Origin of the sequence: Spiroplasma endosymbiont of Polydrusus cervinus (genome assembly GCF_964019755.1) — a bacterium.
In the GTDB taxonomy this organism is placed as follows: domain Bacteria; phylum Bacillota_I; class Bacilli_A; order Mycoplasmatales; family Mycoplasmataceae; genus Spiroplasma.
Map to the genome: position 1 here is coordinate 1038086 of NZ_OZ026469.1, position 57671 is coordinate 1095756.

General features: G+C 26.0%; 59 protein-coding genes and 8 pseudogenes (1 of these 67 cut by a window edge). 54 read left to right on the plus strand and 13 right to left on the minus strand.

The window, feature by feature from the left end:
- Positions 1-1540, minus strand: partial view of a ribonuclease J gene (locus tag AACK78_RS06590; protein ID WP_338955225.1) — the 5' portion only. It extends 221 nt beyond the left edge of the window; the window shows 1540 of its 1761 coding nt (coding positions 1-1540); the start codon lies at positions 1538-1540; its stop codon lies off the left edge, out of view.
- Positions 1541-1709: 169 nt separating this feature from the next.
- Positions 1710-2294: a peptide deformylase gene (def, locus tag AACK78_RS06595; RefSeq protein ID WP_338955227.1), complete on the minus strand. Its 585-nt coding sequence runs from the start codon at positions 2292-2294 to the stop codon at positions 1710-1712.
- A gap of 364 nt (positions 2295-2658) precedes the next feature.
- On the opposite strand from def, the gene leuS reads away from it, so the two are divergent.
- The 5 genes from leuS to rpsR all read left to right on the plus strand — a co-directional run bounded on the left by leuS (position 2659) and on the right by rpsR (position 7157).
- Complete coding sequence (leuS, locus tag AACK78_RS06600) at positions 2659-5076, plus strand: leucine--tRNA ligase (protein WP_338955229.1); 2418 nt, start codon at positions 2659-2661, stop codon at positions 5074-5076.
- A gap of 117 nt (positions 5077-5193) precedes the next feature.
- Positions 5194-5880: an IspD/TarI family cytidylyltransferase gene (locus AACK78_RS06605; protein WP_338955231.1), complete on the plus strand. Its 687-nt coding sequence runs from the start codon at positions 5194-5196 to the stop codon at positions 5878-5880.
- Positions 5881-5996: 116 nt separating this feature from the next.
- On the plus strand, positions 5997-6443 hold the full coding sequence (rpsF, locus tag AACK78_RS06610; protein WP_338955233.1) for a 30S ribosomal protein S6: 447 nt from the start codon (positions 5997-5999) through the stop codon (positions 6441-6443).
- Positions 6444-6461: 18 nt separating this feature from the next.
- Entirely contained in the window at positions 6462-6914 is a 453-nt protein-coding gene (locus tag AACK78_RS06615; RefSeq protein WP_338955235.1) for a single-stranded DNA-binding protein, read from the plus strand.
- 18 nt (positions 6915-6932) lie between these two features.
- Positions 6933-7157: a 30S ribosomal protein S18 gene (gene rpsR / locus AACK78_RS06620; protein WP_338955237.1), complete on the plus strand. Its 225-nt coding sequence runs from the start codon at positions 6933-6935 to the stop codon at positions 7155-7157.
- 547 nt (positions 7158-7704) lie between these two features.
- Here rpsR and AACK78_RS06625 read toward each other — a convergent pair.
- Positions 7705-8547 (minus strand): hypothetical protein, encoded by an 843-nt coding sequence (locus tag AACK78_RS06625; RefSeq protein ID WP_338955240.1) that lies wholly within the window; start codon positions 8545-8547, stop codon positions 7705-7707.
- Positions 8548-8841: 294 nt separating this feature from the next.
- On the opposite strand from AACK78_RS06625, the gene AACK78_RS06630 reads away from it, so the two are divergent.
- The 34 genes and pseudogenes from AACK78_RS06630 (at position 8842) to rsmI (ending at position 35914) form a co-directional block, all read left to right on the plus strand.
- Positions 8842-9162: a hypothetical protein gene (locus tag AACK78_RS06630; RefSeq protein ID WP_338955242.1), complete on the plus strand. Its 321-nt coding sequence runs from the start codon at positions 8842-8844 to the stop codon at positions 9160-9162.
- Positions 9163-9310: 148 nt separating this feature from the next.
- Positions 9311-9658 (plus strand): hypothetical protein, encoded by a 348-nt coding sequence (locus AACK78_RS06635; protein ID WP_338955245.1) that lies wholly within the window; start codon positions 9311-9313, stop codon positions 9656-9658.
- A gap of 256 nt (positions 9659-9914) precedes the next feature.
- Complete coding sequence (locus AACK78_RS06640) at positions 9915-10679, plus strand: hypothetical protein (protein WP_338955247.1); 765 nt, start codon at positions 9915-9917, stop codon at positions 10677-10679.
- Positions 10680-10682: 3 nt separating this feature from the next.
- A complete protein-coding gene (locus tag AACK78_RS06645; protein WP_338955249.1) occupies positions 10683-11270 on the plus strand; it encodes a hypothetical protein in 588 nt (195 codons plus the stop codon).
- A gap of 321 nt (positions 11271-11591) precedes the next feature.
- Entirely contained in the window at positions 11592-11900 is a 309-nt protein-coding gene (locus AACK78_RS06650; protein WP_338955251.1) for a hypothetical protein, read from the plus strand.
- Entirely contained in the window at positions 11864-12742 is an 879-nt protein-coding gene (locus tag AACK78_RS06655) for a hypothetical protein (protein ID WP_338955253.1), read from the plus strand. Before AACK78_RS06650 ends, AACK78_RS06655 begins: the two co-directional genes overlap by 37 nt.
- A gap of 310 nt (positions 12743-13052) precedes the next feature.
- A complete protein-coding gene (locus AACK78_RS06660) occupies positions 13053-13316 on the plus strand; it encodes a transposase family protein (RefSeq protein ID WP_338954596.1) in 264 nt (87 codons plus the stop codon).
- 173 nt (positions 13317-13489) lie between these two features.
- Positions 13490-13555 (plus strand): annotated as a pseudogene (locus AACK78_RS07760) (hypothetical protein); the annotation flags it as partial.
- A 21-nt stretch (positions 13556-13576) separates the two neighbouring features.
- On the plus strand, positions 13577-14173 hold the full coding sequence (locus tag AACK78_RS06665) for a DDE-type integrase/transposase/recombinase (protein WP_338954594.1): 597 nt from the start codon (positions 13577-13579) through the stop codon (positions 14171-14173).
- 61 nt (positions 14174-14234) lie between these two features.
- A complete protein-coding gene (locus AACK78_RS06670) occupies positions 14235-14498 on the plus strand; it encodes a transposase family protein (RefSeq protein WP_338955254.1) in 264 nt (87 codons plus the stop codon).
- A gap of 258 nt (positions 14499-14756) precedes the next feature.
- A complete protein-coding gene (locus tag AACK78_RS06675) occupies positions 14757-15353 on the plus strand; it encodes a DDE-type integrase/transposase/recombinase (protein ID WP_338955256.1) in 597 nt (198 codons plus the stop codon).
- Between the two features lie 103 nt (positions 15354-15456).
- Complete coding sequence (locus tag AACK78_RS06680; protein WP_338955258.1) at positions 15457-16056, plus strand: hypothetical protein; 600 nt, start codon at positions 15457-15459, stop codon at positions 16054-16056.
- Between the two features lie 403 nt (positions 16057-16459).
- A complete protein-coding gene (gene ylqF, locus AACK78_RS06685) occupies positions 16460-17380 on the plus strand; it encodes a ribosome biogenesis GTPase YlqF (RefSeq protein ID WP_338955260.1) in 921 nt (306 codons plus the stop codon).
- 58 nt (positions 17381-17438) lie between these two features.
- Complete coding sequence (locus AACK78_RS06690) at positions 17439-18842, plus strand: amino acid permease (RefSeq protein WP_338955263.1); 1404 nt, start codon at positions 17439-17441, stop codon at positions 18840-18842.
- Between the two features lie 620 nt (positions 18843-19462).
- Positions 19463-19726 carry a transposase family protein gene (locus AACK78_RS06695; protein WP_338954390.1) on the plus strand — a complete coding sequence of 88 codons (264 nt, stop codon included), beginning with the start codon at positions 19463-19465 and terminating at the stop codon, positions 19724-19726.
- A gap of 173 nt (positions 19727-19899) precedes the next feature.
- A pseudogene (locus AACK78_RS07765) lies at positions 19900-19965 on the plus strand (hypothetical protein); the annotation flags it as partial.
- A gap of 21 nt (positions 19966-19986) precedes the next feature.
- Positions 19987-20556: a DDE-type integrase/transposase/recombinase gene (locus tag AACK78_RS06700; RefSeq protein ID WP_338955265.1), complete on the plus strand. Its 570-nt coding sequence runs from the start codon at positions 19987-19989 to the stop codon at positions 20554-20556.
- Between the two features lie 89 nt (positions 20557-20645).
- Positions 20646-20807, plus strand: a complete 162-nt coding sequence (locus AACK78_RS06705) for a hypothetical protein (protein WP_338954708.1) — start codon at positions 20646-20648, stop codon at positions 20805-20807.
- 274 nt (positions 20808-21081) lie between these two features.
- A pseudogene (locus tag AACK78_RS07770) lies at positions 21082-21147 on the plus strand (hypothetical protein); the annotation flags it as partial.
- Between the two features lie 21 nt (positions 21148-21168).
- Complete coding sequence (locus AACK78_RS06710; protein ID WP_338954727.1) at positions 21169-21765, plus strand: DDE-type integrase/transposase/recombinase; 597 nt, start codon at positions 21169-21171, stop codon at positions 21763-21765.
- A gap of 37 nt (positions 21766-21802) precedes the next feature.
- Positions 21803-22570: pseudogene (locus AACK78_RS06720) on the plus strand (IS30 family transposase); the annotation flags it as partial.
- Positions 22571-22849: 279 nt separating this feature from the next.
- Positions 22850-23548, plus strand: a complete 699-nt coding sequence (gene rsmG / locus AACK78_RS06725; protein ID WP_338955270.1) for a 16S rRNA (guanine(527)-N(7))-methyltransferase RsmG — start codon at positions 22850-22852, stop codon at positions 23546-23548.
- A 59-nt stretch (positions 23549-23607) separates the two neighbouring features.
- On the plus strand, positions 23608-24378 hold the full coding sequence (locus tag AACK78_RS06730) for an AAA family ATPase (RefSeq protein WP_338955275.1): 771 nt from the start codon (positions 23608-23610) through the stop codon (positions 24376-24378).
- On the plus strand, positions 24368-25264 hold the full coding sequence (locus AACK78_RS06735) for a ParB/RepB/Spo0J family partition protein (protein ID WP_338955277.1): 897 nt from the start codon (positions 24368-24370) through the stop codon (positions 25262-25264). Before AACK78_RS06730 ends, AACK78_RS06735 begins: the two co-directional genes overlap by 11 nt.
- 21 nt (positions 25265-25285) lie before the next feature.
- The gene (gene ychF, locus AACK78_RS06740) at positions 25286-26386 is read left to right on the plus strand and encodes a redox-regulated ATPase YchF (protein ID WP_338955280.1); all 1101 of its coding nucleotides are present in this window, start codon (positions 25286-25288) and stop codon (positions 26384-26386) included.
- A 9-nt stretch (positions 26387-26395) separates the two neighbouring features.
- Positions 26396-26878, plus strand: a complete 483-nt coding sequence (gene ispF, locus AACK78_RS06745; RefSeq protein ID WP_338955282.1) for a 2-C-methyl-D-erythritol 2,4-cyclodiphosphate synthase — start codon at positions 26396-26398, stop codon at positions 26876-26878.
- Between the two features lies 1 nt (position 26879).
- The gene (gene gltX, locus AACK78_RS06750) at positions 26880-28328 is read left to right on the plus strand and encodes a glutamate--tRNA ligase (protein WP_338955284.1); all 1449 of its coding nucleotides are present in this window, start codon (positions 26880-26882) and stop codon (positions 28326-28328) included.
- Between the two features lie 7 nt (positions 28329-28335).
- Positions 28336-29565: an HD domain-containing protein gene (locus AACK78_RS06755; protein WP_338955286.1), complete on the plus strand. Its 1230-nt coding sequence runs from the start codon at positions 28336-28338 to the stop codon at positions 29563-29565.
- A gap of 18 nt (positions 29566-29583) precedes the next feature.
- Entirely contained in the window at positions 29584-30114 is a 531-nt protein-coding gene (rpoE, locus tag AACK78_RS06760; RefSeq protein WP_338955287.1) for a DNA-directed RNA polymerase subunit delta, read from the plus strand.
- A gap of 85 nt (positions 30115-30199) precedes the next feature.
- Positions 30200-31795, plus strand: a complete 1596-nt coding sequence (locus AACK78_RS06765; RefSeq protein WP_338955289.1) for a CTP synthase — start codon at positions 30200-30202, stop codon at positions 31793-31795.
- A 68-nt stretch (positions 31796-31863) separates the two neighbouring features.
- Positions 31864-33165: an adenylosuccinate synthase gene (locus AACK78_RS06770; RefSeq protein WP_338955291.1), complete on the plus strand. Its 1302-nt coding sequence runs from the start codon at positions 31864-31866 to the stop codon at positions 33163-33165.
- On the plus strand, positions 33165-34457 hold the full coding sequence (gene purB / locus AACK78_RS06775) for an adenylosuccinate lyase (protein ID WP_338955292.1): 1293 nt from the start codon (positions 33165-33167) through the stop codon (positions 34455-34457). The genes AACK78_RS06770 and purB overlap by 1 nt, the downstream gene beginning before the upstream one ends.
- A gap of 13 nt (positions 34458-34470) precedes the next feature.
- Positions 34471-35040, plus strand: coding sequence for an aminoacyl-tRNA hydrolase (pth, locus tag AACK78_RS06780; protein WP_338955295.1), 570 nt, complete (start codon positions 34471-34473; stop codon positions 35038-35040).
- Positions 35030-35914: a 16S rRNA (cytidine(1402)-2'-O)-methyltransferase gene (gene rsmI, locus AACK78_RS06785; RefSeq protein ID WP_338955297.1), complete on the plus strand. Its 885-nt coding sequence runs from the start codon at positions 35030-35032 to the stop codon at positions 35912-35914. The genes pth and rsmI overlap by 11 nt, the downstream gene beginning before the upstream one ends.
- A 153-nt stretch (positions 35915-36067) precedes the next feature.
- On the opposite strand, the pseudogene AACK78_RS06790 reads toward rsmI, so the two are convergent.
- Positions 36068-36412, minus strand: a pseudogene (locus tag AACK78_RS06790) (IS3 family transposase); the annotation flags it as partial.
- Positions 36413-36589: 177 nt separating this feature from the next.
- On the opposite strand from AACK78_RS06790, the gene AACK78_RS06795 reads away from it, so the two are divergent.
- The 4 genes and pseudogenes from AACK78_RS06795 to AACK78_RS07785 form a co-directional block, all read left to right on the plus strand.
- Positions 36590-36853, plus strand: coding sequence for a transposase family protein (locus AACK78_RS06795; protein ID WP_338955299.1), 264 nt, complete (start codon positions 36590-36592; stop codon positions 36851-36853).
- Positions 36854-37026: 173 nt separating this feature from the next.
- Positions 37027-37092, plus strand: a pseudogene (locus AACK78_RS07775) (hypothetical protein); the annotation flags it as partial.
- Positions 37093-37113: 21 nt separating this feature from the next.
- A complete protein-coding gene (locus AACK78_RS07780) occupies positions 37114-37710 on the plus strand; it encodes a DDE-type integrase/transposase/recombinase (RefSeq protein ID WP_422396865.1) in 597 nt (198 codons plus the stop codon).
- 36 nt (positions 37711-37746) lie between these two features.
- Positions 37747-38760, plus strand: a pseudogene (locus tag AACK78_RS07785) (spiroplasma phage ORF1-like family protein); the annotation flags it as partial.
- A gap of 25 nt (positions 38761-38785) precedes the next feature.
- Here the strand turns inward: AACK78_RS07785 and AACK78_RS06805 are convergent.
- Positions 38786-39226: a lipoprotein gene (locus AACK78_RS06805; RefSeq protein ID WP_338955302.1), complete on the minus strand. Its 441-nt coding sequence runs from the start codon at positions 39224-39226 to the stop codon at positions 38786-38788.
- A 20-nt stretch (positions 39227-39246) separates the two neighbouring features.
- The gene (locus AACK78_RS06810; RefSeq protein ID WP_338955305.1) at positions 39247-41577 is read right to left on the minus strand and encodes a ribosome-inactivating family protein; all 2331 of its coding nucleotides are present in this window, start codon (positions 41575-41577) and stop codon (positions 39247-39249) included.
- 223 nt (positions 41578-41800) lie between these two features.
- Here AACK78_RS06810 and AACK78_RS06815 point away from each other — a divergent pair, with 223 nt between their 5' ends.
- The 9 genes from AACK78_RS06815 (at position 41801) to AACK78_RS06855 (ending at position 48402) form a co-directional block, all read left to right on the plus strand.
- The gene (locus AACK78_RS06815; RefSeq protein WP_338955306.1) at positions 41801-42289 is read left to right on the plus strand and encodes a hypothetical protein; all 489 of its coding nucleotides are present in this window, start codon (positions 41801-41803) and stop codon (positions 42287-42289) included.
- A 78-nt stretch (positions 42290-42367) separates the two neighbouring features.
- On the plus strand, positions 42368-42886 hold the full coding sequence (locus AACK78_RS06820; RefSeq protein WP_338955308.1) for a DDE-type integrase/transposase/recombinase: 519 nt from the start codon (positions 42368-42370) through the stop codon (positions 42884-42886).
- 801 nt (positions 42887-43687) lie between these two features.
- On the plus strand, positions 43688-43891 hold the full coding sequence (locus AACK78_RS06825) for a hypothetical protein (RefSeq protein WP_338955310.1): 204 nt from the start codon (positions 43688-43690) through the stop codon (positions 43889-43891).
- A 212-nt stretch (positions 43892-44103) separates the two neighbouring features.
- Positions 44104-44499, plus strand: a complete 396-nt coding sequence (locus AACK78_RS06830) for a hypothetical protein (RefSeq protein WP_338955312.1) — start codon at positions 44104-44106, stop codon at positions 44497-44499.
- A gap of 366 nt (positions 44500-44865) precedes the next feature.
- Positions 44866-45012, plus strand: coding sequence for a hypothetical protein (locus AACK78_RS06835; protein WP_338955314.1), 147 nt, complete (start codon positions 44866-44868; stop codon positions 45010-45012).
- Between the two features lie 201 nt (positions 45013-45213).
- The gene (locus AACK78_RS06840; RefSeq protein ID WP_338955316.1) at positions 45214-45525 is read left to right on the plus strand and encodes a hypothetical protein; all 312 of its coding nucleotides are present in this window, start codon (positions 45214-45216) and stop codon (positions 45523-45525) included.
- Between the two features lie 116 nt (positions 45526-45641).
- Positions 45642-46013 carry a hypothetical protein gene (locus tag AACK78_RS06845; protein ID WP_338955318.1) on the plus strand — a complete coding sequence of 124 codons (372 nt, stop codon included), beginning with the start codon at positions 45642-45644 and terminating at the stop codon, positions 46011-46013.
- Positions 46014-46019: 6 nt separating this feature from the next.
- Positions 46020-46916 (plus strand): phage distal tail protein domain-containing protein, encoded by an 897-nt coding sequence (locus AACK78_RS06850; RefSeq protein ID WP_338955320.1) that lies wholly within the window; start codon positions 46020-46022, stop codon positions 46914-46916.
- Entirely contained in the window at positions 46894-48402 is a 1509-nt protein-coding gene (locus AACK78_RS06855; protein WP_338955322.1) for a hypothetical protein, read from the plus strand. Before AACK78_RS06850 ends, AACK78_RS06855 begins: the two co-directional genes overlap by 23 nt.
- A 234-nt stretch (positions 48403-48636) precedes the next feature.
- Here AACK78_RS06855 and AACK78_RS06860 read toward each other — a convergent pair whose 3' ends face one another.
- From AACK78_RS06860 to tsaD, 6 genes and pseudogenes are all read right to left on the minus strand, one after another.
- Positions 48637-49125, minus strand: a complete 489-nt coding sequence (locus tag AACK78_RS06860) for a hypothetical protein (RefSeq protein WP_338955324.1) — start codon at positions 49123-49125, stop codon at positions 48637-48639.
- A gap of 337 nt (positions 49126-49462) precedes the next feature.
- A pseudogene (locus AACK78_RS07790) lies at positions 49463-49712 on the minus strand (IS30 family transposase); the annotation flags it as partial.
- A gap of 188 nt (positions 49713-49900) precedes the next feature.
- Positions 49901-51853: an ABC transporter ATP-binding protein gene (locus AACK78_RS06870; protein WP_338955329.1), complete on the minus strand. Its 1953-nt coding sequence runs from the start codon at positions 51851-51853 to the stop codon at positions 49901-49903.
- A 147-nt stretch (positions 51854-52000) separates the two neighbouring features.
- Positions 52001-52090 (minus strand): IS3 family transposase, encoded by a 90-nt coding sequence (locus AACK78_RS07795; RefSeq protein ID WP_422396866.1) that lies wholly within the window; start codon positions 52088-52090, stop codon positions 52001-52003.
- Positions 52091-52318: 228 nt separating this feature from the next.
- A complete protein-coding gene (locus AACK78_RS06875) occupies positions 52319-52795 on the minus strand; it encodes a MarR family winged helix-turn-helix transcriptional regulator (RefSeq protein ID WP_338955331.1) in 477 nt (158 codons plus the stop codon).
- A 611-nt stretch (positions 52796-53406) separates the two neighbouring features.
- Positions 53407-54363, minus strand: coding sequence for a tRNA (adenosine(37)-N6)-threonylcarbamoyltransferase complex transferase subunit TsaD (tsaD, locus tag AACK78_RS06880; protein WP_338955333.1), 957 nt, complete (start codon positions 54361-54363; stop codon positions 53407-53409).
- A 951-nt stretch (positions 54364-55314) separates the two neighbouring features.
- On the opposite strand from tsaD, the gene AACK78_RS06885 reads away from it, so the two are divergent.
- Together AACK78_RS06885 and AACK78_RS06890 are read left to right on the plus strand one after the other, a co-directional pair.
- Positions 55315-55584, plus strand: a complete 270-nt coding sequence (locus AACK78_RS06885; RefSeq protein WP_338955335.1) for a hypothetical protein — start codon at positions 55315-55317, stop codon at positions 55582-55584.
- Positions 55585-55961: 377 nt separating this feature from the next.
- Positions 55962-56609, plus strand: coding sequence for a hypothetical protein (locus AACK78_RS06890; RefSeq protein WP_338955337.1), 648 nt, complete (start codon positions 55962-55964; stop codon positions 56607-56609).
- A gap of 114 nt (positions 56610-56723) precedes the next feature.
- Here the strand turns inward: AACK78_RS06890 and AACK78_RS06895 are convergent, their stop codons facing one another.
- A complete protein-coding gene (locus AACK78_RS06895; protein WP_338955339.1) occupies positions 56724-57668 on the minus strand; it encodes a CPBP family intramembrane glutamic endopeptidase in 945 nt (314 codons plus the stop codon).
- Positions 57669-57671: the final 3 nt, after the last annotated feature.

Here is a 57671-nt window from a genome sequence, read left to right on the forward strand (position 1 = left end):
GGGGAGTTAATAATTGGTTATTTTGCGAATCAATTGAAATAATAACGGCAATTAATCCATCTTTTGATAAAATCTCACGATCACGAACAACAGCAGTTGTTTGACCTGATAAATCTTTTCCATCAACATAAACCGCTTCAGCTTCAATTCGTTTCCCAATTACCCCAGTTCCATTTAATAATTCAATTTGATCACCATTAGCACAAATAAAGACATTATCTTTTGGAACATTAACACTCATTGCTGTTTCACCATGTTGGCGTAACATACGATAATCACCATGCATTGGCATAAAGTATTTTGGTTTTAAAAGGGTAAATAATAATTTTTGTTCTTCTTGTGAAGCATGACCAGAAGTATGAATTTGATTTAAAGGACTATTTTCTTGGACAATAGCACCAGCACGAACTAGTTTATTAATAACTCGTTCAACATCAGCTTGATTGCCTGGAATTGGTGATGATGAAAAAATAACCGTATCACCAGGAATAATTGAAATATGTTGATGTTGATTATTTGCAATTCGTGATAAAGCGGCCATTGGTTCACCTTGACTTCCGGTACAAATAATTAATATTTCGTTATCCTTATAGTTTTTAGCATCATTAGCTTTAATAAATGCTTTATCAGAAATTTTTAAATGTCCCATTTGGCGAATAATTTTAATAATACGGTCTAAACTACGACCAAAAACTAGAATTTTTCGCCCATATTTATTAGCAATTTCAACAATATGTTGAATACGGTGAACATTTGAAGCAAAGGTTGAAATTAAAATTCTTCCTTTCGCTTTAACAAATAATTCTCCAATGTTTTTAATAATTTTTGTTTCAGTTTGAGTATATCCTTCAACTTCAGCATTTGTACTGTCAGCCATTAATAACATTACGCCTTCTTGTCCCATATTTGCCATTCGTTCAATATCAGCACGATGTCCTAGGGGTGTTCAGTCAAATTTATAATCTCCAGTTGAAACAACTTTTCCATTTGGAGTCATTACTGAAATTCCAAAGGCATCAGGAATACTATGGTTAACAGCAAAAAAGTTAATTTTAAAGTTTTTTGTTTTAATAACACTCATATTATCAACTTCTTTGACAATTGTAGTTTGTTCTAATTTCGCTTCTTTTAAGCGATCACGAATTAAAGCGGCGGCTAATCGGGGTGCATAAATAATTGGAATAGTTACTTCTCTTAATAAATAAGGAATTCCACCAATATGGTCTTCATGCCCATGCGTAATAAATAACGCTTTTATTTTTTGTTGATTTTCTTTTAAATAATTATAATTCGGAATAACAGCATCAACACCAAGCATTATTGAACTAGGAAACTTAACACCAGCATCAAGCATAATTAATTCTTCATCATGTTCAATACAATATGTATTTTTTCCAACTTCTTCTAATCCTCCAAGAGCAAAAACTTTTGTTGGGATTTTATTTTTCATAACATTTTGCGTTGGTTGTTTTGTTATCACACTAGTTGGTTTTGTCTCTATTGTTTTATTTTTACTTATTTCTTTCTTTTCTTCATTCATTGAAATTATCACCTCATAATTCTAAAAATTAACGCATAGCTTTTTCTTTATTAAATTGATTATTATTACAAAGAAAAAAATAATTTACTAGTATCCAGAAAATTATAACATAAAGTTTAATAAGATTATAAAAAAATACTTTTTCTAAAAAAGTTAAATAATCTTGAATTTATAAAATAATTCAGTCACTTTTCTTAGCTCAAGGCTCTTTTTTATTAATTAAATCATAATATATTTTACCTTCTAAATGCGCTTGCTCATGTTGAAAAACAATTGCTTCATAACTACGTACAGTAATTGTTACTTGCTGTTGTTTTAAGTAATCATAACCTTCAACAATAATGCGAAAACTACGGGGAACTAATCCTTCTTTATCATCATTGACACTTAAACATCCTTCGCCTTCTTCAATACAGGCTATTTGATTACTTTTTCCAATAATTTTAGGATTAATCATAGCATGTTCAGTTACTTTCTTGGTTCCAGTTTCTTCATCTGTATTTTCAATGCGAATATAATACATTTTAATATTATGTCCAATTTGTGGCGCTGCTAAACCAACAGCTGGTCTAATGGCATCATGGTCACTATTTTTTTGTGGATCTTGGGAATATTTCACAAAGTCAATTAACTTTTTCATCACAAGTTCATTATCAGGTGCTAATGGAAAAGCGACTTCCTTTGATGATTTCCGAATTGACGGTGCATTATCAAATACTAATCAGTCTTTAGTTGGTATTTTATTTTGCAACACTAAAAATCACCTCTTAAAAAATTATAACATATTAAGCAATTATTAAAGAAAATTCTAAAGTTTTATATTGTAAATTGTAAATACCAAATCATAAAAAATTAACTATTAATTTAGTTAACTTTTTTAAGTTAATTTTTAAGTTAATTATAGGAGGTTGAAATTATGCAAATAAAGCAATATTTAATTTTGCGGTCGTTAGTAAAAAAGTATGGTAAAGATATTGTTATTAATACTGTCAATAAGATTGCAAATGATATTGAAATTAAAAAGTAAAGAATAAATTATCCCGCGTAATTTACAGTATACAAAATTTGCGAACAATGTTATAATTAAAAAAGATAAAAATTTAGAAAGGGTAATAAAGATGGGATTTTCGCATAAAGTAATTGAAAAAAAATGACAGCAATACTGAGAAGAACATCAAACTTTTAAAACAACAAATAATTCGGAGCAAAAAGCTTATATTTTAGATATGTTTCCCTATCCGTCAGGATCAGGGTTACATGTTGGTCACCCTAAAGGTTATGTTGCAACAGACGTTATTAGTCGTATGCGAAAATTACAAGGTTATGATGTTTTACATCCAATTGGTTGAGATGCCTTTGGTTTACCAGCCGAACAACATGCCTTACAAACAGGGAATGATCCAGCGGAATTTACATTACAAAACATTGCTAATTTTCGTCAGCAATTAAAAGGACTTGGTTTTAGTTATGATTATGATAAAGAGGTTAATACTTCGTCACCATGATTTTTTAAAACAACACAATTAATTTTTGAATTATTATATCAAAATGGTTTAGCTGAAATGCGGGATGTTGATGTTAATTGATGTCAAGAGTTAGGAACTGTTTTAGCAAATGAAGAAGTTTTAAATATTGATGGCAAAATGGTTTCAGAACGAGGTCATTATCCAGTTTTTAAAAAACCAATGCGTCAGTGAGTTTTAAAAATTACGGCTTATGCTGAAAAATTATTGACAGGTTTAGATGAGGTTGATTGACCTGAATCAGTTAAAGAGTTACAATGAAATTGAATTGGTAAATCAGTTGGTGCGGAAATTAAGTTTGCTGTACAAAATAGTTCAGAAATAATTGAAGTTTTTACAACTCGTGCTGATACCATTTTTGGTGTTGAGTATCTTGTTTTAGCTCCAGAGTATCCTTTGGTTTCAAAATTGACAACTTCAGAGTATGCGCCAGCGGTGGAAAAATTTTTAACAGCAACAAAATCAAAAAGTGAATTAGACCGCCAAGATAGTAGTAAAGAAAAAAATGGTTTATTCATTGGTAGTTATGCAATTAATCCAATTAATCAAAAAGTTATTCCAATTTGAATTGCTGATTATGTGTTACCGTTTTATGCAACAGGCGCTGTGATGGCGGTCCCAGGACATGATGAACGCGATTATTTATTTTCCTTAAAATATCAATTACCAATTAGTTATGTGATTGAAGGAGAACATCATAATAAGTTGCATAATAAAGATGGGAAACATATTAATTCTGATTTCTTAAATGGTTTAACAACGCAAGCCGCAGCAGAGAAAGCGATTGATGTTTTAACAGCGGCTGGAAATGCTAGAGTTAAAACAACTTATAAATTACGTGATTGATTATTCTCTCGTCAACGTTATTGAGGGGAGCCATTCCCAATTATTCATTGAGAAGATGGGTCAATTAGTTTAGTTGATGAAGCTGAATTACCATTAGAATTACCAAAAATGACAAATATTAAACCATCTCAAACCGGGGAATCACCATTAGCTAATGCAAAAGATTGATTAACTGTTGTTGATAGTACTGGGAAAAAAGGGCGCCGTGAAACAAATACGATGCCGCAGTGAGCAGGTAGTTGTTGATATTATTTGGGTTATGTTTTAATGGAAAATAAGGAAATGTTAGATTTGCGTAGTGCAAAGGGACAAGCCTTACTTAAAAAATGATTACCAGTTGATTTGTATGTTGGTGGTCAAGAACATGCTGTTTTACATTTATTATATTCTCGTTTTTGACATAAATTTTTATATGATCAAAAATTAGTGCCAACTTCTGAACCATTTTATAAGTTAGTTAATCAGGGAATGATTTTCGGGGCTGATGGTTCGAAAATGAGTAAGTCAAAAGGAAATGTCGTTAATCCCGATGATATTGTTAAATCACATGGGGCTGATACCTTACGGGTATATGAAATGTTTATGGGGCCAATTGATGCATCGTTACCGTGAAATCCTAATGGTTTAGATTCAGCTCGAAAATGATTAGACCGAATTTATCGGTTGGTTAAAAATAATAATTTTTCCCAAGTTGATGATCATCAACTTGATTTTTTTTATCATAATATGGTTAAAAAAGGAACGGAAATGTTAGAGAAGTTAAGTTTTAATACTGCAATTTCGCAATTAATGGTCTTTATTAATGCTTGTTATAAAACAACCGGACCAATTTATCAACCATATTTTGAAGGGTTTACTAAGATGTTAAGTTTATTTGCGCCGCATTTAGCAGAAGAAATTTGAGTTAATTTACAACAACCATCTTCGGTTGCCTTAGCAACTTGGCCAATATATGATGAAAAATATTTAAAAAAAGATGAAGTTACCATTGCTGTTCAAATTAATGGTAAATTACGAGCTAAATTAGAAGTTTTGGTAGATACACCGGAAGATGAATTATTAGCTTTAGCAAAAACTAATCAAAATGTTCAAGCGTTTTTAGCAAGCCATGAAATTCTTAAAGAAGTTATTATTAAAAATAAAATTGTTAATTTTGTTGTAAAATAATATTATATAATATCACATTAATTTGTATACTGTAAAACTAAATCATAAAAAGTGTCCTAAAAAGGGTTGCCAATCCAAGTATACAATATTAAGAAAAGTGGAATCGAAATATTATAAATGAAAAATTATACTGTAATTATTGTTGCGGCAGGAAGATCATCCCGGTTTAATCAAAAGGATAATAAATTATTATATCAAATTAATTATGATAAAACGATTATTGAACAAACATTAATGTTATTTTTAAGTGACCCATTTTGTACTGAAATTATTGTGGGAGTTAGTGAAGAAATTCTGTTTTTTTTATTGCAAAAGAATTACCAAACAAAAAAACTACAATTTGTGATGGGCGGTAAGGAACGGGTTGATACAATTCATCAATGTTTAATTAATCATAAAATTACTAATGATACAATAATGATTCATGATGGTATTCGCTGTTTTACTAGTTTAGCTTTTATCAATAAGTTAAACCAAACTTTTCACCACAAAAATTATGAAGTTCTAATTCCAATCGTTCCAATTACTGAAACGCTTAAAAAAGTTAAAAATAATTTGGTTGAAAAAACATTACCACGAGAAGAATATTTTACAATTCAAACACCACAAATTTTTAAAACCAAGTTATTATCTGTCATTTATCACGAGTATTTTCAAACGAAAAATACGATAACAATTTATGATGACAGTTATTTGGTTGAGTTATTTTCACCAAAAACAAAAATTCATACAATTTATGGTGAAAAACAAAACATTAAAATAACTTATCCGGATGATTTAAAATTATTAAAATTAGTGAAATAACTCTTACAATTATCGTTAATATACGTTATAATAAATGACGAGTTAATAATGCTTGAATGAATAATTATTAGCTCCTTGTCCGCATAGGACCTAGACCAAAAGGAGGAAAAAATAAAGTGCGTAAATATGAAGTTATGTATATATTAAATCCTGAAGCAACTAATTTAGATGAATTAGAAAATAAATTACATCAAATTTTAGAAGTTAACGGAGGAAAAATTGAAGAACACGGTAAATGAGGAATTAAGGACTTATCATATCCTATTAAAAAGAAAAAAAGGGGATATTATGGAATATTAATTGTTAATACAACATCAGAGAACATTGATGAATTTGTTCGAATTAGTCATATTGAACAAGATGTTTTACGAATCTTAGTAATTAATACCGAAAAAGAAAAAGGTTATATTCAATCAACTGTTTATGCAAAAACAGAAGTTAAGAATGATAAACCAGACCGTGATCGTAAACCAGGAAATAAAAGACCAGATTACAAACGTCATGAACAATATTCAGAAGGTGAAGAGCCAAAAGCAGATAAACCAACTGAAACAAAAGAATAAGAGGAGTGAACAAAAGTTATGTTGAATCGAGTTTCATTAGTAGGAAGACTAGCACGTGATTTAGAATTAAAAAATTCTGTTAATAATAAACCATTTGTTGCTTTTACATTAGCAGTAAATAATAATTTTAATAATCAAGCCTCATTTATTCCATGCTTTGCTTGGAATAAAACAGCTGAAAATATGGCCCGTTATTTAAAAAAAGGATCATTAATCGCTTTGGATGGACGTTTGCAAACTAGAACGGATAATACTAGTGGCCAAATGGTAACAATTGTGCAAGTAATCGCTGATATTGTTTCATTCTTAGATTCAAGAGGAACTACAACAGGTGCTCCCTCACCGGCAGCACCTGCGCCAAATACTAATGATTTTAATAGCACAACTTTTGATGAACAATTGAAACCACAAGATGATAGCAATAATAATAGTATTAGTTTTGATGGTGATGATGCAATTTTATGAGATTAAAAGGAAAGGAAAATAAAAATGAATCCAAAATTTAAACGTTTTAAAAAACAATGTTATTTTACTAAAAACAAAATAACATATATTGACTATAAAGATATTGAGTTATTAAAAAAATTAATTTCTGGTAATGGTCAAATTTTACCAAAACGACTTACAGGAACAACAGCTAAAAATCAAAGAATGTTAGCAACAGCAATTAAAAGAGCTCGTCAAATGGCGTTATTACCATTTGTTATTGATTAAAAAAATACTTACTTTTGTGGAATGCCCCCTATATAGTAGACACAAAAATAAAAACATTTGTGTAAACTAGAAATGGGGTGAATTTTATTATGAAAAAAATTCATAGAAAGTGTAAGTGGTAAATACCAAATCATAAAAAGTTAACTATTAATTTAGTTAAATTTTTTAAGTTAATTTTTAAGTTAATTATAGGAGGTTGAAATTATGCAAATAAAGCAATATTTAATTTTGCGGTCGTTAGTAAAAAAGTATGGTAAAGATATTGTTATTAATACTGTCAATAAGATTGCAAATGATATTGAAATTAAAAAATAAAGAATAAATTATCCCGCGCAATTTACAATCTTCAATTAACTTTTTATGATTTAGTTTTACAGTATACAAGTTTTATCTGTTGTATTTATTTTATTCTTTTCTTTTAGTTCTTTTAATTCTTCGGGTGTATATTCTGCTACATTATTACAAGCAACTAAACTGGTTGTACTTATTCCAATTAAAGTGATTGTTATTAAGGAGACTAATATTTTTTCATTTAATTATTTTTTTATTATCAATTAAGTGAATCTATTGAATTAGAATAATTAACATCTATATTTCCAATATAAACAGTTAAATCAGAAGAATTAATAGTTGCTTTGTTATTATTAATATTTTCAACTTTTATTTTATCAATATCTACCCGTGGATTTAATTCTTTTATTTTATCTTTAATTTGATTATCTGTTGGTATACTTAGACCATTAGTTTTTATTACACCCAAATTATTATTTTTTATATAAAAACCTAGTCGTAAGGTATATTTAACATCTGTTTCACCAGTATAAACGTTTATATCATTTGAAGCAATTTTAGAAGACTGTGTACTAAGTAGTTTAATATTAATTTTTGAAATGTTTAATGACGGAAATAATTTTTTTAATTTATCTTTAATTTGTATTTCACTTATATTTACAATATTTTGTTTACCCTCCTCATTATCAATTATTTGACCTAAACTAGCATTATTTGGAATTATAGTATTTAAATCAACAGATTTATCAATTATAAAATTAATTGTTTTCGTATTACTAAAACCAGTTAGAGTGATTACCGCGCTATTTTCAGTAATTTTTGTAACATTAATGTTATTAATATTTAATTGAGGATTTAATTCTTTTACTTTATTTTTGATTTGTTTTTCAGTTGGTCTGTCAGCTCCATTAGTTTTAAATATATGTTTAGTTTGATTGTTTTTTGTGTCTCTTTTATTTTTATTTATATTTAAACCTGTTCAATTTAATTCAGATAAATCTTTAATAGTATTTTTTTGATAAGGAATATCAGCAATCATTATTGGCACACCAGTTCCACTAATTGTTAATATGCTTAATAAGCTTAGTAATTTTTTCATACTTATATTTCTCCCTTTTTCAATTTCTATTGACATTATATATATATATATATATATATACAAGCAAAATTATTAATTATTTTAAAAATTTTATCTTGTTAAATAACCATTATCACGCGTTTTAAGACCTAAAATGGTAATAAAATATATTAAGTTTAGTATTTATGTATAAAAAGTATTGTATTAGTAAAATAATAGTATATAATTAATTTATAGATTTAATCTTTTTCCGTAAAAAAGAGTTATGCTAACTTGTTAATCGAACAAGAATAAAAAAAAGAGGAGTTTATAAAAATGGTACTTACAAAAGAACAATTAATCGAACAAGGTTTAAGTGAAGGGATTGCGGAAAATATCTTAAATAAGTTTAATAATGAAGCAAAACAAATTAGAGAAAGTGTGCAAAAACGCGAAGATGTTATATCAAAAGAAGACTTTATTAAATTATCTAATGAATTAGATGAATTAAAGGCTTTTAAAGATGTGCCGTCTACTAAAATTGAAGATATTAAAACTAATTTAGAAAAAGTTAGTGGTAGTTCTTTAAATGAAAACTTTAAAAGAATTAAAACCTGATTTGTTTGTACAAGAACAGCCATCAATTTAACCTGGTAATTTTATTAAAGATATGATTGAAAAATCTTCTGAAAATAAAAATGATGAAATTGAAACTATTAAAGAAAAAGGAGCATATACTTCTGATGAAATTAAAAAATTAACTGATTATACACTTAAAAACATTAGATAATAAGGAGTGAATATTATGGCAACAATTAATTTTCCACAAGTACCTTTTACATTACAAGGTAATACAACAGGGCAAAAAGCCTATGCTGATATGGTTAATGCTTTATTGCGTGGACCTTTATATAATGAATACGCAAGTATTATGCAATATGCAACTGCAACAACCCAACAAGTCGCGTGATTACCAAATGCTGGTCAAGCATTATTATATAATTTAACTCATCGTGTGGTATGACAAGATGATTATGCATTACCAAATGGTGGAACAACTCAAACTATGGGATTAACAAGAATTCCAGTTCCTATTGATAAAAGATTTAATTTAAAATTAATGAATGAAGCATTTGATTTAGCATTAATATAACAAAATATTAAAAATGGTGTTATTGCTAACGCTATTTCTAGTGTTGTACAGAATAAATTTGTTAACTTAGAGTGTGAATTAATTCAGAGGATTTATGATTATTGTTTAGCAGATGGTCAATATCAAGTTATTCCATTTCGTAGTTATACAGCAGAAAATGAGAATGATGCAAATAAAACATTCTTTACATTAAATGAAACTTTGATTGAATTAACTAATCAAATTAGTAATCTATATTTTGGTTTACCAAGATAAAATGTTTATGGTTTTAGGACGACGTGCATATTTAGGGTTAACACCTGCTTATTTAAAAGTAATTGGTTCACAAGCGCAATTAAAATCAATGGTTAATGGTGAATTATATGAAAATACAGCAATGGGTATTCCTGTATCTAAAAGTTTTCATTTAGAAAAAACATATACAAAAGGACAAGTTAACCGCGATAAAAGTTATAATTTTACTAATGTAAATGGTTTACTTATTAATAAACAAGTATGGGCATATCCAATTAATATGGATACTATTCAACAAGTTTTAGATAATGATACTGCTAACCCTAAATGAATTGGTAAAGTACAATATGCTACTCCAACTATTTTATATCCAAAAACATCTAAAATTATTTTAGAAAAAGTACCAACACAAGATGAAATTAATGCTGCAAAAAGTAATCTAAATAAAACTTTTAGAGTTCCTGTTGATTATGTAATTCCATCATCAAATAAAGTTAATATTAGTAAAATTAATAAAATTGAACAACCTAATATTAAAGTAAATAATCCTGTTAGTGTTTCACAAGAAGAATTAAAACCACAATTTAAAAGTGTTGTTTTAAAAGCAGTAAAAACAGTAGATAATTCTTTAACTAAAAATGATTTTGATTACTTTATTGAAAGTAAAGGTGAAGAATGACCAATAAATATTACAAATTATAAAACTGTTGAAGTTCAAATTAAAGGTAAAAACAACGCTACTGGTAAAACAAAGCCTATTGATATAGTAATTAAAAATTCTCAATAAAAAATGAACTTATTAATATTACGAGTTTTAACTTTATTAGCAGAAAATTTAGGCAATAAACTTATAATAAATAAGTTCGTTAATTTAATTAATAAAGTTAATAAGTTTGCTTCATATTATGCTAATCCTTTTCAAAATATTACAAATAAAATTGAAGATGTTTATAAGTGATTAAATCCTTATACTTATGTAGATTTAATTAAAAAAGGTCATAAAAAAGAAATTCAACAAATATTAAGTCAATTAGAAAAAGATAATAATATTAAAAATAGAGAACAATTTAAAAATGAAAATTATCTAAATACTAATTGACAATCTTTAAATAGTAGTTGACTTGATAGTGGAATGTTTAATATAACAAATAAGTTAACTTTATTAACAGGTAATTTAACTATTTTAATATATACAAAAACAGCAAAAAATCCTAAGTTTTATGGTCCATATGTTTATCCTAGTGTTCCAGTTGAAATATGAAAATTATTAAGTAATGCTGTATCTAATGCAGGGACTTTATTTTGGCATTATTGATTAAGAAAATGATTACCTAGTTATTTAAGAAATTATATTAAAAAAGATTACCACAAGAATTAAAAGAAAAATACTCAAAAGGAAATATTAAATTAACATTATCAACAGTTCAAAAATTACAACAAATTAAAAGGTTTATTAATAATTTAAAGATTGGGCATTTTAATTTTAATTTTGCTGGTGAAATTAATAATAAAAAATGATATCGAGAGCGAAAAAGTGATGTTAAAAATATTAAGAATTTATATAAAACACCAGTTAAAAGTATGTTTTATAAAACTAATCAAACTATTAAAAAAATTAAAAAAGTACAAAGAAAAGTTAATAGTTATAAACCATCTAATTTAAAAAATAAATATCATAATCAATTAAGGGGTATTTTATATGGAAAATAATTTAAGTAATTTGTTATTTATAACAGTTGAAGATGTTAAAGAAAGTAAATTTTGACAACCTATTAATGACCGTAAGCAATCTGCTTATAATGATAATTTAAAAACTAGTTTATGAATGGATAGATTATCAGGTGGAACAATTTCAGATAAAATAAATAAAAAAGATTTATTTCCCTGAGTAAAAAAAGATAATACTGGAATAATTGAATATGATAAATGATTAAGTTATATTCAATCTGCTTGTTTATTAGCAGTTATGAATTGGTATTTTATTTACCAAAAGGAGTTAATGATTTAACTGGTAGTGCATCATTTTCACAAGGTGGAGTTGCTTATTCACAAACTAATGATCCTGAATCAAATGAAAATATTACTCGTGATGTTAAAAATGCTTTAAAATTAGCTGGTGAAATAATTGATATTATATCTAGTAAAACAGTTACAAGACCATATAATTATCATTTAGGGAATTATGCTCATCCTTGAGAAGAAGAATATAAATATATAACTAAAAAAACATTTTATGAAGTATTATTATATTATTTAAAAGAAAGAGTGCAAACTGACAATGCTATTAATATTACTCATCCAGAAATTATTGATTATAGTAAAGTTGATTATAACGAATATATTAAGATTATTGTTCCGTTTGATAAAGATACTATTTATTTTGATAGTGGAGTTTGAAAAGGCATCATGTGCGATGAAGCCGATATTAAAGAATTAAATATTGTTTTGTTAAATTATTTAACATATCGTTATAATTATGACCGTAAATTTCAAGGTGCAAAATACGATGAAAAAGGTAATCCTAGCAATAAAGCGGCTGAATTACGTCAAAAATTCGAAGATGTTATTGGCGGTTTATTTGAAAACTGAAAATTAGATAATTTTACTTCTTTAAATGATAATGCTGTCAAAAGATTTAAACAAGTGATATACATGTTATCAAATTATACATATAGTAAATATGCGATTAATAAAGGTTATAATGATGATGTTAAATTGTTTTATCCTTATTATTTTGAATTAATATCTAATCCACGAGAATTAGAAACTGGATATTGAATTTTTGAACATTACAAAGTTAAATTAAATTCATCATATTTTAATTTTACTGGTGGGGACCTGCTACGCTAACTCCAATAAATTATTGAGAAAAGGTTTATTCTGATGATCAACCATTTAAAGAAGTTTATATTAAATATTGTTTTGTAGTTTGGCGTAGTGATACAAGTAATAATTGAAGAATTATTAAATTTTTGAATGATACAAATAGTAAAAAAGAATTAGATAGTTATGGTAGATATAAACTTATTTTTAAAGATATTAGACTGCACCCAAAAAAGTAAGTAAAGAAAAAAAGTCTTTGCTAAACTTTAGACTGCACCCAAAAAAGTAAGTAAAGAAAAAAAGTCTTTGCTAAACTTTAAAGGAGGTGCATTTTTATATGGCAAGAAAAGGACAAAAATTTAATAAATATACAGCATATTTTCGAAAAATGATAGTACAAGAGGTTAAAAATAATAGTATAAGTTTTATTGCAAAAAAATATCAAATTAATAAAAAAACTGTTGCTTCATGGTATGAAAATTTTAAGAAAGGAATTTTAAACACCAATAAAGGTTCAAAAGAATCATTTGAAAAAAGAGATTTAAACTATTACAAAGTTAGGTATGAATTACTAAAAAAGCTTCATGACTTTTACAATTAAATAAAAGAAAAATTGTATCTTTTATCAAAGAAAACATTAATAAATATCCACTAAATTTATTACTTGATATAACAGATTTAAAGCGTAGTTATTGAGATAAATATAAAAATTATTCAAGTAATGGTAAGGATAGCGAATCATTAAAAAATATTGTAAAAGTCTATGAAGAAAATTTAAAACAATTTGGTTATCGTCGAATTACCAAATATTTAAAAGAAGATTATGGCATTGTTTATAATGCTAAGAAAGTATTGCGAATTATGAAAGAAAATAATATTCAAGCTGAATATGTAAAGCGTATGCGTAGAAAAATATTAATAAAACAAAATAGAAATAAAAATATAATTAAATATCCTGATTTAGTAAATCGTAATTTTAATGATATTAAAGAAAGATTTTCAATTTTATTTACTGATGTAACTTATTTAATTTGAAATGGTAAAAAACATTATCAATCAACAATACTTGATGGATATACTAAAGAAATTATTGATGTAAAATGATCAAAATTTAATAATAACAAACTTGTAATTGATAATTTAAATGATGCAATTAATAAAATTAAAAAAATAAAAAAAGATTTAAATAAAATAATAATTCATTCAGATCACGGATATCAATATACATCTAAAGATTACAATAGTAAATGTTTAGATAACAAAATTATAATTTCAATGGGTAAAAATTATCATTGTGCAGACAACATTATTATTGAAAGTTTTCATTCATTACTTAAAAAAGGAACAACCCATAATAAAAATTATAAATCTCATAATGAATATATTAATGATGTTAAAAAATGAAATAAATGATATTCAAACCAAAAAGAAAAATATATAATAAATGAAAGTTTGTAAACCTTTTTATTAATACTTACTAAACAGGGTGCAGTCTACTTTAAAGGAGGTGTATTTTTATATGGCAAGAAAAGGACAAAAATTTAATAAATATACAGCATATTTTCGAAAAATGATAGTACACGAGGTTAAAAATAATAGTATAAGTTTTATTGCAAAAAAATATCAAATTAATAAAAAAACTGTTGCTTCATGGTATGAAAATTTTAAGAAAGGAATTTTAAACACCAATAAAGGTCCAAAAGAATCATTTGAAAAAAGAGATTTAAACTATTACAAAGTTAGGTATGAATTACTAAAAAAGCTTCATGGCTTTTACAATTAAATAAAAGAAAAATTGTATCTTTTATCAAAGAAAACATTAATAAATATCCACTAAATTTATTACTTGATATAACAGATTTAAAGCATAGTTATTGAAATAAATATAAAAATTATTCAAGTAATGGTAAGGATAGCGAATCATTAAAAATATTGTAAAAGTCTATGAAGAAAATTTAAAACAATTTGGTTATCGTCGAATTACCAAATATTTAAAAGAAGATTATGGCATTGTTTATAATGCTAAAAAGTATTGCGAATTATGAAAGAAAATAATATTCAAGCTGAATATGTAAAGCGTATGCATAGAAAAATATTAATAAAACAAAATAGAAATAAAAATATAATTAAATATCCTGATTTAGTAAATCGTAATTTTAATGATATTAAAGAAAGATTTTCAATTTTATTTACTGATGTAACTTATTTAATTTGAAATGGTAAAAAACATTATCAATCAACAATACTTGATGGATATACTAAAGAAATTATTGATGTAAAATGATCAAAATTTAATAATAACAAACTTGTAATTTATAATTTAAATAATGCAATTAATAAAATTAAAAAAATAAAAAAAGATTTAAATAAAACAATAATTCATTCAGATCACGGATATCAATATACATCTAAAGATTACAATAGTAAATGTTTAGATAACAAAATTATAATTTCAATGGGTAAAAATTATCATTGTGCAGACAACATTATTATTGAAAGTTTTCATTCATTACTTAAAAAAGGAACAATCCATAATAAAAATTATAAATCTCATAATGAATATATTAATGATGTTAAAAAATGAAATAAATGATATTCAAACCAAAAAGAAAAATATATAATAAATGAAAGTTTGTAAACCTTTTTATTAATACTTACTAAACAGAGTGTAGACTGCAAGTAGTAATCAAAAAAATGACAAAGCAAGCATTACTAATTTTATAGATAAAATTTTTAAATTAATGGATACTTATGAAATTAACGAAGATACTAAAATTTTAATATTACGCGATGGTGACCGTTGAATTAAAAAAATTTACAAAGCAATAAAAGAAAAATACAAAAACAGGATTCTATCATATAGTTTGGATAAATTTCATTTAATAAATAGATTTAAACAATTATTTCCCTATCGTAGAAGAAATAAAATTCACAGATTAAAATATAATTGAGCAAAAAAATTTTTCTTTGCTGGATATCATGAAGCATTATTAAATTTATTAAATTCTAATTTACCTTATGTTTTTGGAAATAAAAAGGGATTTTTATTACAAACTATTAAATTAATTGAAAATAATGAAGCGGGTGTTAAAAACCAAGCATTAGAATATAATATTGGTTGTCACATGGAAGGTGATATTTCACATTACATTAAAGCTGTTAAAGGGCGTGGAGCAAAAATATATTGTAAAGAAACATTTAACAATATGTTAATTGTTTCAATATTAAGACTTAATAATAAAGCTAATAAAACTAATGAAGAAGAAATTGAATTTAATATTTTTAATTTAAATCAACTTCAAAGTTTAAATTATTTTCAAAACAAGTTTTTATTTATTTAATCAAAAACTTTAAAAAATTAATTAATGTAATTTAAAAAAGTATTTTTTTAGTTTGTCAAAATTCATAATTTTAGAAAATATTTTTTAACTAAAAATTATATTTTTAAAAAAGTTGAATTTTTTATAAATTTTGTTATCATTTAAGTATAAACGAAACTTAATTTGTTTCTAATTGTTTATTTTTTTATTAAAACCTCAAAATAATATATACTACCTTTTTTATTTTTTGGTGTAGAATTAATATTGATGTATAACAGAGGCTAAAAAGTTACGGGATGACATATTATGAAATAAAAACCAAGATTTATTAATTTTTTTGGAGCAGAAGCAAGGGAAAAAGATAGCAAAGAATTGGTTGCAAAATGTATACTGTAAAAATTTCTAGCGAAAGGAGGAAAAGAAGGTGACAACAAATATTCATTGATTTCCTGGCCATATGGCAAAAGCAATTAAAAAAATTGACGAACAAAGTAAATTGATTGATTTGGTGATTGAAATTGTTGATAGTCGCATTCCGTTTTCCTCGTCAAATCCGTTAGTTGATAACTTACGTGGTTCAAAACCAAAGTTAGTTATTTTAAATAAAAAAGATTTAGCAGATCCAGTTACTATTAAGTCATGACTTAATTATTATCAGCAACAACAAATTTCCGTTTTACCGTTAGATAGTAAACATGCTAATATTACAAAATTAATTATTGAAAAAATTAATTTTATTTGTGCCCCAAAAATGGAACGCGATAAAAAATGGGGAATTAAGACTCCTAAAGTAAAAGTATTAGTAATCGGGATTCCAAATGTTGGGAAATCTACTTTTATTAATGCCTTAGTGAAGCGAAATTCCGCCCGGATTGGAAATAAACCGGGTGTAACAAAAGGGCAACAATGATTAAAATTAAATCAGCAAATTGATTTAGTTGATACCCCAGGGATTTTATGACCAAAAATTGAAGATTCACAAGTAGCATTAAATTTAGCTTTTACCCGTTCAATTAAAGACGACATTTTGCCAAAAGAAGAAATTTGTTTAGCAGCAATTAAATGAATGCAGCAACATTATTTTTCCTTATTGGTAAAAGAGTATCATTTGACAACAAGGGATAATTTTGTAATAACAGATGAAAGGGACCTTTTTCAATTATTATTAATAATGCAACAAAATCGCTTTCATAAAGTTGATGAGGGCAATGTCAATAACATTGTTACTGACTTTCTCAACAAGTTATGAAATAACAAATTTGGGTTAATGTCGTTTGAATTTCCCCCAGCAAGCGGAGCAACCAACACCTGATGAATAAATTTGAACAAGAGGTATATACTGTAAAACTAAATCATAAAAAGTTAATAAAATTATAACAAATTAAAAATGGAGGAAAAAATTAATGGAAAAAAATAAAAAGCATGTTAAATTTTTTGAATTTCTGACTGTTTTTTCAACCGCCGTTGGAATTACAATCGGAATTGGAATTTATTTGAAAAATGATAATTCAGAAGGCCATGTTTTATATTTTACCCAAAATCCTTATTTAGCAATCGGGTTATGAGTCTTAGTTGGGATTTTAGGAATGGCAATGATTATGGTTTTTATTGAAGTCACATCTGTCAAAACAAAAAGTGGTCATGGCACCCTTGCATCGTGGGCGAATGTTTTAATTGGCCGCAAAGTTGGCAGTTTAATATCGTTGTTTTATATCTTTTTTTATTTTCCAATTTTATTAGGCCTTTTTCCAATTTTTAGTATTAATGCGATGTTTGATGCATTAGCAATTGAAAGTATTAGTAAAGGAACACAAAACATAATTTCCGTTAGTGTTGGTCTTGTTATTTTAATTTTGTTTTTCTTATTAAATATTTTCTTACGAAATATTGGGAAATGAGTTCAAGCAATTGGAACTTTTATTAAGTTTATTCCACTATTAGTTAGTTTAGTTGTGGGATTTATTGCGCCAATTAATGGCAATGTCTTTGATACTTATAAAGACTTAAAATTTGGTAATTTCTTTATGGGGTTATTACCGGTTTTATTTTCATTTGATGGGTTCATTTATGCTGCTGGATTACAAAAAGAAGTTTCTAATAAAAACGTTGTGCCAAAAGCATTGTTTACAGCAATGTTATTTATTACTATCTTTTATATTTTAAAAGTTATTTCATTGTTCTTAGGAACAAACGATGGTAGTGTTTTTACCTTATTTAAAAATGTTATTGAAGGACCCGTTGCTAAAATTTTAATGTGATTTATTATGTTGACAGCATTAATAAGTATTAATGGGTTAACTTTTGTAGCTCCTTCGTTAGGCCATACAGTCCAAGAAGAAAATCTAATTTATATTGGTAAAAAGGAATTAAATTATCAACAGATTGGTTTGATTCAAATGGGGATTACGATTAGTTTTAACTTATTATTGATAGGGCTTAGCTTGGGACTTATTGGTGATCCAATGTACTTGTTAGACCTTTCTTCTAATGCAGTTAGTTTTACGGCCTTTCTTTGTTATATTAGTTTAATTATTGTTATTTGTGTTAATCGCTATACAAAACGGGTGGAAGTAACAAAAGTCAAAGGGATGTATTATTATGCTGGGTTTTCCTTGTTCTTATTAATTGGTTCAATTAGTTATATTATGTATAGTTTCTTTGCTTTTAGTAGTAATCATAAGACTTTATATAGTTTATTGATTATTATTGGAGGAACCTTAATAATGTGAGGAATTAATGAACTATTATTAAGTACAAAAGGGACTCCTTTTCCCTGACAAAACAATATCAAAAAACCCATTGGTTAATAATTTTAATCAATTGTGTAAATTGTAAATACCAAATCATAAAAAGTTAACTATTAATTTAGTTAACTTTTTTAAGTTAATTTTTAAGTTAATTATAGGAGGTCGAAATTATGCAAATAAAGCAATATTTAATTTTGCGGTCGTTAATAAAAAAGTATGGTAAAGATATTGTTATTAATACTGTCAATAAGATTGCAAATGATATTGAAATTAAAAAGTAAAGAATAAATTATCCCGCGTAATTTACAATTTTCAATTAACTTTCAATTACTTCCAACTGGTGGTTGTTGTGGTTTGGGTTCTGGTTTATTACCCCCCCCGTTTTCACTATTATTTGGTTTTTCGCAACTAATTAATGATGTTGTACTTGTTGTTTTTAATCCGATTGCTCCTAAAATATTTAAAATGTTATAATTTATGTGCAATAATTATAACATTTTAAATATTTTAGGAGGTAAAGTGTGAAAAAATATGAAAGATTAGATTTTAATGAAAGAGTAAATTTGGAAAAATTAAAAGATAATGAATTATTTAAAAAGGAAAATAGCAATAGACTGCACCCAAAAAAGTAAGTAAAGAAAAAAAGTCTTTGCTAAACTTTAGAGGAGGTGCATTTTTATATGGCAAGAAAAGGACAAAAATTTAATAAATATACAGCATATTTTCGAAAAATGATAGTACAAGAGGTTAAAAATAATAGTATAAGTTTTATTGCAAAAAAATATCAAATTAATAAAAAAACTGTTGCTTCATGGTATGAAAATTTTAAGAAAGGAATTTTAAACACCAATAAAGGTCCAAAAGAATCATTTGAAAAAAGAGATTTAAACTATTACAAAGTTAGGTATGAATTACTAAAAAAGCTTCATGACTTTTACAATTAAATAAAAGAAAAATTGTATCTTTTATCAAAGAAAACATTAATAAATATCCACTAAATTTATTACTTGATATAACAGATTTAAAGCGTAGTTATTGAGATAAATATAAAAATTATTCAAGTAATGGTAAGGATAGCGAATCATTAAAAAATATTGTAAAAGTCTATGAAGAAAATTTAAAACAATTTGGTTATCGTCGAATTACCAAATATTTAAAAGAAGATTATGGCATTGTTTATAATGCTAAGAAAGTATTGCGAATTATGAAAGAAAATAATATTAAAGCTGAATATGTAAAGCGTATGCGTAGAAAAATATTAATAAAACAAAATAGAAATAAAAATATAATTAAATATCCTGATTTAGTAAATCGTAATTTTAATGATATTAAAGAAAGATTTTCAATTTTATTTACTGATATAACTTATTTAATTTGAAATGGTAAAAAACATTATCAATCAACAATACTTGATGGATATACTAAAGAAATTATTGATGTAAAATGATCAAAATTTAATAATAACAAACTTGTAATTGATAATTTAAATGATGCAATTAATAAAATTAAAAAAATAAAAAAAGATCTAAATAAAACAATAATTCATTCAGATCATGGATATCAATATACATCTAAAGATTATAATAGTAAATATTTAGATAACAAAATTATAATTTCAATGGGTAAAAATTATCATTGTGCAGACAACATTATTATTGAAAGTTTTCATTCATTACTTAAAAAAGGAACAATCCATAATAAAAATTATAAATCTCATAATGAATATATTAATGATGTTAAAAAATGAAATAAATGATATTCAAACCAAAAATAAAAATATATAATAAATGAAAGTTTGTAAACCTTTTTATTAATACTTACTAAACAGGATGCAGTCTACTTTTAAAGGAGGTGCATTTTTATATGGCAAGAAAAGGACAAAAATTTAATAAATATACAGCATATTTTCGAAAAATGATAGTACACGAGGTTAAAAATAATAGTATAAGTTTTATTGCAAAAAAATATCAAATTAATAAAAAACTGTTGCTTCATGGTATGAAAATTTTAAGAAAGGAATTTTAAACACCAATAAAGGTCCACAAGAATCATTTGAAAAAAGAGATTTAAACTATTACAAAGTTAGGTATGAATTACTAAAAAAGCTTCATGACTTTTACAATTAAATAAAAGAAAAATTGTATCTTTTATCAAAGAAAACATTAATAAATATCCACTAAATTTATTACTTGATATAACAGATTTAAAGCGTAGTTATTGAGATAAATATAAAAATTATTCAAGTAATGGTAAGGATAGCGAATCATTAAAAAATATTGTAAAAGTCTATGAAGAAAATTTAAAACAATTTGGTTATCGTCGAATTACCAAATATTTAAAAAAAGATTATGGCATTGTTTATAATGCTAAGAAAGTATTGCGAATTATGAAAGAAAATAATATTCAAGCTGAATATGTAAAGCGTATGCGTAGAAAAATATTAATAAAACAAAATAGAAATAAAAATATAATTAAATATCCTGATTTAGTAAATCGTAATTTTAATGATATTAAAGAAAGATTTTCAATTTTATTTACTGATATAACTTATTTAATTTGAAATGGTAAAAAACATTATCAATCAACAATACTTGATGGATATACTAAAGAAATTATTGATGTAAAATGATCAAAATTTAATAATAACAAACTTGTAATTAATAATTTAAATGATGCAATTAATAAAATTAAAAAAATAAAAAAAGATTTAAATAAAACAATAATTCATTCAGATCACGGATATCAATATACATCTAAAGATTACAATAGTAAATGTTTAGATAACAAAATTATAATTTCAATGGGTAAAAATTATCATTGTGCAGACAACATTATTATTGAAAGTTTTCATTCATTACTTAAAAAAGGAACAATCCATAATAAAAATTATAAATCTCATAATGAATATATTAATGATGTTAAAAAATGAAATAAATGATATTCAAACCAAAAAGAAAAATATATAATAAATGAAAGTTTGTAAACCTTTTTATTAATACTTACTAAACAGGGTGCAGCCTACAAAAAATATTCGAAAAATTGCTAAGCAAATGAATAGAGATTATAGAACTATTTGGCAAGAGTTAAATATGTTTAATAATATTAATGATTATAATGCTGCAAAAGCACAAAAAATACATGATAAAAATAAAAAACAATGTATAAATATATTAAATTAGGTTATTTTAATTTAAAAAAAAGAAATGTTATATATTAAAAATAAAAAAAGAAAAACAAAAAATAGGGAACAAAATGATAATCGTGGAAAATTACTTAATATTAGAGATTATAAGCAATTTTTAAATGATTATGGAAATGATTTAAGTTTTAGTGGAATTTGAGAAATGGATACTCTTGATTGTGGTAATTTTTATTTGTTAGTTTTAGTAAATCGTAAATCAAAAATACTTTTTTATCATATTTTATTTAGTAAAAAGGCAAGTATTGTATTAACAATTTTAATGAAAATGATTAAACAAATTTGTATTAGTAAATTTAGTTGTATTTTAACCGATAGAGGAAAAGAATTTTATAGATGAAAAACAATAGAAAAACACTTTAAAATAAGAGTTTATTTTTGTGATCCTGGTAAACCTCGTCAGAAAACATTAGTAGAAAGAATAAATAGAGATATAAGACGTTGATTGGCTCAAAATGAGTCATTAATTAATATTCGTAGTAGATTAAAATCTTATTTTAGATATATTAAAAATACCAGAATTAGACCTTGCTTGAAAAACTTTACATCAAGACAATATTTTAAAAAAATTTTTTTTAAATTAAATTAGTGTTTGTTAAGATTAATAAAATTTATTTTTTGTTGTGTTTAATTTTATAATTTTAAAAATAAATATTAAAAACAATATTTTTAATTTAATATTTTTTGTGATTATTGTTTTTTATTTTTAATTTGTTATAATTTTATTAACTTTTTATGATTTAGTTTTATAGTATACAATTTGTTATAATTTTATTAACTTTTTATGATTTAGTTTTATAGTATACAATATATATAATCAAATATATTGTTATAATGTTAACACAATTAAAAGTTATGAGGGATATCGATGATTAAATTAATTACAACAGCGTTGCAAGAATTAACAATTACACCAGAGCAAACAAAAAAATTACAAATATATTATCAATATTTGATAGCGCAAAACCAAGTGATGAATTTAACAACAATCACTAATGAAGAAGAGGTTTATTTTAAGCATTTTCTTGATTCGTTATTGTTATTAAAAGAATTTACTTTTTCTGAAGCAATGAAAGTTAGCGATGTTGGCAGTGGTGCTGGATTTCCGGGGCTAGTTTTAAAAATTTTTTGTCCAACAATTAAATTAACAATTATTGAAGCGTTAGAGAAACGATGTTTATTTTTACAACAATTAGTGACGAAATTACAATTAACAGATGTTGAAATTGTTCATGCGCGAGCTGAAAAATATAGCCGTGATCATTCCGAAACATTTGATGTTGTTGTCTCGCGTGCTGTTGCGAATTTGGGGATGTTATTAGAATTAGTTGTACGGATGGTTAAAGTAAACGGAATGCTGATTTATTATAAAGGACCACATGTTAAGGAAGAATTACAAGCCGTGCAAAAAACATTGCCAGCCTTAAATTTAACATTAACAAAAATTCAAGAGGACAAGATTAACCAACTTGGGGAACGAAATATTTGTTATTTCACTAAGACAGCTGCAACGCCAGCAACCTATCCAAGACGCTTTAATCAAATAAAAAAATTTCCAATTGGATAAAGTGTTATATAATAATAATGTATAAATTTATTAGATGTAACAGAACAGAAAGGAAAATTATGGGAAAAATTATTGCAATCACTAACCAAAAAGGGGGTGTTGGTAAAACAACAACTTCAATTAATTTAGCAGCCGGCTTGGCTCGTACTGGACAGAAAATTTTATTAGTGGATATTGATCCCCAGGGAAATGCAACAACAGGGACCGGAGCTAATAAGGAAGAAATTCATGAGAGTATGTATGATGTCTTAGTTGGGCAAATTCCATTAAAAAATATTATTATTCCTAATATTATGACTAATGTTGATTTAGCATCAGCGACAATTTCATTAGCCGGGGCTGATATTTACTTAATGGAAAGAACAGAAGATAACCAAAGCATTTTATTAGATCGCATTAAACCGGTTCGTGATAAATATGATTTTATTTTAATTGATTGTCCGCCTTCGTTAAGTTTAATTAATCGAAATGCATTAGCTTGTGCTGATTCTATTTTAATTCCAATTCAAGCAGAATATTATGCTTTAGAAGGACTAGCGCAGTTATTAACAACAATTCATTTTGTGAAAAAAATGTTTAATGAAAGTTTAGCAATTGAGGGAATTGTATTAACAATGTTTGATTCACGGACAAAGTTATCTTTTGAAGTAATGACCGAGGTTAAAAAATATTTTAATGAAAAAGTTTATCGGACACACATTCCAAGAAATGTTAAAATTAGTGAATCACCATCCCATGGTTTAAGTATTTTTGAATATGATAAGAGTGGCGCAGGCGCAGTTGCTTATGAAGAATTAGCGAGAGAGATGTTGGCAAATAATGGCAAGTAACAGTAAAAGTCGATTAAGTTCAAAAGGGTTAGATAAAATCTTTGGTGAAGGAATTAATGAAGTAATTAAGGGAATTGAAAGTAACGAAGAATTAAAAGCAACCGCAAATGAAATTACTTTATCAGAAATTTTTCCTAGTCCCCATCAACCCCGAAAAAATTTTAATAAAGAAGAGTTGGCAGAATTAGCACAATCAATTAAAGAATATGGTTTAATTCAACCAATTATTGTTAAAAAAACTAATAATGGTTATTATCTTGTCGCGGGAGAACGTCGTAGTCGTGCGGCAAAAATAGCAGGCTTAACAACAATTCAAGCAATTGTCGTTGATTTTAATGACCAACAAATGAAAGAAGTTGCTTTAATTGAAAATATTCAACGGGTTGATTTAAATTCAATTGAAGAGGCTAATGCTTATAAAGAATTAATTGAATTACTAGGTTTAACGCAAGAAGAGTTAGCCCAACGAATTGGGAAATCACGTAGTCATGTAACAAATACGATGCGATTATTAAATTTACCAACCGAAATTCAAACTTTATTATTGGAAAACAAAGTAACAATGGGGCAAGTTAAACCATTAATTAGTTTAAATATTGATCGCAGTGAATTAACAAGCATTATTAATAAAATTATTAGTTTAAATTTAAATGCCCGCCAGGTAGAAGATTTAGTTAAAGAATATAATCCAAAAGGGTCAAAACCTTTGTTAGAAAATAATGAAAAAGAGAGTTCAAAGCGAGCTGTTAATGAGTTTTTGGAAAATAAAGTAATGCGTAAATTAGGAACAAAAGTCGTAATTGATACGGATAAAATTCTGATTAAGTACTCAGGAATTAAAGATTTAAATCGAATTTTGGAATTATTAGGTTTAATAGATGATTAATTAATAGTAAGGAAGAAAACGATGGCATTAAAAATGGGAATAGTTGGTTTACCAAATGTTGGTAAATCAACTTTATTTAACGCAATTACAAATTCACAAGTTGAAGTTGCCAATTATCCGTTTGCAACAATTAATCCTAATGTTGGAACAGTGGAAGTACCTGACGAACGAATGGATACTTTAATTACTTTATGTGAACCGCACAAAACAATTCATAGTACTTTTGAATTTTACGATATTGCCGGCTTAATTGCTGGTGCTAGCAAGGGTGAAGGCCTAGGGAATGCTTTTTTACAAAATATTCGGGAAACAGATGCCATTTGTATGGTTATTTGTTGTTTTGATAATAAAGATATTACCCATGTTGAAGGAACAATTGATCCAATTCGCGATATTGAAATCATTAATTTAGAATTAATTATTTCTGATCAAGAACAGATTAAAAAACGAATTGATAATGTTATCAAGAAAGCCCAAATTTTCAAACAAAAAGAAGGTGTTTTTGAATACGAATTATTGATAAAGTTAGCAGCAGCCTTAGCTGAAAATAAATTATTAAAAGATGTAACATTATCGGATGATGAACTAAAAGCAGTCAAGAATTTTAATTTATTAACAATTAAGCCATTTATTTATGTTGCGAATGTTGCTGAAGCTGATCTTAATCAACTCGATAATTTGTATGTTAAAATAGTGAAAGAATATGCTAGTCAACAACAAATTGAGGTTGTTGTTATTTGCGCTAAAATTGAAGAGGAGTTATCAGCCTTAGAACCAGCCGATCGTGAGTTACTAATGACTGATTATGGCATTAAAGAAGGTGGCTTAAGTCAGCTAATCAAAAAATCGTATGCTTTATTAGGATTACAAACATTTTTTACAGCTGGTAAGCAAGAAGTACGGGCATGAACTTTTAAAAAAGGCGCAACCGCGCCAATGTGTGCCGGGATTATTCACTCGGATTTTGAACGGGGGTTTATTCGTGCAGAAGTTTATTCATATGCTGATTTAGTGAAATGCGGCAGTGAAAAAGCAGTCAAAGAAAATGGCCACTTACGAAGGGAAGGAAAAACCTATGTCATGCAAGATGGCGATGTTTGTTTTTTTAAATTTAATGTTTAGGGAAAAATAATGCGAGTTGGTAATAGTTATGATTTACATAATTTAACAGCGGGAACTGGTTTTTATTTGGGGGGGGTTTTTATTACCTGTCAATACCAAGTGGAAGCTATTTCAGATGGTGATATTTTGTTGCATACAATTAGTGAAGCAATTATTGGCGCTTTAGGATTAGGCGATTTAGGGGTATGGTTTGATGAAACAAACCAAAAGATTGCTTCGTCAGTAATTTTAGAAAAATCCTTAGCCTTAATGACAGCCCAAAATTATCAAATTGGCAATATTGATGGAACAATAATTGTTGATCAACCTCGTTTACAAGATAATAAAAAAGCAATTAAAGTTAATTTACAGAAATTGTTGCAAATTGATCAGACCAAAATTAATTTAAAAGCAACAACAACGGAACAAAATTTTCCGAATATTATTCAAAGTTATACAACATTATTACTTTTGCCCAAAGTAATGAAACAAAAAGGTAGAGTGAGGGATTAAAATGAATCAAAAAGTTAGGTTACGTTATGCCCCAAGTCCAACGGGATTTTTACATATTGGTAATACGAGAACAGCATTATTTAATTATTTATTTGCGAAGCATTATCAAGGTGCTTTTGTTGTGCGAATTGAAGATACCGATCTTGAACGGAATGTGGAAGGAGCGGTTGCTTCACAATTAGATAATTTACTATGATTAGGAATTGAGTCAGATGAAACAATTGATAGGCCCGGGGCTTATGGTCCATATCGCCAGTTAGAACGGTTAGAACTTTATCAAAAATATGCACAAGAGTTATTAATAGTGAAAAAAGCATATTATTGTTTTTGTACGCCCGAAGAACTTGAAAAAGATCGGGAAGCGCAATTAGCAAAAGGGTGTCTTTCACCACGCTACAATCGGAAATGTTGACAATTAATACCAACCGTGATTGCAGAGAAATTAGCACAGAAAATACCATATAATTTACGTTTTTTTGTTCCTGATGAAGCAACCTATGATTTTAATGATTTAGTGCGGGGGCCTGTTCATTTTGAAGGAAAAGATTTGGGGGACTGGGTCATTTTAAAATCAAATGGGATTCCAACTTATAACTTTGCTGTTGTGATTGATGATATGTTAATGGAAATTAGTCATGTTGTGCGGGGAGAGGAGCATATTTCAAATACGCCAAAACAATTAATGATTTATGAAGCATTTAAGGTCCAACCACCTGTTTTTGCCCACTTAACTTTAATTGTTAATGAACAACATAAGAAGTTATCAAAACGTGATGGTCATTTAATGCAATTTATTAGTCAATATCGGACATTGGGATATTTACCCGCGGCAATCTTTAATTTTATTAGTTTATTAGGTTGATCGCCAACCGGGACAACCGAAATTTTCAGTCACGATGAATTAATTAAAATCTTTGATGAAACCCGTTTTAGTAAATCACCAAGTATGTTTAATATTAAGAAATTAACTTGAATAAATAATTATTATTTGAAACAAATGAGTGATGAAGAATATTTAGCTTTTGTCCGACCATTTTTATCAGCGGAATATGACTTAACAAAAAAAACAGCTGCCTGAATAAATATGTTATTATTAATCTATAAAAAAGAGTTGCAATATGGTGCCGAAATTGTGGTTTTAGCAAAACCATTTTTTGAACCAACAACCAAGTTATCATCAGTGACACAAGCAATGTTAACTGAATTAAGTGGTTATGAAGCAATGATAGCAACTTTTAAAACAGGTTTGACGGAGCTTGTTGATTGAACAGAAACGAATATTAAAGAACTAATTACAAAATTGGGCGATAAATATGCTATGAAAGGAAAGAATTTATTTATGCCAATTCGAATTTTTACTTCTCATCAAGAACATGGACCAGAGCTAGTGAAGGTTATTTATTTATTAGGGAAAGAACAAGTAATTAGTAATATTACTAAATTACAATAATATAACAATGAAACTACCACTAACAATTCGTGATAGTGTTCATGGCGATATTGAAATAAATGAAGAAATTACGGTGAAATTAATTAATACTCCCGAATTTCAGCGATTACGACGCGTTAGCCAATTGGCCGGAGGCCAATTGGTTTTTCCAAGTGCTTCTCATACGCGTTTTTCACATTGTATTGGTGTTTATCATCTTGTTAGTCAAATGTTAGAAACGACAAGTTTTCAAGAAATGTATAGTAAGCATGAACAATTGTTAGTTAAATTGGCGGGCTTATTGCATGATATTGGCCATGGTCCTTTTTCTCACACCTTTGAAATAATTAATAAAGTAACAAAACAACATATTATTCATGAAAATTATTCATCCTTATTAATTAAAAGTCCAATAACCAAGCTTAATCAAATTTTAGCGGCTGAATTTAGTCCAGAGGAAATTGATGAATTATGTATGATTATTGAAGGAAAACATCCTAATGGTGTTTTATCATCCTTAGTTTCTTCCCAATTAGATGCTGATCGGATGGATTACTTATTACGAGATGGGCAAACAAGTGGTGTTGACTATAGTCATGTTGATACACAATGAATTATTCGTCACTTGTTTATTAAGGATAAGAAAATTGTTTTTCCATTAAAAGTCCAATATGCCATTGAATCATTTTTAATTGGTCGTTATCACATGTATAAACAAATTTATTTACATCCATTAGGAATTGGGTTTGATCTAACTTTTGAAATGATGTTTAAACGGTTATATGATTTGTATCACAGTAAACATCAGTTTAAGAACAAAGCAATTATTACTTTGTTAACACCGCTTTTGCAAGGTAAGATGATGAGCCCTGAGCAATATTGTTTGTTAGATGATTATACTTTATTTACTTATTTAAAAATGTTAGAGAGTGAAAATGATTCGATTTTAGTTACTTTAATTAAAATGTTAACCAACCGGACATTTTTCCGAAAAATAAACCCTGAGAAAAGAAATTTAGAAGAAATTAAAAATAATTTGATAAAAAAATATAAAAACCATTATAATTACTTTATGGTTGAATATAACCTAAAACCAGTTAAATTATATGATAGTGATACAAAACCAATTTATATTGATACACTAGGAGGAATCAAATGCATTATGGATGTTTCGGAAGTATTAGCATTTAAAAATAATAGCAATAAAGCAGCAACAACAATTTGATTTTCAATTGGGGAAAAATATGAAAATGATTAATAGGAAAGGTTTAAATTAATGAACGATAGTGTAGAGTTATTAGAATTAGTGTATTCATATTTAAAGAAGAAAAAAAGAAGTGATACTTTTGAAAATATCTGAAATGATATTGCATCAAAAAGTGATGTAACAGTGCATGGGGCAAGTAAGGAAGATGTTATTGCCGAATTATATACTGATTTAGTTTTAGATAATCGATTTGTTTTAACAAGTGAAGGTATGTGAGGATTGCGTGAGTTTTTAAAATACGATGAAATCAAAAAGCAATATGATTATACTGATCAATTTGAAACAACAGAAGAATTTGAAGATATTGATTTAAATGAAGAAGATAAAGAGGAAGAATCATTAATTGATGCTCTTTATTTTGATGATACAGTAGACGAAAAAGATGAAGAGGAAGATGATTTTGTTGAAATAGAAGTTGAAGACGATTTAATTGCCAATGATTATTCGATCAACGACGATGAAACAGCAGCAGTTAAATTGGGTATTACAGAAGAAATTGACTGAAAATATCTTGAAGAAGAAATGGAAGAAAATAATTAATACCAAAGATTAAAGAGTGTTAGAACTGACAATCATGTTAATTTCTAAACTCTTTTTAATTTGGGGATGAAAGGATGATAAAACAATGGCAAAATATATTTTTGTAACTGGCGGAGTTGTAAGTAGCTTAGGGAAAGGCATTACAGCGTCTTCAATCGGTGTTTTATTAAAAGCAAGTGGTCTAAATGTTTTTATGCAAAAATTTGACCCATATTTAAATATTGACCCTGGGACAATGAGTCCTTATCAACACGGAGAAATTTTTGTAACAGCGGATGGGGCTGAAACAGATTTAGATTTAGGGCATTATGAGCGTTTTATTGATGAAAATTTAACAAAAGAATCAAATATTACCTCGGGACGAATTTATAAAAATGTGATTGAAAAAGAACGTCGTGGTGAATATGATGGGGTAACCGTACAAGTAGTGCCTCATGTTACGAATGAAATTAAAAATAAAGTTTATCATGCAGCAGCAACATCAAAAGCGGATATTGTTATTACGGAGATTGGTGGTACTGTTGGTGATATTGAATTATTACCTTTTATTGAAGCAATTCGACAAGTTCAAATGGAACAAGGACGCGAAAATGTTATTTATATGCATGTTTCATTGGTTCCTTATATTGCGGCATCAAAAGAATCAAAAACAAAACCAACCCAACATTCCGTACGGGAATTATTGTCATTGGGAATTCAACCCGATATTGTTGTGGCCCGGGCAGAACAAGTTCTTGATGAAAATGTAATTGAAAAGATTGCTTTATTTTGCAATATTGAAAAAAGTAATGTTTTAGTTGCAAATGATGTTTCTAGTATTTATGAAGTGCCATTAAAGATGTATGAACAAAATGCCCAAACAGTAATTTGCAAATTATTAAATTTAAAAATTACCAAAACGGATATGACTGCCTGAAACCGGTTTGTTGAAAAAATTAACCAGTCAAAACAGACGATTGAAATTAAAATAGTTGGGAAATATATTGAACTTCCCGATGCTTATTTGTCAGTTAGTGAGTCATTACGAATTGCTGGTTATGAAAATAAAGTTCAAATTAAAATTGACTGAATTAAAGCAGAGAAAGTAAATAAAAATAATTATCAACAATTATTACAAAATGCGCAAGGGATTTTAGTTCCGGGTGGTTTTGGTGAGCGTGGCTTTGAAGGTAAAATCTTAGCTTGTCAATTTGCCCGCAAAAATAACATTCCATTCTTTGGGATTTGTTTTGGGATGCAAGCAGCTGTTGTTGAATTTGCACGGAATGTATGTCACATTACAGATGCTAATTCTTCGGAATTAACAGAAACAAAAAATGTTATTATTGATATTATTCGGGGAAAAGATAAAAACGATGAATTAGGGGGCACATTACGCCTTGGGAATTATAAGACAACATTAATGGCAAATACTTTAGCGCAGCAATTGTATCGGAAAAATAATGTGTTAGAACGCCATCGTCATCGTTATGAATTTAATAATGATTATCGTGCGCAATTAGAAGCAGCAGGCTTAGTATTTAGTGGTTTTTACAAGGAGAAAAACTTAGTGGAAGTAATTGAACTTCCCGACCATCCGTTTTATTTGGCGGCACAATATCATCCCGAATTTACTTCCCGTCCGAATAAACCAAATCCATTATTTAATGGTTTTGTGCAAGCAGTAATTAAAAATAAATAAAATAAAAAATTTGAAAAATTAGGTTGATTTATATTAAGATTAAACCGTAGAAAGATTGGAGATAAGTTATGAGTGGGATAAATTATTTAACACTAGCAGTTGTTGGTAGTCAATGAGGAGATGAAGGGAAAGGAAAAGTTACGGATTATTTTGCGCAACAAGCTGATGTGATTGTTCGTTGAGCTGGCGGTGACAATGCTGGTCATACAATTGTTATTACGGGTGTAAAATATAAGTTAAGTATTGTGCCATCAGGTATTTTTAATAGGAAATCAATTAATGTTATTGGAAATGGCTGTGTTGTTAACTTACGAAAATTAGTTAGTGAAATTAATTATTTGCAAGAACATGGTTTTGATTGTAAAAACTTACGAATTAGTGATCGGACCCATTTAATTTTTCCATATCATATGAAAATTGATGAGTTGCAAGAAGAATATCGGCAAAAAGATTCAATTGGGACAACTAAAAAAGGGATTGGGCCATGTTATCAAGATAAAGCCGAACGAATTGGGATTAGATTAGGAGAATTGTTTGATGAGGAAGGCTTTTTACGTAAATTAGAAAATAATTTAAAATTTAAAAATGAAGTTTTAACAAAAGTTTTTAATAGTGAAGGTTTCGATCCAAAAGTAATTTGAAAAGAATATTTAGCCTTATTTCAACAAATTAAAACTTTAGTAACCGATACTTCAATTTTAGTTGATAAGGCAATTAATGCGCATCAAAAAGTGTTATTTGAAGGAGCCCAAGGGGTAATGCTTGATTTAGACCATGGAACTTATCCTTTTGTTACTTCATCAAATCCAACTGCGGCTTCAATTCCTGTTGGAGTTGGGATTGCCCCCCGTTATATTAATAATGTGTTAGGAATTGTTAAAGCATATAATACCCGAGTTGGAACAGGACCCTTTTCATCGGAAATTTTTGGGGAAGTTGAAACATATATTCGTGAAACCGGGCATGAATATGGAACTATCTCGGGACGAGCTCGTCGAATTGGTTGGTTTGACGGGATTTTAATGAAACATTCATTACGCATTAGTGGTTATACTAGCATAGCAATTATGTTGTTAGATGTTTTAAGTACAATTAAAGAATTAAAAATTTGTGTTGGTTATGAATATCACGGTGAAAAAATTGATTATGTTCCAAGTACGATTAAAGAATATGAAATGTGTAAACCAATTTTAATTACGATGCCTGGCTGAGAAGAAGATATTAGTAATATTACCACCTTTGAACAGTTGCCCCCTAATGCGCAACACTATTTAATGAAACTAGAAGAAATTATTGGGGTTCCAATTAGCTTATTTTCTGTTGGCCCTAATCGTGAACAAACTATTTTAATGAATAAGGAGATTTTCTAATGATTGAGCGTTATTTTGTTCCAGAGATTGGTGCAATTTGAAATGATGAGAATAAATATCAGATTTGAGCGAAAGTAGAATTATTAGTTTGTGAAGGATGAGGGCAGGTAGGCTTAATTCCAAGCACTGATATTACTAAAATTAAAGCTAATTTAACAATAAATTTACCCCGGATGGCTGAATTAGAAGCAGAAACAAAACATGATGTTGTTGCTTTTACCCGAATGTTATCCGAAACGTTAGGACCAGAAAAAAAATGAATTCATTATGGTTTAACATCAACTGATATTGTTGATACTAGTCAAAATTATTTAATGAAAGAATCAAATCAAATTGTTGAAAAATATTTATTAGAATTAAAAGCGGCTTTAAAAGAAAAAGCTTTGGCTTATAAAAATCAATTAATTATGGGGCGTACACACGGAATGTTTGCTGAACCAACGTCATTAGGATTGAAATTTTTACTTTGGTATGCGGAATTAGAACGAAATCTGACGCGGTTTCAAGCAGCTGCCGCGGGGATTTCTGTTGCGAAAATATCAGGGTCTGTTGGTAATTTTTCCCATGTTGAAGTGGGAGTAGAAGCATATGTTGCAAAACAATTAGGTTTAAAGATTGATTCAATTACAACGCAAGTAACATCACGAGATTATCATGTCGCATTATTTACTAGTTTTGGACAAATTTCAAGTTTACTAGAGAAAATGGCGCTTGAGTTTCGGCATTTCCAGCGCTCAGAAGTTAGCGAAATTGCCGAAGGATTTAGCAAAAAACAAAAAGGGTCATCATCAATGCCTCATAAAAAGAATCCGATTAGTGCTGAAAACATTGCTGGATTAGGTCGTTTGATTCGTAGTAATATGAATGTTACTTTTGAGAATAATTTATTATGACATGAGCGTGATATTTCCCATAGTAGTAATGAACGAATTATTATTCCTGATACATATCACTTGGTGGTTTATCTCTTGAAACGGATGATTGGAGTTATTAATGATTTAGTTGTTATTCCTGATAAAATTATTGAACATTTACAACAAGTTAATAAAATTTATTTTAGTCAGGTTGTTTTAACAAATATTTTACAAACAACAAATTCTTCTCGCGAAGAAGTCTATGATTTTATTCAAAAATGTACTTTAATTACGCAACAACAACAAACTGATTTTAAAGATGTTTTAATTGAAAATAATGTGGAAAAATATTTACCCTTGCCAAAATTAGAGCAATTATTTAATAACAATTATTTTTTACGGAATGTTGAAAAAATTTATCAACGAGTGTTAAAGTAAAAGGAGCGAAAGTATGAAGTTAATTGTGGGTTTGGGTAATCCAGGTAAGGAATATACTTATACAAGACATAATATTGGTTTTTTGGCAGTTGATAAATTGGTGCATAAATTTAATTTAACAAAACCGAAAAATTCTTTTAATGTTTTTTTATGAGAGACAACAATTAAGAATGAAAAAGTCTTTTTTTGTCAACCACAAACATTTATGAATTTAAGTGGGGTGGCGGTTAGTCAAATTAAACAATTTTATAAATTATCTTATGAGGATATTATTGTGATTTATGATGATAAGGATCTTCCTTTTAATGCTATTAAGTTAAAAAAGAATGGTTCAAGTGCCGGACATAATGGAATTAAAGATTTAATTCAAAAATTAGGTAGTGATAATTTTTACCGGATTCGCTTAGGAATTGGGAAAGATGCCCAAATTCCAACCCGGAACTGGGTTTTAGGGAAGTTTCCTCCTGCCCAATTAACGGTTCTTGAACATGATTTGTTAGAAAGGGTTTATCAAATTCTCGTCCAGTACTTAGTTAAAGACAATAGTTTTGATAAACTAAAGAGTCTTTATAATGGTAAATAAAATTAAACAATATAGCTTTAAAAATAATAATCCAAAACTGTACTTAATTGCAACGCCAATTGGTAATTTACAAGAAATGACCCCGCGGGCAATTGCCGTTATTAAAAATGATGTTCAAAAAATTTATTGTGAAGATACCCGTAATACCCTTAAACTATTGAATTATTTTGATTGTAAAAAGAAATTAGTTTCTTTAAATAAAGAAACTGAAATGCATCGTTTAACCGAAATGTTAGATGATTTAGCTCAAAATTTATCAATTGCAATTATTAGTGATGCGGGTTATCCGTTGATTAGTGATCCGGGATACTATGCTGTTCAACATATTTTAACGCATTATCCCTATGATGTCGTGCCGGTTAGTGGAGCGAACGCGGCGCTAAATGCCATTGTTAGTTCAGGTCTTAATCCCCAACATTTTTTGTTCTTTGGTTTTTTAAATAAAGCAAAAACAAAAAAAGTTCAGGAGTTAGAAGAATTAATGTTATTCCCATATCCAGTTATTTTTTATGAAGCACCACGCCGATTATTAGTAACGCTAACTCTTATGAAAATTGTTTTTGGCGATCGCCAAATTACGGTCGGGAAAGAAATTACCAAAATTCATGAACAATGATATCGTGGTCTTTTAAGCGAGGTTCTTGTTTTTTTACAACAAGAAGAAAATGTTGCTTTTGGAGAATATGTGATTGTTGTTGATGGTTTTATTGCCCCCGTACAAGTAGCAGTTGCAGATGATATTTTAATTGCTGAAATTGAACAATTAATTACCAAACAAAATTATCGGGTTAAACAAGCAATTGATTTGGTTGCCAATAAATATAAAATTAGTAAAAATATTTTATATAATAAGTATCATCAACAGAAGGAGTAAGATGGCACCAACAGAATGCATTAAACATTTAATTTTTTGTAGCATTCTCTTTAGTTTTGAAATAATTATATTGCTGTTAACTTATTTTTATAGTTTATTTTATTATTGTATACTGTAAAACTAATGGATTGGAAACCCTTTTTAGGACACTTTTTATATGGACTGTTGTTTTCTAAATTCAACAGGTGTTAAATAATTTAAACTACCGTGAATTCGAATATTGTTATATCAATCCACAAAGTCAAATAATTTGTATTTTAATTAGGTTAAATTTATAAATTTTTGCCCCTTGATAAATTCTGTTTTAAAACTTTTGTAAGTTGTTTCAGCCACAGCATTGTCATAAGGACAACCTTTATTGCTTAATGATCGTTTGATGTTAAAAGTACTTAAAATATTATCAATGATTTTATTTTTAAATTCATTACCCCAGTCAGTATGAAATAACGTAATTTGCCTTAATGGTCTTGTAATTGAATAAAAGGCTTTTTGCATTAGTTAGCTGTAGACTGCACCCAAAAAAGTAAGTAAAGAAAAAAAGTCTTTGCTAAACTTTAGACTGCACCCAAAAAAGTAAGTAAAGAAAAAAAGTCTTTGCTAAACTTTAGACTGCACCCAAAAAAGTAAGTAAAGAAAAAAAGTCTTTGCTAAACTTTAGAGGAGGTGCATTTTTATATGGCAAGAAAAGGACAAAAATTTAATAAATATACAGCATATTTTCGAAAAATGATAGTACAAGAGGTTAAAAATAATAGTATAAGTTTTATTGCAAAAAAATATCAAATTAATAAAAAAACTGTTGCTTCATGGTATGAAAATTTTAAGAAAGGAATTTTAAACACCAATAAAGGTCCAAAAGAATCATTTGAAAAAAGAGATTTAAACTATTACAAAGTTAGGTATAAATTACTAAAAAAGTTTCATGACTTTTACAATTAAATAAAAGAAAAATTGTATCTTTTATCAAAGAAAACATTAATAAATATCCACTAAATTTATTACTTGATATAACAGATTTAAAGCGTAGTTATTGAGATAAATATAAAAATTATTCAAGTAATGGTAAGGATAGCGAATCATTAAAAAATATTGTAAAAGTCTATGAAGAAAATTTAAAACAATTTGGTTATCGTCGAATTACCAAATATTTAAAAGAAGATTATGGCATTGTTTATAATGCTAAGAAAGTATTGCGAATTATGAAAGAAAATAATATTCAAGCTGAATATGTAAAGCGTATGCGTAGAAAAATATTAATAAAACAAAATAGAAATAAAAATATAATTAAATATCCTGATTTAGTAAATCGTAATTTTAATGATATTAAAGAAAGATTTTCAATTTTATTTACTGATGTAACTTATTTAATTTGAAATGGTAAAAAACATTATCAATCAACAATGCTTGATGGATATACTAAAGAAATTATTGATGTAAAATGATCAAAATTTAATAATAACAAACTTGTAATTGATAATTTAAATGATGCAATTAATAAAATTAAAAAAATAAAAAAAGATTTAAATAAAATAATAATTCATTCAGATCACGGATATCAATATACATCTAAAGATTACAATAGTAAATGTTTAGATAACAAAATTATAATTTCAATGGGTAAAAATTATCATTGTGCAGACAACATTATTATTGAGAGTTTTCATTCATTACTTAAAAAAGGAACAATCCATAATAAAAATTATAAATCTCATAATGAATATATTAATGATGTTAAAAAATGAAATAAATGATATTCAAACCAAAAAGAAAAATATATAATAAATGAAAGTTTGTAAACCTTTTTATTAATACTTACTAAACAGGGTGCAGTCTATAATTATCAGGGTAATACTCCTAATACTGGTAAAGAAGTTTTTGAACAGATGAAAGGTCAAATTGATATTAATAAATTTTTAAAAGTCTTTTTTGCATATGCTTTGGTACCTGTGTTTCAAAATCGTAGTAATTTTATTGAAAGTGGTTATATTGATAATTTACAATATGATACTGTTTTAATTAATTTTTTTGGTTTAAAATTAGTTAATTTTAGAGATGTTTTAATTGATGAAAATAATATTAATAAAAATCGATTTGAAAAATTATTAAATAGTATGTTTACAGTTTCACAAAACTTTTATAAAGATTATTTACGAACAATTTTTGATTTAGAAAATAATACTTATACACAAGGATATAATAAAAAATATGGTTTATTAGCAAATAATGGTTTTAAAATTTATCCTCGTTACTTTTATTTTTCTGATAAATATAAATCATTAGATTTTAAGATGTATTCTGCTTATAAAAATCGATTTTATAACACTAATTATGGAGATGTATTTAATTATGATTTTTCTGTTGCAAATGATTATAATATTAATCAAAATGATGGTTATGTTTTTGAAGGAATTTTAAAAAACAAGTATGGTTTAAAATATAAGAAAATGGAAGAACAAAAAATCGGTTATAATGTTTTTGAATTACAAGCACAAAAAGATAATAATATGTATCGTTATTATGATTTTAATTTTGGTATTTATAACTGACAAGAAATTAATAACGGTGGATTATTTCCTGATAGTCAATGATGACAAGCACAATATGAAAGTTGTAGTTGATATAATTTAGCGTGTCATATCAGAAATGCGGCAATTTGAATAGTTAATAATATCCCTGGTATTAAACAAGTAAACGAACTAGCGAGTGGTGTTGGTAAGATTTTTCAAACAATTTATAGTTTTTTTAGTCAAACATTTGAAGTATGAAAATTTAGTCCTGCATTGTATAGTACAATAACTAATTTATTTTTATTAATTATATTTATGAAATTTGTGCGATTAATTTAAAAAGGAACTTAAAAATAGTTCCTTTTTAACCTTTTCAATCTGTAATTTCACCAATGGTTTTATTAATTGCTGGTATTTGTGGTTCACCATTACCATCTCAACGATAAAGACCTTTTAATTTACTTGCTTCAGCATAAACTTTTATATCACTAGGAATAAAAGGAATACCATCTATTTCTTTAGCAAAATCTGTATCATGTTTAAATTTTAATATTTTTCATTGTTTACCATTGAAAGGTTGAAAAACAAAAAAATAAAATTTATTATCTATATTAAAAACAAATGAATTATAATCATTAACTAATTTTCAATTATTATTTTCTGGTGGTTGTTGTGGATTATATGATGGTTCTGGTTTATTGCCCTCCCCGTTTTCACTATTATTTGGTTTTTCACAACTAATTAATGATGTTGTGCTTGTTCCAGTTAAAATGATTGTTCCTAAAAGACTTAATATTTTTTTCATATTTTTAATTCTATAAAATATTAACCAAAATGATAAGAGTCTGTTGTATCTGCGTAAATGGCTTTTTGTCTTTCATCAGAATTTAAATTTGATCAACCATAAGTATTTCGTGTTACAACAAAAATTGATTTATTGTCAGGATTACCACTTTTAACTAGGTTAATCACCTCGTTATGAAATTCAAAAAATCCTGAGTAAATAATATCTACAATATAATTTATATACCCCGTCTCCATATTTTCGGCTGAAAATCTTATTGGTAATTTTGAAATTAATTTAAATAAATATGATTTAAAATCAGACGTACTTCTTTCAAAGAAAATTTTTTCAATAACGCGAGAAGTATTTAATGATAATTTAACTACGAGTCCATTATGACCATAATTTCAAATTATTTTAAAAAAATCATTTTTAGAATCATAATATGGATTTTCATCACTAATTGGTAAACAAGTTAAACTACCATTATCATTAAAATCACTATCTCTTAGTTTTTTATTTTTAAAAATTTCGGTAAGAACTCAGGCAGAACCATCATTATCAACAGTGATTGATTGAATTGGTTCATTTAGGCCAGATACTTTTTTTACTTCATCACTACCATTGCCTTTTCTATAATAAACACCATTTGTTGTTCCAAAATAAGCTGCGTTTGTTTTTAATTCACCAGCACTATCCTTATGTAATAAAGCCATTGAAGTAACATTGTCTGGAATACTTGGTAGCAAATAAGCATCTCTATCTAAAAGATTATAACCAACCCAATATACTTTACCACTTTGTGTGACCCCACTTGCTTCTCTTATACTTCTAATATTTTCATTTGAACAATAATTTTGTAATGGAAATGTAATACTACTCATTAATCTATAATCACAATCCATTAATTTTTCTAATTTTAAAACATTCCCATTTTTATTACGGATTAAATACAAGTCCTCAGTGGTTCTGATATAAGCATCTCCAACCTCTCTATCTACAACCTTAGTATTTTTATCTAAAATTTGGACTGAAATTATATCTCCCTTAATTTTTGCAATATCTGATTCTAAATCACAAAATTTTTGATTTAAATTATCATTTATATCTCTTTTTTGGTTTGATCCATGATGGCATGAATTAAATGCGTAATTAACAGCTATTAAAAATAAGATTCTTATAGTATGACTATTATAAATTTGATCTGTAATTACATTTATTGGAATATTTGGTAAAACATTATTTATAAATCATATTTTTCATTTATTTCTGCTTTGTCTAGGTAATTTTTCATATTGCATTTCCAATTTTGATTGTGTTATACCTCAAAGAGCATTATCTATTCGTGGTTGATTATTTTCATAAAAATAATGACTATAGGGTAAGCTTTGAATTCCCACGCCGTAATTTCTAACGTCATTGTCATTTATTTGTTTTAAAGTACTAACTCCCTGCTCGGGTCACTTCATTGCAATTTGATAATGATTATTAGGATCATTTTTATTCATTCCAAAAGTAATAAAATTATCAGAATTAATAACTTTTTCGTTAATTAAATCATTCATTTTTCTAAATCGTCAATTTTCTGCAACAACTACAGCAATTACTCCTAAAGAATTCCTAATATCACCATTAGTTCCTCCTTGGTAGTTAGATAATGTTTTAAAGGAATTAACAATTGTGCTTCAATTAATATTTAAATTAATTCCATTTCCGTTTCCATCAACAAAAAGATCTCTATAATCAGCTTTAAATTCCAAAGGAGTGGAACTACTAATATTAATATTATCTATAGAATCTATATGTCTTATATCAGCTTCTGAAAAATAATAATATTTATTTTTTACAGCAAACCCCTCCAAATAAAGATCCCTAGTTCTAAAAACTAAATCAATTATTTGAGATTGTGAATTTTCCTCAATAATAACAGGAACAGTAAAACCGTCGTAGGGTGTGCCTACAAACTTATATCTTGGTTTACCTCTTACTGAACCTTTAAATCTATCTCCCATTTTGGGTGTAGTATTATCTTCAACTTTAAATCTATTTAAGACAACAATCTCACTATTATCATTTATAACAGTACTTGTACTAGGCTGATCATTCTCTATATTAAATATAACACGTAGTATGTCAGCTTGTATTAAAGCACGAAAAACTTTATTATGTCAATTTTTAAAAGAATTAGGATTATTTATGTTAATTCTTATATCTTCTAAATTAACATTAAATAAATTATTGTTTTCTCTTTTATTTCTGATTAAATTTTCTAAATTATTTTCTTGCTTTTCATATGTACTTGTAGCAATTGTTGTTTGTATTACAGTTCCATTAATTGTTAATATACTTAATAAATTTAAAAATTTTTTCATTATTTGTATTTTCCCTTTTTTATCTTGAAACTTTTTATCAAGATCTATTGACATTATATATATATATATATATATGTATATATATACAAGCATTTTTAAATATATTTTAGAAACGATACTTACTTATGATTATGATTGTTTAAAAAAGTTTGAAGTTTTATAAAAATTATTTTAAATGATATAACTATACTATATTATTTTTTTTAAAAAATGAGGTGAATTAATGAAATATATTATTAATGATTCTAATTTAAGTGATTTACAAGCAAAATTGCAAGATTTTTTAAGTAAAAATTGTCAAAATAAATATTATAAAAGAATAAAAAAGAAAATATTTGCATATATTAATTTATGTAAGGAGTTTTTTCTTGAAACTAAGTTGTTATTAAAAGATTTAATTAAAAAATATTTTAAAAATAAATTTTCAACTTTTTATTATTGAGCAAATAAAATTTTACTTGCATATGCAAATAATAATTTTGAAGATTTATTATTAAAATCAACAGTTCCTAATAATATTAATTATCAATATGGTGAAGATACTCGAAAAAATATCTGTGATTTATATTTTGAGTATTGTAATAAACACGCTGGCGGTGTTTTATCTTTGTTTTATAATTTAAAAAAAGGAATTCACGGCGAAGAATTAAAAAGTAAAGCACCAAAAAATTTAAAAACATTTTTTCGTTGACTTAAAAAAGATAAACGTTAATTAAAAATAAAAAATAAAATTAAAGAAATTAAAAGACAACACCCAAGATATGAAGTTAAAGAATTAGGATTATTACAAATGGATGCTAAATATTTTATGCCAAGTAAATTTCCAGTTGATAAAAAGTATTATGTTTATGATTTTATTGATGAAAGAATCAGAGGAGTATTCGGTTATATTTATGATAAATTATGCACTGAAAATGCTATTGATGCTGTTAAAAGAGCAATCCGTGATTTTAAAAAAATATTTGGTATTAAAATAACACGAATTAGAACTGATAACGGTTCTGAATTTATTAATAGTCATCGGAATAATCAAAAAATTACTGTTAAAGAAAATAATTTTACTCAATTTTTAACAGATAAAAATATTTTACATCAAACAACACCCGTTCGTTCTCCGCAGTCAAACGGTAAAATTGAAAGATTTCATCAAAATTATACTAAGTTATTTGTATTTAATGAAAAAATATTGGATGCAGTTGGTTTACAAAATAAACTAAATGATTACTATTACTTTTATAATTTTGAAAGAGCACATAAATCTTTAAAATTTCAGACACCATTTGAATTTTTAAATAATTTAACTAAATAATTTAAAGTTTATAAAGTTTTATTTAAACTATTTTTTAGTGTGTCAATTTTAGAATTTTTATTTATATATGTATCATTTTTAATGATGTTTTTATATTTTAAATTATATATTTTATTATTTTTTATTTTTTTCTTGCAATCTCCAAAATGTGTGTGGTATACTACAAGTTAATTTAAAAAGGTCTAATGAAACACACAATACAAAAAATGAAAATGTTGAAGCAGATACTTATTCATTTGAATTTAATTCCTTGCCCAGAGCATAAGATAATATTATTAAAAGTTATATTAGTGAAAATACTAATAAAAATATTTTTAATAGTTGATTTAATGAAGTATATAAAGAAAATAGTGAAATACATTCTGAAATAATTAAAATCAATATTAGTAAAATTAATAAAATAGAGAAACCAATCATTCATGTTACAAACGCAGCAAGTACAACACCAGAAAAGTTAAAACCACAATTTAAAGCTGTTGTTTTAAAAGCAGTAAATAGTTCTTTAACCGAGAGTGATTTTGATTACTTTATTGAAAGTAAAGGTGAAGACTGACCAATTAATATTACAAATGATAAAACTGTAGAAGTTCAAATTGAAGGTAAAAATAACGCTATTGGTCAAACAAATCCGATTGATGTTGTAATTAAAAATTCTTAAAAAATATTTAAGAATTTAAAGGAGTTAAATATGAACAAAAAATTAAAGTTGGGAATGTTGATATAAATATTAATACAAGTGCTTATTTTTTAGTAATTTATGAACAATTAACTGGTAGTGATTTAATTACTGATTTTGAAAAAATGAAGAATGAAAAATTTTCATATAAACAATTACTAGATATGTTATTTTCTTTTGCATATAATTATGATAATAATTTAGATTATAAAGAATTTTTCCAAAGTATCCCATTATCAGAAATTATGAATGAAGCATTTGTAACAAAATTAAATAATTTAATAGCAGAGGTATTTATTTCAAATAATAATATTAATGAAAAAAATTAGTTAATCAAAATTTAAATAAAAATTGAACTCATACTTTTATTTGTTTAATTAAAGAATGTGGTTATTTAGTTAGTGATTTAAAATTATTTACCTTAAAACAATTTTTAAATATTATCGCTTTACATTCAGAAAGATATAAAGATGTTAATAATTTTTCTAAAAAACCAACACAAGAAAAAATAAATAAAATATTTTTTGGAGGTTAAAATTTAATGGCAGAACAAATCAAAGGAATGCATCTTGAAATTAGTACAAATTTATCAAATATAAATACAGAAGTCAAAAAATTAACCGATACTGTTAATCTTTCAAATCGAAAACTTGCTAATCTTGATGCTAATTTAAAATTTAAAAATGGTAAAGAAATTGATATTTTAAGAAATAAAATTGTTGAATATAACAAAAATATTGAAAATACAACAAAACAAAAACAACAATTAATTAATAAAGTAAATGAATTACAAAAAAATAAAAAAGAATATTTAAATCAAATTAAAAAAACTGAAATAGCAATTAAAAATGCAACAGATGAAAAACAAATTAAAAAATTAAATGTTGAATTGTCTCAATTACAAAAGAAATTTAATACAATACCAAGGGAAATTTAATTTACAAATTTAACTATCGATAGAATTGATCGTAATATAATTAAGTTTAATAGCGACTTAAAAGAAACTAACAAACAACTATCTAAAATAAGTGGCGATAAATTTATTAAATTTGGAAACAAATTATCAGATATAGGTAAAAAATTAAGTGCTTATATTACAATACCGTTAATTGGTATTAAGGCTATTTTAGGAAAAATAACAAAAGATACGATTTTATTTGGTGAAGAATTAAATAAAACAGCACAAAAAATTAATATTTCAACTGATAATTTACAAAAATTTAGATTTATTGCTAAAAAGATTGGTTTAGAAACTGAAAATATTGAAATTTTATTTCAAAAACTAAATAAAACAACCTATGAATTGTCACAAGGCATTATTAATGAAAGTGCTGATGCATTTCAACAATTAGGAATTAATATTAAAAATACTAGTGGGGAATTAAAAAATACTGAAACTATTTTTTTAGAAACAAAAAATGCACTATCTAAAATAACAAATGAAACATAAAAAAATAACTTCATTTTTAAAATTTTTGGTTATGAATTAGGTAGTAAAATTGCTCCGTTATTATTAAAAAGTAATGAGGAAATAAAAAATCTAACTAATAATTTTGAAAATTTAACATTAATTTCAAATGAAAATATTAAAAAATCGACAGAATTAAGTAATAAATGAAGTGAATTAACACAAAAACTATCAATAATAAAAATGGAATTATCAATAAGTTTATTCCCTATTTTTAAAAAGTTTGTTAATTTTATTGATAATAATTTAATACCTTCAATTAAAAAAATAACCGATACTTTTAATTCATTAAGTATTAGTCAAAAAGAATTAATATTTAAAATTTTAGGTATATTAACAGTTATGGCGCCGACTGTATTAGTATTTGGAAAATTATTATCTATTGGTGGTTTATTAATAAATAACATTAATTTATTAAAAACAGCTTTTTTAGAGTTATCATCTTCAATGGGTGCAATTGGAATAGGAATAAGTATATTATTGGTGCTTTATTAGTACCCTTATTAGCCCAAAATGGAGATTTTAAAGAGTTATTAAAAGAATTAGGAAATATTTGTAAACAATTATTAATTCCAGTTATTGAATTACTTAAAAATTTATTTCAAGCATTAATGCCAATTTTAAAACCAATTTTTACAATATTTAATGGATTAGCATCTATTTTTGCTAAGATTGGAAAAGCAATTATAACTTTTTTAATACCTCCATTTAATTTTTTAATTAAAATTTTAAATATTATTATATGACTAATAAATAAAGTATTAACAGGACTAAAATATTTAACATTTGGATTAGTAAATATTCAAATTCCATCATTATCAGAAATTCAAAAACCAGCATTACAACAATCAACTCTTAATACAAAAAATATAAATAATAGTAATACATTTAATAATAATTTTAATATTTCAAATAATATCGATATTGAAGAAGCAACAAATCAAATTCTTATACAAATGGGAAATAAAATAAATAGGAGTTAAAATTTTATGATAGTTAGAACATTTAAAATAAAAACAAGTAATAATGAAATTATTGATTTACAAAATACTAGTGACATATTAACCGCTTCTTTTAATAATATTAGTATTGGTTTTAATAATTCTTTTTTAAATGTTAAAAATAACTTTATTTTAGAGTCAAATAAAAAAATATTAAATGAATTATCCTTAAAATTATTATTTATAAACCCTAACGCATATCAAAAATATCGTGATTTTATTGAAAAAATAAAATATGAACTCGCTAACTCTGAATCATTAAAATTAATTTATGGTGTTACATATAATAATAACTATAATGAATATTATTGTGATGTATATATTAAAAATATTGGTAAAAATGAATTAAACCAATTCAATAATTTAGAAGTTGATTTTATTTTAGAACAAGTTTCTAATTGAAAAAAAATTCAAATTAAGTGGGAATTAATTATTAATACAAGCGGCGGAAAAAAATATAATTATAAATTTGGAGCATTTAAATATACAAGTATTTATGATCAAACAAAGAAAATTAAAAATAATAGTGATTTACCAGCAAAAGGCGAAATAATTATAAATGGTGCATCAATAAATCCACACATAAAACTTCTTAAAGATAATAAAGAAATTAGCGAATGTAAAATTTATGAAACAATCAAGGAAAATGAAGCAATTATTATTAATACAACTATCGAAAATCAAAAAATTATAAAAATTATTAAAGATAAAAACAACAAAATTAAACAAGAAATTAATATTTACGAAAAACAAGACTTTAATTTAAATACATTTTTTACAATACCAATAGGAGAATATAAAATTAAATACTTTAATGATTTACCAACATCAAAATTAGCAGGGAGTTTAGAAATAAAATACTATGAAGAATATTTATCAGTCTAATTATTTTAATATTAATATTTTTTCACAAATTGATTTACATTTTAAAGACAATAGTATTGTTGAAAAATATAATATTTATGAAGATATTTATGTTTTACAAGTTTCAAAATTTATATTAAGTAAAAATAATATAAACGCCGTTATTGGTGATTATGTTTATATAACTAATAATGTTAATCAAAAAATATATTTAGGAACAATAACAAATATCGAAAATATTGAAGAAAACAAATCTTGCATAATTAATTGTAAACCAATAATTGAAATATTTGATTTTAAAATATTAGTTAAAAATAGTATAAATGAACTTGCTTGAAATTATTTATATACAATTTCTGATCACTATTTTAATCGAGACAGTTTTTTAAAGGAATTTTTAAAAAATAACTTAATATGAACTAATAAATCAGATAATAGCAAATATACATTTATACAAGGTAATCAATCAGAATTAAGTTTTTTTGATTTTTATAAAATTATTTATGATCAAACAAGAAATTATTTATCTTTTGAATTAGACATCAAAAATAAAAAAATTAATATAACTTATAATTCGCCAAATAACGAAAAATATTATTTAAAAGATAACATTAATGATATTTATAATTTAAAAATAGATGATTTTTACAAACAAGCAATTAATAAATTAGATATTTATGATGAAAATAATAACTTTAAAGAAAATTGATATTTACTTAAAAATAATGAAATTATTAATAATAAAGCATTAGATAATATTTTAAATATCTGAAATAATAAAATTTCTGCAGAAACAATAAAAATTACAGTTGAAAGTAAAAAAATAACATTAGATTTAATTAAAAATATTCCTATCGGTACAAAAACATTCGGAAGAGATAGAACTACATATTTGCAATTAATTGAAAATAATATATGATATTTATATAAAAATAATATTGAAGATGAAAAATCATATTCAAATATTGCAGTTGTTAATTTTCTAAAACAATCTAATAAAATAATTTTTGCTTTTCCAAATAATGAAAATAATTTAAATGAAATAGCAAAATATAATATTTTTAATTGAAATGAATTTTTAGAATTAGAAAAATTTACAACAGAATCGCAAATAGAATTAGAAAATTTAGCAGATGTTAAAAAATATATTGAAAATATTAAAAATAAAAAAGATATTAAAAATAGAATTTTACCCATTATAAATAAAACTGCTAAATTAGATAAAAAAATTAATATATTTGATTATGCTAAACAAGAACTACAACAAAGCAAATATTCACATGCAATAGAATTTGATATTAATAAAAATACAAATATTTTAGATTTAAACAAAATAAAATTAGGCAATAAATTTATTCTATATTTTAATAACAAAGAATATGAAACAATATTATCCGCAATTCAATATGAAAATAACAAAAATACCATTCATTTAGTATTTGGAAAAGCAAGAATTAATTTTATTGATATGTTAAAAACAAAAATATTGGTCGTATGTAAAAAATAAGGGTTTTTGTTTTTAAATGTTATTTGGTTCAATAAAATAAAGACATTTTTTACCTGTTTTTATAAAACCCTTCTTTTTCCATGCGACCATAAATTATAAATCTCATAATGAATATATTAATGATGTTAAAAAATGAAATAAATGATATTCAAACCAAAAAGAAAAATATATAATAAATGAAAGTTTGTAAACCTTTTTATTAATACTTACTAAACAGGGTGCAGTCTAGTGAGTCTAAGTTTGGGCTTTTTTATTTGTTCCAGCACTATAACCAATTATTTCACGATTAAGCAAGTCAATTAATAAACAAATATAATATCATTTAGCACCAAATTGAACATATGTTAAATCACTAACAACAACTTCATTTGGTTGTTTATTATTAAATTCACGGTTTAAAACGTTGCTAATTTCGTCGTTATTAATCACTGACTTATGATTGTGATATTTTAATTTGGTGTATTTAAATATTAACTGATTTTTAATCATAATTTGGCGAATTTTTCGCACGGAATATTTTTCTTTATTATTGTTAATAATTTCTATTTTTTGCCAATTATCAGTGCCGCTTGATTTAAAATGTCGTTTTCCATTCGTAATTGGATTAATTCTTTCCGCAAGGCAATCTAGTTCAGTTTCTTCAACAGTGCGGTTATCTTTTACTTTAAAAGATCCAGAATTATTAAATTTTTCAATTCACTGATATACGGCTGATTTTAACAACTCATATTCCTTAAAAATTTCAAGAATGGTTTTACCATTTTGATAAAGTAAAACAATTTGTTTTTTTTAAATTCATCGGTATGTGAATTTCTTCCCATTTTTATATTTCCATTTTCTTCATAACTATATTTTATTTGAAAGTCCACATAAATATGGTCCAACTTATTGTAACCTATCCATAAATCATAAAAAATTAATAAACTTATAACAAATTAAAAATAAAAAAAATAATCACAAAAAATATTAAATTAAAAATATTGTTTTTAATATTTATTTTTAAAATTATAAAATTAAACACAACAAAAAATAAATTTTACTAATCTTAACAAACACTAATTTAATTTAAAAAAATTTTTTTAAAATATTGTCTTGATGTAAAATTTTCCAAGCAAGGTCTAATTGTGGTATTTAATATATCTAAAATAGATTTTAATCTACTACGAATATTAATTAATGGCTCATTTTAACCCAAATCAACGCCTTATATCTCTATTTATTCTTTCTACTAATGCTTTCTGGCAAAGTTTACCAAGATCACAAAAATAAACTCTTATTTTAAAGTGTTTTTCTATTGTTTTTCATCTGTAAATTGTAAATACCAAATCATAAAAAGTTAACTAAATTAATAGTTAACTTTTTATGATTTGGTATTTACAATTTACAGTGAATAATAACAATTTACAAATAATTTATTTTAAATAATGTTATTATCAATTTAATAAGAGATAAAAATTTGGAGCTTGTATCTACACAATGCCTTTATAAAATTAGGTCATTAAACCAGCCCAGCTTCATATAATAGTTTAAAGCGTCCTTCAACTTGTTTTAATTCATCAAAAGTTCCACTTTGGACAACACCACTTCCTTTTTCTAACACGATAATTTGATCAACATTTTTAATCGTACTTAACCGGTGGGCAATAATAATTGTTGTTCGCCCTTTCATTAACTTATCTAATTCCGTTTGAATTTCTTTTTCAACAATATTATCTAAAGCACTTGTTGCTTCATCAAGAATTAAAATTTCTGGATTGCGTAAAAACATTCGAGCAATTACTAACCGTTGTTTTTGTCCTCCTGATAAAATAAAACCCCGCTCTCCTAAAAGCGTATTAAATCCTTCTGGTAAATTAACAATAAAATTATATAGTTCTGCTTTCTTCGCGGCGGCCTCACACTCCGCATCAGTTGCGGTAAAGGTTCCATAGTGAATATTATCATAAAAAGTCCCATAAATAATTTGTGGCTCTTGTTCCACATAACCAACATGATCTAAGTATGATTTTAAATTAATTTTTTTTAAGTTCTGCTTATTATTAATATAAATGTCTCCTTTGGTTGGATCATAATAACGTAATAATAATTTTGAAATAGTTGACTTCCCAACCCCCGTTTCGCCAACAAAGGCATAACTTTTTCCTTGTTTAAAATGGAAATTAAAGTTTTCTAAAATATATGGTGCTTCTTCATCACTAGGATCGTACTTGAATCACACTTTATCAAAAACAATTTCGCCATTAACATCTTTTAATGGTATTGTTGTTAGATTAATATTGATTTTCGGAGCTTGTTTAAAAATTTCATTCACCCTAGTTGCCGAAGTTGAGGCTGATGCTAAATTAGCTAATAATCGTACAACTTGAATAATTGGAAAAATTAAGGAATTAATACTCATGGTAATTGATAACATTACCGTTGGATCTAACCGATTATCATTAACAAAAACAATTCCAACGATTAAGGCAATAGTATTCATACTCATTAAGGATGTGATGGCAAAAGCAATAGCCCCTGATTGGATTCTAATCGCACGCATACTTACTTTATAATATTCCTGATGAATTTTATTAAAGCGTTCTTTTTCATATTCATTTGTTCCTGATGCTTTAATTAACCGAATAGCATTAATCCGGTCATTAACATCCCCATTAATATTCGATACCACTTGGCGTTGTTTATAAATTAACCGACGAATAAAGGTAAAAAGAAAGGTTGTTAATAATAAAATTATAAATGACACTCCTAAAATAATTCCTGCTAACTCGGCGACTGTTGCACTACCATCAAGATAGACAAAGTTTCCATTCGCATCAAGAACTGGCTGAATCCCGTGGGAACCATCTTTGTATTGTAAAATATGGTTATCTAAAGTAAACATAATCCCAATACTACCAATAAAGGTAAAAAAGGCATTTAAAAAGTTTTGGGGAACTTGGTACGCTTGATCCCCCAGGATTTGCGTATCAGAAATTAGTTTTGTTAAAATATCCCCCATTTTTTTATCATGATAATAATTCATATCTAAATCAACTAGTTTATTTAAAACTTTAATTCGAATATCAATTTCAATTTTACGGGAAATTGAACCCCCAACTAAATTTTGTAAATATAAGAAAATCCCTGAAACAACAAAGGTTGTTCCAAATCCAATTGCTCAATATAGTAATGTTTCTCAAGCCATTGCAGGATCATTAATACTTGTTCGTTTTGACATTCCGGTTGTTAATTCCATCATTATAATATTTGTTAATTTTGGAATGGCAACAGTAATCCCACAAGTAATAATGATAAATAAAATTCAACATAATCAACGCAATCAGAATTGTTTATAATAAATTGATAATAATTTAAAAAAACCCATCGGACTGGCTTTTGGATTTTTAACTGCAAACTGTGCTTGTTGTGCCTGCTTGCTAGTTAAATTTGGCCCATCATTTTTTGCTCTCATAATTAACTCCTTCTTTATGCATTTTTTGTTAAATACTTAACAAAATAATTATACGAATTCTAAGAAATATTACAAGTTATTTTTTTATAATTGTTAATACTGAATATGTAAAGAAAAGTTTACATAAAAAATAAAATTTATTTAGGATTAAGTTATTCTGTATTCAACAGGACTTAATCCTTTTAATTTTCTTTGTGGTCTAATTTCATTATAAAATTTAATATATTGTGGAATCATTTTATATATATTCTTTGTTTCTAAAAATACGTTTTAATGTTTCAAAAAATTAAGTGTATACTGTAAATACTAAATGATAAAAAGTTAACTATTAATTTAGTTAACTTTTTATCATTTAGTATTTACAGTATACATATTTAAGAACATCTCCTTAATAAATTAATAAAATTTTAACATAATTTTCTATTTTTTATATCTACTTTATTTTAGATGCTCATACTTAACATTTTATTTTAATGAGGTCGGCATTTCTTTTTTTAACAATTCAGCAATTGTTGCTAAATCAGTTAGTAATGTTTGATAGCGGGCTGCGGATAAAGTCACCATAATGCTCTGATCTAACTCATTCACTAATTTAAAAACAAGCGGTTTTAATTTTCGTCATTTATCAGTTAAAGTTAAATAAATACTTTTTTTATTATTTTCGGGACGTTTTTTTACAATGTAACCCTTTTGAACGAGTTTTTTGGAAATAATAGTAATATTAGCTCGTGATTGATGAACAACTTGGGCTAATTCGTTCAGCGTATAATCTGGAAAGCGTTCAATTAAAATTAATAGCCAAATGTTTGAAATTTGAAAATCATGATAACCGTGCTTTTGCAATTCATTTTCAATTTGTTGGGAAAAAACTTTATTAATAAAACCCAAGTAACGAAAAAGAGTTCCACCGCATTCTTCATTTTCTGGTCGTATCTTTTCCAAATTAATCTCCTCCTAAATGATTTTTTCCATGATTTATTTTTTCTTATCTTAACATAGAATTTACAATGATCTACTAAAAATGCAAATTTTTATTTTTGTGATATTTTTTTGAAACAATATGTTACAAATTGATTAGCAGATGCATAATCTGTTATTGAAATTGATATTTTATAAAAATATTTTGTTAAATCATAATTTGGAATAGTAAATGTTAATTTTTCATTTTCCTCAGGATGTATACTGTAAAATTAAATCATAAAAAGTTAACTATTAATTTAGTTAACTTTTTTAAGTTAATTTTTAAGTTAATTATAGGAGGTTGAAATTATGCAAATAAAGCAATATTTAATTTTGCGGTCGTTAGTAAAAAAGTATGGTAAAGATATTGTTATTAATACTGTCAATAAGATTGCAAATGATATTGAAATTAAAAAGTAAAGAATAAATTATCCCGCTTAATTTACAATCTTTAATTAACTTTCAATTACTTCCAACTGGTGGTTGTTGTGGTTTGGGTTCTGGTTTATTACTCGCCGTTTTCACTATTATTTGGTATTTACAATTTACAAATTTAAATATTTCTAATTTTGATAAAAATGACGCCATTTTATCTAATCTTCTTTTATGTTATTTTCCAGTAGTTCTTGTGCTGCTAAACGAGCAATCATTGCAGCATTATCCGTACAATATTCTAATTTTGGGATAATTACCTTTAAATTTGGGGTTGCCAAATTTAAAATTGCTGTTCGTAATGCGCTATTAGCTGAAACCCCACCAACTAACGTAACCTTTTGCGGTTGAAAATTTTGAATTGCTAATTTTGTTTTCCGCATAATAATATCAACACATGTTTTTTGAAATGTTGCACAAAAATTAGACAGATTAATTTTAGTATTGCGTTGTTCTTTTTCAATTAAATTAGCGACTGCTGATTTTAATCCACTAAAAGAGAAATTATAACTATGGTCATTTAATGGCAGCGGCAAGTGATATTGTCCTAATTCACCTGCTGCTGCTAACTTATCAATAATCGGGCCGCCAGGGTATCTTAAATCTAGCATCCGGGCAACCTTATCATAACACTCACCAATTGCATCATCCAATGTTGATCCTAAAATTTCAAAATCCAAATTTTTTTTCATTAATATTAACTGAGTATGGCCACCACTAACTAGCACTGCTAAAAGAGGAAATAAGAAATCGTTATCGATCGCGCTAGCATAGATGTGACCATATAAATGGTTTAAAGGTAAAATTGGAAGCTCTAAATAATTAGCTAAAGTTTCAGCTATTATTTTCCCAATATGTAAAGCTCCAATTAAACCTGGTTTTGCTGTGTATGCAATGTATTGTAATTCTGTTATCTTAATATTAGCTTTTTCTAAAGCTTCCAATAAGACATATGAAAAATTTTTTAAATGCAATCGCGAAGCAAGTTCGGGGACAACGCCCCCATATTTCGTATGTTCTTTAATTTGCGATGAAATAATATTTGCTAAAATTTTTCCATTTTTGAAAATAGCAATACTAGTTTCATCACAACTTGTTTCAATTGCAAAAATTACCATTTCATGCACCTCCTGAATATTATATAATAATTGGCTGTATGTATTATTTAAGGATTTTAATTAATATCTTAAAAATTGTGGAATAATATACCATTTACTTACTTAAATTATATTACTTTTAATTTTATTGTCAATATATTTTTCTATTTTTTTAAATTTTTCCACGACAAAAATACATTTTTATTAAAATTGGTAGTCGGAAAAAAGTTGATTTTTTATAAAAATTATAAATAAAGTAATTAAATATAAATTAAAGTAACCGCTTATTAGAGCAATTTTTTTATTTGCATTATTCATCAGATAGTATCTTTAAAATTAAAAATTAATCTATTTTTCCCTACAAATTAGTTAATTTTTATAATTTCCTTTCTGTGATTTATTATATTTTTTCGGTTTAATAACTAATAATATCATTTTTAATAAAGATACTATCTGATGAATAATGCAATCTAAAACTTAATATTTTGATGCTTAAAGATGAATAACTCATCTATGGCACGAAGCTTTAAAGAAAGTATGAAAGCGATTGGATTTACTCTCCTATTTATTTCTTTAATTCTTGGCAAGATTAATCACTTGTGAAATGTCAGAGCGCGTGTTTTTTGCTTGTTTTCATAAAAAGAGTGCTGTTAAACCGAAAAAAACAATATCGGACACTAAAAAAACAATAGGGTTGGAACTCCAAAAGGTTATTTTCTTTATATAAAGTTGTGTATGGATGGATGAAGCGTAATTAATAACTGGGTAAAATTTTTTACTTCCGTGGGGGATAAACTCTGTCTAAATATAAAGTTTTAGTATCGCCACTACTCACCCCCGAAGTGAGGTGGATGGCGAATTAAGATAATTAAATCAAAATATAAATATTTTTACTAAATATCAAAATATTAACCAACAAAGGGATTTTCTTTTTATTTAAAAAGATAAATAAAAAGAAAGGAATAAAATATTATGCAAGAATATAAAAGTAAATATATCAATAAAACTTGAAATGAAATAACAACTTCGTTTGATTGAATTAATTGTAAACCCGTCAATTGTCGTATTTCCCACCATAAAAATCATTATAATTTACAATGTTTAGAATGAGCAAAAATGTACTTAAATTTATTTGAAGATAAATGAGATGTTATTAATTCATATATCCAACATTACAAAATTAATGATATTTTAGACTTGGCTGCGGATGGATGAAAAATATTACAAATTGAGAAAAAATAAAACTGTATACTGTAAAACTAAATCATAAAAAGCTAATAAAATTATAACAAATTAAAAATAAAAAACAATAATCACAAAAAATATTAAATTAAAAATACTGTTTTTAATTTAATATTTTTTGTGATTATTGTTTTTTATTTTTAATTTGTTATAATTTTATTAGCTTTTTATGATTTAGTTTTACAGTATACACAACAACAAAAGAAATTTCATTATTAGTTATTTTAATTTCATATTTACAATTTACACTTTTCTCTTTTAATTATCTACCAGTATTCATATAAAAATATTTTAGATTTATTTTTAAAAAAAGTTAAAAATAATGTATAATTATAATTAAACAATCATATATAAAATAATTCTTAGGAGGAATAGAAATGAAAAAACTGCTTAGCACATTGGCAGTATCAATAATTGTATCAGCATCAACAACAAGCTTAATAGCTTGTTCAGATAGTAATATGGCTTATTATAATGAGTTTATGAATGGTGTAAAAAATAACGAAAGTTTTATTTTTATGGTTTCCGTCCAAAATTGTATTCACTGTGAAAATACAATTAGCACAACAATTGCTGATTTATATAATAAAAATGGTTCTGGAAATGATAAATATGACAAGTATTTAGCTGGTTATTTTGACCAACAATTTTCCTTAAAAACTTATCCTCTTAGCGCGGAAGAACAAGAAAAAATTAAGAATACCCGTTTAATTATTACCGAAAATGTTAAAGATTATAATGGTGTTTGAAAAGAAAAATGAGCAGCCAAAATTGGGGATTGAATTGTTACTCAAGAACGAAATGCCCATAAAATTAATGGCGAAATTGATAAAACCATTACCGCTGATTCATTAGGATTAAGTGGAACACCAACTTATGTTTATGTTAAAAATGGTAAATATGTTGGTTTTGAAAAAGGGGAAATTGGAAACTTACAAACTGGTCCTAATAATGATGAATGAATGACTCGTTTTATTAACCATATGGTCTTAGAAAATTGAGATGTTGACCACAGTAAAGGATAATCTTACCATTAAAAAACACTCAGATAATTGCTGATTATTTTTTAATTAATCATTGTTAAAATTGCATTGAAAATAATAAATAAATGATTATAAATAATTTGGTGGATATACAATTTACAGGGTTAACAACATTAACATCGCTACAATGCAATTAAAACCACTATGTGCAATTATGGTATAGGTCACATTCCCGTTAACAACAAGAAATAACGAACTTAATGCTAATCCTCCCCCAAAATAACCAATAAAGTGTTCTCAATCACCAGTACCTGCAACATGCATTCCCGTAAAGAAAATAATTGAAGCGACATATCCAATTCACTTATTGCCAGTTAAACTAAAAATTCCATGCCGAGTTGCTAACTCTTCAGTAATAGGAGCAAAAATAATTGAAAAAATTAATAAAATAATAATATTTCATGATTTATCCATTCCCTTAACCACGGCATCTTGATTTTTTGATTTCAATGTTGTTATAAATGTTTGAATATAAGCAAAAAACAAATAGACGAAAATAACAAAAATAATGGCGATTATTGAAACTAGCAACAGCCTAATATAATCTTTTTTAAAAGTTAGTTTAATTTTTTCAAAAAGTAACGGCGACGTTTTGAAAAGAACTATAATCGTTATAAGTCTTGAAATTATTGCTGTCAATAAATTAATCGTTGTTCTAATGCTATCTGTTGGGTGAAGCTGATTCGTAATCATCCCAATTACTAACCCCACAAGATTGGGAATAAAATAATAATAATAAAAGGCAATGGCTCCTGACCACATAATTTTATTTTGCGCCCCACCAATAACAAAATATGAACCAACTGCCACAATAATTGAACTAATAAAATTCATTCCAGCTAAGACATATTCATTATGAGCAAACAAATATGAAATTAAAATACTAATAAAAAAGGGAGCAAAGATCGCTGTTCCTAAAAATATATAACCAATATTTCTAAGTTTAACTAAATTAAAATCAAAAAATAATGTTTGATCAATTAAGGTTGGCTTTAATTCATATCACTTTCTAGCATTATAAATATTTTTATTACTACGCATTTT